Annotated in this window: 48 protein-coding genes, 1 tRNA gene, 1 pseudogene and 2 riboswitches (2 of these 52 only partly in view); of the genes and pseudogenes, 26 read left to right on the top strand and 24 right to left on the bottom strand. The window is 67.4% G+C overall.

The genetic code is table 11. The annotated features are described in order from the left end of the window. Positions 1-1117: the 3' portion of a site-specific DNA-methyltransferase gene (locus HWX03_RS32355; protein WP_175874055.1), read on the top strand. 62 nt of this gene lie to the left of the window's left edge; only the last 1117 of its 1179 coding nucleotides appear in the window; the start codon falls outside the window, past its left edge; the stop codon is at positions 1115-1117. A gap of 19 nt (positions 1118-1136) precedes the next feature. On the opposite strand, the gene HWX03_RS32350 is transcribed toward HWX03_RS32355, so the two are convergent. Continuing rightward, on the bottom strand, positions 1137-2357 hold the full coding sequence (locus HWX03_RS32350) for a hypothetical protein (RefSeq protein ID WP_124530097.1): 1221 nt from the start codon (positions 2355-2357) through the stop codon (positions 1137-1139). A gap of 35 nt (positions 2358-2392) precedes the next feature. Continuing rightward, entirely contained in the window at positions 2393-4015 is a 1623-nt protein-coding gene (locus HWX03_RS32345; protein WP_175874054.1) for an AAA family ATPase, read from the bottom strand. 320 nt (positions 4016-4335) lie between these two features. Between HWX03_RS32345 and HWX03_RS32340 the strand changes: the two genes are divergently transcribed. Further along, entirely contained in the window at positions 4336-4845 is a 510-nt protein-coding gene (locus HWX03_RS32340; protein ID WP_175874053.1) for a hypothetical protein, read from the top strand. Between the two features lie 175 nt (positions 4846-5020). On the opposite strand, the gene HWX03_RS32335 is transcribed toward HWX03_RS32340, so the two are convergent. Beyond that, positions 5021-5096 (bottom strand) — tRNA-Arg (locus HWX03_RS32335). Positions 5097-5348: 252 nt separating this feature from the next. Here HWX03_RS32335 and HWX03_RS32330 point away from each other — a divergent pair. Next, positions 5349-6233 carry a c-type cytochrome gene (locus HWX03_RS32330; RefSeq protein ID WP_175874052.1) on the top strand — a complete coding sequence of 295 codons (885 nt, stop codon included), beginning with the start codon at positions 5349-5351 and terminating at the stop codon, positions 6231-6233. A gap of 112 nt (positions 6234-6345) precedes the next feature. Here HWX03_RS32330 and HWX03_RS32325 read toward each other — a convergent pair whose 3' ends face one another. Further along, positions 6346-8433, bottom strand: coding sequence for a UvrD-helicase domain-containing protein (locus HWX03_RS32325; RefSeq protein WP_175874051.1), 2088 nt, complete (start codon positions 8431-8433; stop codon positions 6346-6348). Between the two features lie 308 nt (positions 8434-8741). Between HWX03_RS32325 and HWX03_RS32320 the strand changes: the two genes are divergently transcribed. The 8 genes from HWX03_RS32320 (at position 8742) to HWX03_RS32285 (ending at position 19214) form a co-directional block, all read left to right on the top strand. After that, on the top strand, positions 8742-9449 hold the full coding sequence (locus HWX03_RS32320; protein ID WP_175874050.1) for an SGNH/GDSL hydrolase family protein: 708 nt from the start codon (positions 8742-8744) through the stop codon (positions 9447-9449). Between the two features lie 352 nt (positions 9450-9801). Then, on the top strand, positions 9802-10854 hold the full coding sequence (locus HWX03_RS32315) for an oxidoreductase (RefSeq protein WP_175874049.1): 1053 nt from the start codon (positions 9802-9804) through the stop codon (positions 10852-10854). Between the two features lie 211 nt (positions 10855-11065). Next, on the top strand, positions 11066-11428 hold the full coding sequence (locus tag HWX03_RS32310) for a hypothetical protein (RefSeq protein WP_006485676.1): 363 nt from the start codon (positions 11066-11068) through the stop codon (positions 11426-11428). A 113-nt stretch (positions 11429-11541) separates the two neighbouring features. Beyond that, a riboswitch (glycine riboswitch) is annotated at positions 11542-11643 on the top strand. Between the two features lie 33 nt (positions 11644-11676). Continuing rightward, a riboswitch (glycine riboswitch) is annotated at positions 11677-11810 on the top strand. An 83-nt stretch (positions 11811-11893) separates the two neighbouring features. Beyond that, positions 11894-13012, top strand: coding sequence for a glycine cleavage system aminomethyltransferase GcvT (gene gcvT / locus HWX03_RS32305; protein WP_175874048.1), 1119 nt, complete (start codon positions 11894-11896; stop codon positions 13010-13012). A 124-nt stretch (positions 13013-13136) separates the two neighbouring features. Then, positions 13137-13517 (top strand): glycine cleavage system protein GcvH, encoded by a 381-nt coding sequence (gcvH, locus tag HWX03_RS32300; RefSeq protein ID WP_175874047.1) that lies wholly within the window; start codon positions 13137-13139, stop codon positions 13515-13517. Between the two features lie 59 nt (positions 13518-13576). Next, a complete protein-coding gene (gene gcvP, locus HWX03_RS32295) occupies positions 13577-16504 on the top strand; it encodes an aminomethyl-transferring glycine dehydrogenase (RefSeq protein WP_175874046.1) in 2928 nt (975 codons plus the stop codon). Between the two features lie 154 nt (positions 16505-16658). Beyond that, positions 16659-17795, top strand: a complete 1137-nt coding sequence (locus HWX03_RS32290) for an alginate lyase family protein (RefSeq protein ID WP_175874045.1) — start codon at positions 16659-16661, stop codon at positions 17793-17795. 30 nt (positions 17796-17825) lie between these two features. Beyond that, positions 17826-19214, top strand: coding sequence for an L-serine ammonia-lyase (locus tag HWX03_RS32285; protein WP_175874044.1), 1389 nt, complete (start codon positions 17826-17828; stop codon positions 19212-19214). A gap of 67 nt (positions 19215-19281) precedes the next feature. Here HWX03_RS32285 and HWX03_RS32280 read toward each other — a convergent pair whose 3' ends face one another. From HWX03_RS32280 to HWX03_RS32265, 4 genes are all read right to left on the bottom strand, one after another. After that, positions 19282-19683, bottom strand: a complete 402-nt coding sequence (locus tag HWX03_RS32280; RefSeq protein WP_175874043.1) for a type II toxin-antitoxin system VapC family toxin — start codon at positions 19681-19683, stop codon at positions 19282-19284. Beyond that, complete coding sequence (vapB, locus tag HWX03_RS32275) at positions 19683-19919, bottom strand: type II toxin-antitoxin system VapB family antitoxin (protein WP_175874042.1); 237 nt, start codon at positions 19917-19919, stop codon at positions 19683-19685. Before vapB ends, HWX03_RS32280 begins: the two co-directional genes overlap by 1 nt. Before the next feature lie 119 nt (positions 19920-20038). Beyond that, positions 20039-20323: a type II toxin-antitoxin system RelE/ParE family toxin gene (locus HWX03_RS32270; RefSeq protein WP_175874041.1), complete on the bottom strand. Its 285-nt coding sequence runs from the start codon at positions 20321-20323 to the stop codon at positions 20039-20041. Beyond that, on the bottom strand, positions 20320-20781 hold the full coding sequence (locus HWX03_RS32265) for a hypothetical protein (protein ID WP_175874040.1): 462 nt from the start codon (positions 20779-20781) through the stop codon (positions 20320-20322). Before HWX03_RS32265 ends, HWX03_RS32270 begins: the two co-directional genes overlap by 4 nt. Before the next feature lie 305 nt (positions 20782-21086). Between HWX03_RS32265 and HWX03_RS32260 the strand changes: the two genes are divergently transcribed. Then, complete coding sequence (locus HWX03_RS32260; protein WP_175874039.1) at positions 21087-22790, top strand: thiamine pyrophosphate-binding protein; 1704 nt, start codon at positions 21087-21089, stop codon at positions 22788-22790. Continuing rightward, positions 22787-23881 carry an ADP-heptose--LPS heptosyltransferase gene (locus HWX03_RS32255; protein ID WP_175874038.1) on the top strand — a complete coding sequence of 365 codons (1095 nt, stop codon included), beginning with the start codon at positions 22787-22789 and terminating at the stop codon, positions 23879-23881. Before HWX03_RS32260 ends, HWX03_RS32255 begins: the two co-directional genes overlap by 4 nt. Positions 23882-24114: 233 nt before the next feature. Here HWX03_RS32255 and HWX03_RS32250 read toward each other — a convergent pair whose 3' ends face one another. The 3 genes from HWX03_RS32250 to HWX03_RS32240 form a co-directional block, all read right to left on the bottom strand. Then, the gene (locus tag HWX03_RS32250; protein WP_175823357.1) at positions 24115-25131 is read right to left on the bottom strand and encodes a helix-turn-helix domain-containing protein; all 1017 of its coding nucleotides are present in this window, start codon (positions 25129-25131) and stop codon (positions 24115-24117) included. Positions 25132-25341: 210 nt separating this feature from the next. After that, positions 25342-25890 carry a hypothetical protein gene (locus tag HWX03_RS32245; RefSeq protein ID WP_175874037.1) on the bottom strand — a complete coding sequence of 183 codons (549 nt, stop codon included), beginning with the start codon at positions 25888-25890 and terminating at the stop codon, positions 25342-25344. 178 nt (positions 25891-26068) lie between these two features. Then, positions 26069-27595 carry an aldehyde dehydrogenase family protein gene (locus tag HWX03_RS32240; RefSeq protein WP_175874036.1) on the bottom strand — a complete coding sequence of 509 codons (1527 nt, stop codon included), beginning with the start codon at positions 27593-27595 and terminating at the stop codon, positions 26069-26071. 215 nt (positions 27596-27810) lie between these two features. On the opposite strand from HWX03_RS32240, the gene HWX03_RS32235 reads away from it, so the two are divergent. Continuing rightward, complete coding sequence (locus tag HWX03_RS32235; protein WP_244132833.1) at positions 27811-28344, top strand: pyridoxamine 5'-phosphate oxidase family protein; 534 nt, start codon at positions 27811-27813, stop codon at positions 28342-28344. A gap of 102 nt (positions 28345-28446) precedes the next feature. Here HWX03_RS32235 and HWX03_RS32230 read toward each other — a convergent pair whose 3' ends face one another. Next, on the bottom strand, positions 28447-30069 hold the full coding sequence (locus tag HWX03_RS32230) for an MFS transporter (protein ID WP_175874035.1): 1623 nt from the start codon (positions 30067-30069) through the stop codon (positions 28447-28449). A 155-nt stretch (positions 30070-30224) separates the two neighbouring features. Here HWX03_RS32230 and HWX03_RS32225 point away from each other — a divergent pair, with 155 nt between their 5' ends. Continuing rightward, the gene (locus tag HWX03_RS32225; RefSeq protein WP_174432139.1) at positions 30225-31109 is read left to right on the top strand and encodes a LysR family transcriptional regulator; all 885 of its coding nucleotides are present in this window, start codon (positions 30225-30227) and stop codon (positions 31107-31109) included. 56 nt (positions 31110-31165) lie between these two features. After that, positions 31166-31816, top strand: coding sequence for a hypothetical protein (locus HWX03_RS32220; protein WP_175874034.1), 651 nt, complete (start codon positions 31166-31168; stop codon positions 31814-31816). 127 nt (positions 31817-31943) lie between these two features. Here HWX03_RS32220 and eutC read toward each other — a convergent pair whose 3' ends face one another. The 4 genes from eutC to HWX03_RS32200 all read right to left on the bottom strand — a co-directional run bounded on the left by eutC (position 31944) and on the right by HWX03_RS32200 (position 37325). Beyond that, positions 31944-32738, bottom strand: a complete 795-nt coding sequence (eutC, locus tag HWX03_RS32215; protein WP_175874033.1) for an ethanolamine ammonia-lyase subunit EutC — start codon at positions 32736-32738, stop codon at positions 31944-31946. Next, positions 32735-34132, bottom strand: coding sequence for an ethanolamine ammonia-lyase subunit EutB (locus HWX03_RS32210; protein ID WP_175874032.1), 1398 nt, complete (start codon positions 34130-34132; stop codon positions 32735-32737). The genes eutC and HWX03_RS32210 overlap by 4 nt, the downstream gene beginning before the upstream one ends. Before the next feature lie 106 nt (positions 34133-34238). Next, a complete protein-coding gene (gene eat / locus HWX03_RS32205) occupies positions 34239-35651 on the bottom strand; it encodes an ethanolamine permease (RefSeq protein WP_174432136.1) in 1413 nt (470 codons plus the stop codon). Positions 35652-35861: 210 nt separating this feature from the next. Next, positions 35862-37325, bottom strand: a complete 1464-nt coding sequence (locus HWX03_RS32200) for a mechanosensitive ion channel (RefSeq protein WP_175823365.1) — start codon at positions 37323-37325, stop codon at positions 35862-35864. Between the two features lie 274 nt (positions 37326-37599). Here HWX03_RS32200 and HWX03_RS32195 point away from each other — a divergent pair. Further along, positions 37600-38481 (top strand): annotated as a pseudogene (locus HWX03_RS32195) (AraC family transcriptional regulator). 159 nt (positions 38482-38640) lie between these two features. On the opposite strand, the gene HWX03_RS32190 reads toward HWX03_RS32195, so the two are convergent. Further along, a complete protein-coding gene (locus tag HWX03_RS32190; protein WP_175874031.1) occupies positions 38641-39063 on the bottom strand; it encodes a zinc ribbon domain-containing protein in 423 nt (140 codons plus the stop codon). Between the two features lie 10 nt (positions 39064-39073). Then, a complete protein-coding gene (locus HWX03_RS32185) occupies positions 39074-41395 on the bottom strand; it encodes a heavy metal translocating P-type ATPase (protein ID WP_244132832.1) in 2322 nt (773 codons plus the stop codon). On the opposite strand from HWX03_RS32185, the gene HWX03_RS37110 reads away from it, so the two are divergent. The 3 genes from HWX03_RS37110 (at position 41396) to HWX03_RS32175 (ending at position 42792) form a co-directional block, all read left to right on the top strand. After that, the gene (locus HWX03_RS37110) at positions 41396-41668 is read left to right on the top strand and encodes a hypothetical protein (RefSeq protein WP_244132831.1); all 273 of its coding nucleotides are present in this window, start codon (positions 41396-41398) and stop codon (positions 41666-41668) included. A gap of 51 nt (positions 41669-41719) precedes the next feature. Continuing rightward, positions 41720-42151 carry a Cd(II)/Pb(II)-responsive transcriptional regulator gene (cadR, locus tag HWX03_RS32180; protein WP_175874029.1) on the top strand — a complete coding sequence of 144 codons (432 nt, stop codon included), beginning with the start codon at positions 41720-41722 and terminating at the stop codon, positions 42149-42151. A 68-nt stretch (positions 42152-42219) separates the two neighbouring features. Next, entirely contained in the window at positions 42220-42792 is a 573-nt protein-coding gene (locus tag HWX03_RS32175; RefSeq protein WP_175874028.1) for a PadR family transcriptional regulator, read from the top strand. 45 nt (positions 42793-42837) lie between these two features. Here HWX03_RS32175 and HWX03_RS32170 read toward each other — a convergent pair whose 3' ends face one another. The 4 genes from HWX03_RS32170 to HWX03_RS32155 all read right to left on the bottom strand — a co-directional run bounded on the left by HWX03_RS32170 (position 42838) and on the right by HWX03_RS32155 (position 47152). Beyond that, complete coding sequence (locus tag HWX03_RS32170) at positions 42838-44268, bottom strand: FAD-binding oxidoreductase (RefSeq protein WP_175874027.1); 1431 nt, start codon at positions 44266-44268, stop codon at positions 42838-42840. A 15-nt stretch (positions 44269-44283) separates the two neighbouring features. Next, positions 44284-45072: an ABC transporter substrate-binding protein gene (locus tag HWX03_RS32165; RefSeq protein WP_034209634.1), complete on the bottom strand. Its 789-nt coding sequence runs from the start codon at positions 45070-45072 to the stop codon at positions 44284-44286. Between the two features lie 48 nt (positions 45073-45120). Beyond that, the gene (locus HWX03_RS32160; protein WP_175874026.1) at positions 45121-46275 is read right to left on the bottom strand and encodes a pyridoxal phosphate-dependent aminotransferase; all 1155 of its coding nucleotides are present in this window, start codon (positions 46273-46275) and stop codon (positions 45121-45123) included. A gap of 208 nt (positions 46276-46483) precedes the next feature. Then, entirely contained in the window at positions 46484-47152 is a 669-nt protein-coding gene (locus tag HWX03_RS32155; protein WP_175823373.1) for a TetR/AcrR family transcriptional regulator, read from the bottom strand. Positions 47153-47271: 119 nt separating this feature from the next. Here HWX03_RS32155 and HWX03_RS32150 point away from each other — a divergent pair, with 119 nt between their 5' ends. From HWX03_RS32150 to HWX03_RS32125, 6 genes are all read left to right on the top strand, one after another. Further along, on the top strand, positions 47272-48924 hold the full coding sequence (locus HWX03_RS32150) for an acyl-CoA dehydrogenase family protein (RefSeq protein ID WP_175874025.1): 1653 nt from the start codon (positions 47272-47274) through the stop codon (positions 48922-48924). A gap of 52 nt (positions 48925-48976) precedes the next feature. Next, positions 48977-50485 carry an AMP-binding protein gene (locus HWX03_RS32145; RefSeq protein ID WP_175874024.1) on the top strand — a complete coding sequence of 503 codons (1509 nt, stop codon included), beginning with the start codon at positions 48977-48979 and terminating at the stop codon, positions 50483-50485. Between the two features lie 172 nt (positions 50486-50657). Next, positions 50658-51317: a PAAR domain-containing protein gene (locus HWX03_RS32140; protein WP_175874023.1), complete on the top strand. Its 660-nt coding sequence runs from the start codon at positions 50658-50660 to the stop codon at positions 51315-51317. A gap of 10 nt (positions 51318-51327) precedes the next feature. Beyond that, positions 51328-51873 carry a hypothetical protein gene (locus HWX03_RS32135; protein ID WP_175874022.1) on the top strand — a complete coding sequence of 182 codons (546 nt, stop codon included), beginning with the start codon at positions 51328-51330 and terminating at the stop codon, positions 51871-51873. 4 nt (positions 51874-51877) lie between these two features. Next, positions 51878-52546, top strand: a complete 669-nt coding sequence (locus tag HWX03_RS32130; protein ID WP_175874021.1) for a M35 family metallo-endopeptidase — start codon at positions 51878-51880, stop codon at positions 52544-52546. Beyond that, positions 52539-52949 (top strand): hypothetical protein, encoded by a 411-nt coding sequence (locus HWX03_RS32125; RefSeq protein ID WP_175874020.1) that lies wholly within the window; start codon positions 52539-52541, stop codon positions 52947-52949. The genes HWX03_RS32130 and HWX03_RS32125 overlap by 8 nt, the downstream gene beginning before the upstream one ends. A 212-nt stretch (positions 52950-53161) precedes the next feature. Here HWX03_RS32125 and HWX03_RS32120 read toward each other — a convergent pair whose 3' ends face one another. Together HWX03_RS32120 and putA are read right to left on the bottom strand one after the other, a co-directional pair. Then, positions 53162-54301: a branched-chain amino acid ABC transporter substrate-binding protein gene (locus HWX03_RS32120; protein ID WP_175823376.1), complete on the bottom strand. Its 1140-nt coding sequence runs from the start codon at positions 54299-54301 to the stop codon at positions 53162-53164. A gap of 84 nt (positions 54302-54385) precedes the next feature. Then, on the bottom strand, positions 54386-57671 hold the 3' portion of the coding sequence (gene putA, locus HWX03_RS32115) for a trifunctional transcriptional regulator/proline dehydrogenase/L-glutamate gamma-semialdehyde dehydrogenase (protein ID WP_175874019.1). Its footprint extends 647 nt past the window's final position; only the last 3286 of its 3933 coding nucleotides appear in the window; its start codon lies off the right edge, out of view; its stop codon occupies positions 54386-54388.

The raw sequence follows: 57671 nt of genomic DNA, 5'->3' as shown, positions 1-57671 counted from the left end.
CGAACGGCAAGAAATGGAGGCAATCTCCAATGTGTTGGGGTTCAAGTCGCTGAGCGACTACATCCGTCATCTTCACAACATCGCCGCGAAGCAGGACAAGAAGCCGGAGCGAATCAACGGCGAGAGCTATGGCCCGTTCTCCATCGCTCACGAAACGAAGCTCGGGAAGATATACAACGGCAACTCGCTCGAATACTTGCACCATCGTGCAAAGCCCAACTCCGTCAACTTGATCATGACCTCGCCGCCTTTCGGCTTGGTTCGCAAAAAGTCGTACGGGAATGAAGACGCGGCTGCGTATTGCGACTGGTTCCGTCCGTTCGCGGAGGGGTTCAATCGCGTGCTGCGCGACGACGGAAGTTTGGTGATCGACATCGGCGGCGCCTGGAAGCCAGGCACGCCAACACGGTCCCTCTATCACTTCAAGCTCTTGATCATGCTCTGCGAAGAGTTTGGCTTCCACCTTGCTCAAGAGCACTACTGGTGGAATCCGGCCAAGCTGCCCTCGCCCGCGGAGTGGGTCAACATTCGCCGTGTTCGTGTCAAAGACGCCGTTAATTGCGTGTGGTGGCTCTCCAAAACGCCGTATCCGAAAGCGAACAACAAGCGCGTTCTCGCGCCGTATTCCGAGTCGATGAAGGGGCTTTTGAAGAACGGCTACAAGGCGAAGCTGCGGCCGTCTGGACATGACATCTCGGAAAAATTCTCTAAGGACAATGGCGGTTCGGTGCCTCCAAACTTGCTCGCCATTGCGAACACAGAGAGCAATGGGCAATATCAAGACTATTGCCGAGCGAACGGGATCGACATTCACCCGGCTCGCTTCCCCGCGCTGCTGCCTGAGTATTTCATACGGATGCTGACCGACGCGGGTGACCTCGTGGTCGACCCGTTCGCCGGGTCCTGTGTGACCGGTATGGTGGCGGAAAACCTGCGCCGAAAATGGGCCTGCGTTGAACTGTCGAGCGAATATATCCGCGGCGGTATGGCTCGCTTTCAGTCCGACACCGATACCGCGCGCTCACGCCCCGCCAACTATTCGATCAGCACACCTTGCTCGCAGCCCGCGGACGAGGAAGAGGTTCCGCTGGTCGCGAACGGTGGAGCGACAAGGTAAGAAACATCGATTGCTGGCGCTAGATCGGATCGGCGGCAAGCCTGCGATGCAGCCTTGCCGCCCACGCGATCAAGGCTCCGCTTGCCATTCCTGAAAAATCAGTCAGGCCAACCGGCTTTGCACCGTCCATCGCTTCTTCGAAGCCTGACAATCCAGAGCACACTACTGCGCAGTCGCGAAGCATCGTTCGCGCTTGCTCGACGCTATCGGGCCGAGAATCGCGGCAATATCGCACAAGCTGGGATATCGCATCGACGATTGCGGCGGACGCTGAAAGCGGCGAGCCGAACCATTTGCATTCGAAGTGGGCGACGTCGATTCCGGTTTCCGCGTCCCGAATCGAGACGTCGGCTCGCGCTAGGCCCATGCCTGCGCTCAGAGCCTCCGCCGCTTCCCTGACCATGACTTCGGACGGGTCGAGATTTTCGGCTGCGCGTTTGGCCAACGCATTCTGCCATCTGATTCGATAACGCCCAACGGTCGCGATCTCGGACCCTCCGGCAATCGAACCCTTCCACCTGATCCGTTCGCCCGTTTCCTGCGCCAAAGCTTCGGCCGCCGAGAGCGCGGTCGCCAATTCGAGCTTCTGCCAGTCCTCCAATTGAGCGACCAGCGTGCTCGACAAAATGGAGCGTATCGCATCCACGTCCATGCGCTCGACGCCTTCAAACAGAAGCATCGAATCCGCGGCCATCCGATAGAGCAGCGACAAACCCTTGCGCGCGTCTCTTATCGCAGCCCCGCCCGGTCTGCGCCGCCCTGCGGGCGACAGCATCACCTCGCGCAGCATCCGAGTGCGGCTGGCCCGTTCGAGAAGGCCCACGCGCGCGTGTATCCAATCCTGGTCAGGTCCAAGCTTGTGTCGGCGAATGGCCGACAGGGCCAGCGACTCGGCTTCGCGAAGCACCCAGGCGAGAACATGGTTGCGACGAGTCAGCGCAGAGAGTGCCGGCTCGGACACAACAAAGAGAGTCGAGTCGCCTGAGAGTTCCTGCTCGCAGAGCGTTGCCCGAGCGTCGACGACTCCCGGTATCTGGCCCGAGTGCGTCTGCGTTTCGAAAGCGATCGAAGATCGAATGTCTCGCGGGTTTGCGATCACGCGCTCCGCGATGCGCCGAACCCCGTCAGAAAGCGCCCAGCGCAGCAAAAGCTCCTCGCGCTCCTCGATGTCAACACGTGGAGTCTTCGAGTCCCATCCATTGCCATGCGGCGAGCGATGGCAGCGCAAGAGCGCGGCCAAGCAATGATCGGACAGCGTGGAGGCAAGTGGGATGCTCAGGGCGCAAGCTCCATGAAACGCTGCTCAACGTCGGCGGACGCAGCGCCCGACAGCCCCCACGCTGAGACAATCGCCGACGAGCAATCCATCGCTTCCGCGCGGCTGATGCCGTCGAGCAGCGGCAAGAAGGTCGAGGCCATCACCACGACGAAGGTCTCTTGCGTCTCCGGGGTCGGAGATGACAGAAAGTCGATGTCGGGGTCCATCGCGGCGGCAAGCTTCAAGAAATCAATCACGGGCGCCCCGCCCAGCTCGCGATGGCGATTGACGATCGCCCACAAATCCGCGACCGGATTCGGCAACGCGGCGTCGGCGCCCCCTTTCAGCAATCCGAGCTTTTCGAGCCGTTCTCTGACGAAGGCCGCCGGGTCTTCGGGTATGCCGATTCGAATCCACGTGAAGCGCCGGGACAATGCGAAACTGATCTGCTCCAACTGAGACTTGTCGACCTGATTGAGCGTGCACAGCATCGCCCATGCGGGACCGGGGGCGAACTCGTGTTCTGCCTTGGAAGGGTTCGGCTTTGGCAGGATGCGATAGTTTTCGCTTGTCGCGTCTTCGACCTTCACTCGATACGGCAGGGAGGTCGATTGTCCGCTCAGAACGGAAAACAACGGCCCGATCACTTTGTCGATCGGACAGCGATTGAGCTCGTCGATGATGATCGGCTTGTGGAAATCCCGCAGCATGGCGCCCGGCACAAATCCCATCTTGCCCGGGCCAAGCGGCTGATACCCGCCGACGAGGTCTTGCGAACTCCATGACGACGACGCCGTCAACAGCGTGTAAGGCGCCTCGCCCTCCGACAAATCATCGCCCGCGATCTGCTCCGCCACATATTCTGCAAGCGTGGTCTTGCCAGTCCCAGGCGGCCCATGAAAGACGAAATGGCGCTTACCAGCGGCCAAGGCGGCGTTGATCAGCTTATAGACGACCGGCGGAACGCCGAAGAGGTCAGGGGCCGGCAACACCTCCAAATTCTGTGCTGGCTCGATTTCGGCGTCTGCCTCGGCCTCGAAGACCGACCCTAGATCGTATTGCAGCCGCTCCATGTCCTCCTGGCTGTCCGCCGAATAAACGCCGAAGTTCGCGTTTCCGTCGCTCAGCCAGGCCGACAGCGTGGCCGTCGCGTCTTCGTAGCTGAAGAGTTCGCCCGAAGCAAGCTGAATTGGCTCGGGCTCGGCCATTGTCTTGATCAGGCTGATGTGCGCGATGGGATAGGCCGTCTTCGGCGTCTCGCGGCCCTTGTAGGACAAGGTGCTGTCCTGGACGTTGAAATCGGTCAGGACATCGCCCGACGTGCCGACCGGCAACGCCTTGGCAAAGGCGAACTGCACAATCCACTCCCATTCGTCCGGAAACTTATAGCTGGCCGGTCCCAGCTTGACCGCCGGCATCAGCCGGAACGCCGCGAGCGCGCACTTGCCTGAGCCGTTATTAATGTAGCCGGGGGTCATCGCAGCGGGAGGCGTCATGCCCGACGAATCTTGCGCAAGCCGGGCGACAGGAACCTCGCGTGTCGCGTCAATGTGGACGATCCATCGTGGCGGCTTGCTACTCACGCCGCTCGGCTTCGCCCAATAGCCAGTCTCTTCCAGGACTTCCTCTTTGAGAGACAAATCCTTTGTTCCCGACGATCGGCGAGTGTATGCGAAAGGACGAAGCGGAGCAGAGCTGGCTGCCTTTGCGGCGGTCTCGGCCCCCAAGATGTTGCGTGGCAAGGATGGCAAAACGGACCCTTTCTTCGGAATTTTTTGCCATGTTACGCGGGTCCGCCGCCGGTTACGAGCTCCCACCTGTCTTCCGTCACTCTACTGTCGACGGTTGGGCGACGTGACCCGCTTACCAAGATCCAATTAAGCTGCGAACATCTGCATGAAGAAACTAAATGATTTCGCCATGTGAGCTATACAGCTGACGACAAAGAAGGAGACCGGTTGTGGAGAATCACAAACTTCTACTGGGGCAGCTACTTGATCATGCGTACAAGCTGCACAAACAACAAGCTAAGGGGGACTGGCAATCTCTGGCGCATCTCCTATCGCTCAAAGAAAACAGCGGCCGACACCTGAGCGCTGAGATCCTGATGCAATACCGTCAGGGCAAACAGTCAGTGAGTATGCAGCGCGCACTGGAGATCGCCGACGGAATCGTGCGCGCCGGAATCCGCAGCAATAGGATCGATGTCGCAATTCAGAAAATCCGGACATTGCACTTTTGGCAAGAAGATGGCGAAGCCCTGAACGAGCTCATCGTCGCCGACAGAACGTCGATAACGAAACATATCGACAAGCTCACCAAGCTCCTGCATAAGCTTGTGCCCATGCTGGTTGATCCGGCACTTGTTGGCTCAGATCCGCGATACAGCGACCGGCTTATCGAGTTCGTCTCTCAGACAGTCCAGACGATCACCCAAGACACCATCGACAATGCTGACCCAGTCGAGTAGGACGCGTCTGTCGCTACTCCTTTTCCAAGTACGAAAGGGCCTTGGATGAGCTCGCGAACACGACGGGCAGCGCAGAAACACTGTTCCGGAGCGGTCAGAATTTCCGTACAGTTTCCGTACGGCTCAAAGACAGAAAATACGGCGCCAGATAAGTTATTGTATTTAAAGGAACTTTTGGCGCGCCCGGCTGGGATCGAACCAGCAACCCCTGCCTTCGGAGGGCAGTACTCTATCCATTGAGCTACGGGCGCGTGAGACAGTGAAGCGACCCCATATACAGGCCGCCCACGATTGGCAAGACGGCAAGGATACCCGGTTTCCCATGACGCGTCCACCTTGCCCGCCCGAATCGCCGGCGGCCGGCGCTGCGTGCGGGTAAACACGCGCCATCGCGCCGCTCGCCGTGATGTAAACGTTCCGTCTATAATCGTCCGTGCTTCATTGGACTGCCATTTTGCCGTTGCACCGCGCTCACAATTCCTATTCATGGAGACGAGGCAAGCATGAGCGAAGCACCCCACGAATCTCCCGTCAAAACCCCCGGGCAGCTGATTGCCGTCATCATCGCGTCGTTCGCGATTCCGATCGTCCTGATCGTCCTGTTCGCCACTTACGCGAACCATGCGTTCCGTTCCGGCGCCGGCACGGACGCGCTATCCGACGAGCAGGTCGCCGCACGTATCGCGCCGATCGCGAAGGTCGACGTGAAGGACGCCAACGCGCCCCGCACGTACAAGACCGGCGAGGAAGTCTACAAGGCCGTCTGCGTGACCTGCCACGGCACCGGCGCCGCCGGCGCGCCGAAGTTCGGCAACAAGGACGACTGGGCGCCGCGCATCTCGCAAGGCTTCGACACGTTGCTGAAGACGGCCCTCGCGGGCAAGGGCGCGATGCCGGCGCGCGGCGGCACGAGCCCCGACGACGTCAGCGACTATGAAATCGCCCGCGCGATCGTCTACATGGCGAACAACGACGGCGCGAACTTCCCCGAACCGGCCGCGCCGGCCGCCAACGCGGCGCAGCCCGCCAGCGGCGCGCCCGCCTCGGGCGCCGACGCGTCGAACGCGCAGGCCGCCGCCATGGCTGCGATCGCCGCGATCCCGAAGGCCGGCGAAAAGCCCGCGGCCGCCCCGGTCGGCGCCGACGCGGCAACGGCCGGCAAGGCGCTGTACGCGTCGACCTGCCAGGCCTGCCACGCGGCCGGCGTGCTCGGCGCGCCAAAGTTCGGCAGCAAGGAAGACTGGGCGCCGCGCCTGAAGGAATCGATGGATACGGTCTACAACTACGCGCTGCACGGCAAGGGCGCGATGCCGCCGAAGGGCGGGTCGAACGCGTCGGATGCCGACGTGAAGGCGGCCGTCGACTACATGGTCAACTCGGCGAAGTAACGCGCCCACCCGGCCATCCGTAAAAAACCCCCGCGGCGCCTGCGCATCGCGGGGGTTTCGTTTTTGTGTGGCCGGTTCGTCGCACCATCGTGCTCGCGGCGCCGCCGCCGCGTCACTTCTGCAGCAACGCCTTCAGGCTCGCGAGCCGGTCCTTCGGCGACATCGGCGCCTCTTCCGGCGTCGGCGGCGGCGCCTCGTCGAGCCCCATCTCCGGGATGAAACGCGACGGCTCGCACACGACCGTCTCGCGCGCCCGCTTGCGCTTCTTGCACCAGTTCAGATGCAGGCTGCGCTGCGCGCGCGTGATCGCGACGTACATCAGCCGGCGCTCTTCCTCGATCCGCTCGTTGTCGATCGGGCCGTCGTCCTCGCTGCCGCCGCGGTGCGGCATGATGCCCTCCTCGACGCCCACCAGGAACACGTGCGGATACTCGAGCCCCTTCGACGCATGGACGGTCGACAACCGCACGGCGTCCGGATCCTCGTCCTTGCCCTCGAGCATCGACATCAGCGCGACGGTCTGGATCAGGCCGAGCAGGTTCTTGCCCATATCGGCGAGCCCGTCCGCGTTGTGGAAACCTTCGGCCTCGCCATCGACGGCCGCCGTCTCGGGCTTGGTGCCCTTCCGCTTCAGCCATTCGAGGAATTCGAGCACGTTCTGCCACTTCGACTGCGCCTGCCGCTCGTCGAACGCGTCGTACAGGTACGCCTCGTAGTGGATCGCCTCCATCATGTCGTCGAGCACGACGGTCGCGGGCTCCTTGTCCGCGCGCTCGGTCAGGCGCTGGATGAAGTCGCAGAACATCCGCAGCGGCTCGACCTGGCGCGCCGACAGCCGCGCCTCGATCCCGCCCATGTACACCGCCTCGAACAGCGACACCTTCGCCTGCCCCGCGAACGAGCCGAGCGCCTCGAGCGTCGTGTTGCCGATCCCGCGGCGCGGCGTCGTGACCGCGCGGATGAACGCGGGATCGTCGTCGGCATTCGCGATCAGCCGCAGGTACGCGCACAGATCCTTGATCTCGGCCTTGTCGAAGAACGACTGGCCGCCGGACAGCACGTACGGGATCCGCTCGCGCCGCAGCACCTGCTCGAAAATCCGCGCCTGGAAGTTGCCGCGGTACAGGATCGCGTAGTCGCGGAACTGCGCGCGCCGCTCGAACTTGTGCGCGGACAGCCGGAACACGACCGATTCGGCCTCGTGCTCCTCGTCGTTGCACGGCGTGACGGTGATCGAATCGCCCATCCCGTGCTCGGACCACAGCTTCTTCTCGAACAACTTCGGGTTGTTCGCGATCACGTTGTTCGCGGCGGTCAGGATCCGCACCGTCGACCGGTAGTTCTGCTCGAGCTTGATCACGTGCAGCTTCGGGAAATCCTTGCCGAGCTGCGCGAGATTCTCCAGCGTCGCGCCGCGCCAGCCGTAGATCGCCTGGTCGTCGTCACCGACCGCCGTGAACGCGGCGCGCGGCCCCGCGAGCTGCTTCAGCAGCTCGTACTGGCACGCATTGGTGTCCTGGTACTCGTCAATCAGCAGGTAGCGCAGCTTGTTCTGCCAGCGGTCGCGCACCTGCTCGTTCTTCGCGAACAGCTCGGCCGGCAGGCGGATCAGGTCGTCGAAGTCGACCGCCTGGTACGCGTGCAGCGTCGCCACGTAGTTGCGGTAGACCAGCGCGGCCTGGTGCTCGTCCTCGTTGGCCGCGATCGCCATCGCCTCGTCGGGCATGATCAGGCCGTTCTTCCACAGCGAGATGATGCTCTGGATCTTGCGGATCAGCCCCTTGTCGGTCGTGCCGAGCTGCTCCTGGATCATCCCGAAGCAGTCGTCCGAATCCATGATCGAGAACTGCGGCTTCAGGCCGACGTGCTCGGCCTCCTGGCGCAGGATCTGCACGCCGAGCGAGTGGAACGTGCAGACGGTGAGCTGGTTGACGGGCACCTTGCGGCCTTCCTTGCCGGGCGTGGTGAGCGTCTTGCCCTCGAGCAGCTTCGACACGCGCTCGCGCATTTCGGCGGCCGCCTTGTTCGTGAACGTGACGGCGGCGATATGGCGCGGCTCGAAGCCTTTCGCTTCGATCAGGTGCGCGATCTTCTGCGTGATCACGCGGGTCTTGCCGCTGCCCGCGCCGGCGAGCACGAGGCAGGGACCGTCGAGGTAGCGCACCGCTTCATTCTGAGCGGGATTGAGGCCTGCGGACATGATGGCGGATGGTGTTGCGGTTGACGGCGAACGCCGGGAGGATGCCGTGCGCGGCAGGCTGGCGAAGCAGGCGGACACGCGGGCAGGACGCGCATGTTAACACGTCGGCGGCGGGTATTTCGGGCGCGCCGCCGGACGGGGGCCAGCAGGCTTGCCGGGCGGGCGCCCCCTGTCCGTTCGGCGTGGTCGTGCCTGTCCGCTCGGCCAATCTGGCCCCGTCCGCGCTGCGATCGGACACAATACGCACTCCCCGGCGCCACCCGTGCCGGCCCGCTTCAATTCACCTGAACCGTCACCGGATCGACCTCATGGGATACCCGTTCGCCACCGCCGCCCTCGGCCCGCTGCTGTTCGTGCAGGGGCGCTACGTGCGCCGCGTCACGCCTCGGCTGCCCGAGGCGGCCGGCCCGCGCGACGGCGTGGCCGGCGACGGGCCGCCGCTGCGCGTGCTGGTGGTCGGCGATTCGGCCGCCGCGGGCGTCGGGGTCGCGACGCAGCACGATGCACTCGCCGGGCAACTGGCGAACGCGCTGGCGGCCACGCACCGCGTGAGCTGGAAACTGCTCGCGCGCACCGGCCTGACCACGCGGGAGCTCGTCGACTGGCTCGCCGCCGAGCCGGCCGAGCCGTTCGACGTGGCGGTCACGTCGCTCGGCGTCAACGACGTGACGGGCGGCGTGCCGCCCGCACGCTGGCTCGCGCAGCAGACCGAGCTGGTGCGGCTGCTCGCCACGCGTTTCCAGGTCGGGCATACGGTCCTGTCGGCGGTACCGCCGATGGAGCGCTTCCCGGCGCTGCCGCAGCCGCTCGCGTGGTATCTCGGGCGGCGTACGAAACGGCTCAACACAGCGCTCGCCGGGTGGGCCGGCGCGCAGCCGCACTGCACGTTCCTGCGGGTCGACCTGCCGCTCGAACGCCACCTGATGGCCCCCGACGGCTTCCATCCCGGCGCATCCGCGTGCGCGGTATGGGCCGCGCAGGTCGCGGCCGCCGTGCGGCAGCAGGTGGGCGGATGATGCGGCACGCTCTGGGGCGGGCTGGCCGGCCACGGCCCACCGCGCGGCGCACGCCGAGCCGCGAGCCGAGAGCCGAGAGCCGAGAGCCGAGAGCCGCGGGCCGCGGGCCGCGGGCCGACAGCCGACAGCCGACAGCCACGGGCCGCGGGCCGCGGGCCGCGGGCCAGCCAGTCGTACCGCACGGCACCCGCTCCCGCGCAAAATGCCGGCATGCCTTGCGCAAGCGCCGCATCGCTTCGTGCGTTTCGCCCGACGCGTCTGTGCAAGCGGCGGCGCCATGCCAAAATAGCCGGTCGTCTTCGCGCCGCTTCGGCGCGCCATCCTTTAGTTTCCTTCGCAGCCGGGAATTGCCATGTCGTCATTGCTCAGGATTGGTTTGATGGGTTTCGGTTTCGCCGGCGCGACGTTCCACGCGCCCGTGATCGCCACGAGCGGCCGCACTGAAGTCGCCGCGATCGCGACGGGTCAGTCCGATCGCGCGCACGCCGCCTATCCGGGCGCGCGCATCGTCGCCGACCTCGACGCGCTGCTCGGCCTCGACGATATCGAATGCGTGGTGATCGCCACGCCGAACGACACGCACTTCACGCTCGCGCGCCAGGTGCTCGAAGCCGGCCGCCACGTGGTCGTCGACAAGCCGGTCACGCTCACCGCCGACGAGGCGCTCGCGCTCGCGCGGCTTGCGAACGCGCGCAGCCGGCTGTTCGCGCCGTTCCACAACCGCCGCTGGGACGGTGATTTCCTCACCGTGCGCCGCGTCGTCGAATCGGGCGAGCTCGGCCGCCTCACCTACTTCGCGTCGCACTTCGACCGCTTCCGGCCGACGCCGCGCACGCGCTGGCGCGAGGAGCCGGCCCGCGGCGGCGGCCTGCTGCTCGACCTCGGCCCGCACCTGATCGACCAGGCGCTCGCGCTGTTCGGCACCCCGGAAACCGTGAGCGCCACCGTCAAGACGCGCCGCGACAACGGCACGGCGCCCGATTTCGTGCACCTGCTGCTCGGCTATCCGGACAAGGACGTCGCGCTGCATGCGAGCGCGCTGTCGGCGATCGAGCCCGCGCGCTTCACGCTGCACGGCACGCGCGGCAGCTACCAGAAGTTCGGGCTCGACACGCAGGAAGACCAGCTCAAGGCCGGCCTCACCGCGGACGACGTCGAATTCGGCGGCGGCAACCCGCCCGGCCTGCTGCGCGTGCTCGACGGCGAGGTCGAGGTCGAACGTCCGGTGCCGACGCTCGACGGCCAGTACGCGGAGTTCTACCGCGCGCTCGCCGCGTCGATCCGCGACGGCGCGCCGTTCCCCGTCACCGCGCAGGACGCGGTCGACGTGATGACGATCATCGAGCTCGCCGCGCAGAGCGAACACGACGGCCGCCGGGTGCCGTTCGTGCGCCGCACGGTCTGACGGCTGCCGGCCGGGTCAGTGCCGACCCGGCCGCCATCCCGCGCCACGCGCCGGCAGCGGCGCCACCGCGTCTGCTGCCCACCGCCCGCCACCCCGCCGGCACGGCCCCCAACATTCCGTTACAAATGGTGCGGGAACGAAAGTCAGCGGTCGTCCGGTCTGACGCGTTTCTCAAAAAGTCGATCCGACACCCATCCGTCAGGAGAATTTGATGCAACGGTTGATTCGCGCAGCGGCATGCTGCGTCCTGGTTTCCTCGCTCGCGGCCTGTATCGTGCAGCCGCAGCGGCCGGCCCGGCAGGCGCCCCCGCCCCGACCGAATCCGCAGGTCGTCGCGAACGACCGCATGCAGGAGGTCCAGGGCCGGATCGACAACCTGCACCGCCGGATCGACGCGCGCGTGAACGGCGGCTACTACCCGCCGCCCTATGGCGCGCAGCTGCACCACCGCCTCGACGTGATTCGCCAGGAAGCGAACGACATGTCGGCCCAGCACAACGGCGGCCTGTCCGGCGACGAGCAGCGCGTGCTGAACCAGGAACTCGACACGGCCGCACGCGCGATCGGCGAGTAACGCGCCGGCGCCTGCCGGAGCGGATGAAGCGGCAGCGCCGGCTGCCGCCGCTTGTCGCGAAGCGACATTCTTTTGCTCAAATTGACAATGCCCACCCGCTCGCGTACAGTCGCCCGCACGCGTCGGGAGAGCGTGTGGCCGGTGTTCCGACACCGGTTGCGCCGCCGAAGGGGCACACCCGCAAACTCTCAGGCAAAAGGACCGACCGCGTCGGGGAATCGCATCCGCGCACTGCGCGGGCAATACTCTCCCCGCACTCTGGAGAGCGGCAGTAGCCCGCAGCGCATTGGCTGCGCGGGCAAGCTGCCCACCGAAGGGGCGCGCGTTCGCCGGGCTTGGCCCGCAACGCAATCTCTCAGGTATCGAGGACAGAGGGGCATGTACCGGATCGCTCAAGGCCATCGGCCGCGGCGGTCGGCACATGGCCGTTCTGATCCGCGCGCAAGCGCCTTGCCTGAGGCCTCGATGACTGCACTGAATCACACCCCGCTCAACGCCGCGCACCGCGCGCTCAATGCCCGCATGGTCGACTTCGGCGGCTGGGACATGCCCGTCAACTACGGCTCGCAGATCGAAGAACACGAAGCCGTGCGCACCGACGCCGGCATGTTCGACGTGTCGCACATGTGTGTCGTCGATTTCACCGGCAGCCGCGTGCGCGCGTTCTTCGAGCACGCGATCGCGAATCACGTCGGCAAGCTCAAGACGCCCGGCAAGGCGCTCTACTCATGCCTGCTCAACCCGCAGGGCGGCGTCATCGACGATCTGATCGTCTACTACTTCACCGAAGAATTCTTCCGCGTGGTCGTCAACGCCGGCACCGCCGAGAAAGACATCGCGTGGTTCAACCAGCTCAACGAGCAAGGCGGCTACGGCCTGACGATCGCACCGCGCCGCGATTTCGCGATCGTCGCGGTCCAGGGTCCGAACGCCCGTGAAAAGGTCTGGGCGACGGTGCCGTCCGCACGCGCCGCCACCAGCGAGCTCAAGCCGTTCAACGCCGCGCAGGTCGCCGGCACGCCGTTCGGCGATCTCACCGTCGCACGCACCGGCTACACCGGCGAAGACGGTTTCGAAGTGATCGTCCCGGCCGTGCACGTCGTAGCGCTGTGGAATGCGCTGCAGCAAAACGGCGTGCGTCCGTGCGGGCTCGGCGCGCGTGACACGCTGCGCCTCGAGGCCGGCATGAACCTGTACGGCCAGGACATGGACGACACGGTCTCCCCGCTCGACGCGGGCCTCGCCTGGACGGTCGACCTCACCGCGCCGCGCGACTTCGTCGGCCGCGCCGCACTGGAAGCCAACGGCACGCGCGCCGCGTTCGTCGGCCTGATCCTGCAGAAGGAAAACGGCAAGGCGGGCGGCGTGCTGCGCGCGCACCAGAAGGTCGTCACGCCACACGGCGAAGGCGAGATCACGAGCGGCACGTTCTCGCCGTCGATGCAGGAATCGATCGCGTTCGCGCGCGTGCCGGCGGCCGTCCAGATCGGCGACACCGTCCAGGTGCAAATTCGAGACAAGAATCTTCCCGCGCGCGTGGTAAAACTGCCGTTCGTGCGCAACGGCAAGGTCCTCGCTGCGTAACGACCGAGAAGCGGCGGGGGCCGCCTCCCGGCAAGCCGGGAGATGGCGCCCGGCGCAACCCCATCCGGCGCACCATGGCGGCGCGCCAGCAGAACGAACACACCCTTTTATCCAGGAGCATCCGATGAGCAACGTCCCGGCCGATCTGAAGTACACCGACGAACACGAGTGGATCCGCACCGAAGCCGACGGCACGCTGACGGTCGGCATCACCGATCACGCACAGAGCACGCTCGGCGACATCGTCTTCCTCGAACTGCCGCAAGTCGGCAAGTCGGTGAACGCGGGCGACGCCGTCGGCGTCGTCGAATCGGTGAAGGCGGCATCCGACATCTATTCGCCGGTGTCCGGCGAGATCCTCGCCGTCAATGAAGAGGCCTCCGACTCGCCGGAAGAAGTGAACAGCGACGCATACGGCGTGTGGCTCTTCAAGATCAAGCTCGCGGCCGGCACCTCGACCGACAAGCTGATCGACGCCGACGCCTACAGCAAGCTGATCGACTAACTTTCCTTACCCGAACCGCGCGGCGCCGGCCTCGGCCCGTGCGGGACCAGAGTCACGCCATGAAGCTCGAACACCCGGACCGCCTGATGAACCGCACGCCCCTCTCGCTCGCCGCGCTCGAAACGCACGACGCGTTCGCCGAACGCCACATCGGCCCCGACGCCGCCAGCCAGCAGGCCATGCTCGACACGCTCGGCTTCGCGTCGCGCGCCGCGCTGATCGACGCCGTGATCCCGGCCTCGATCCGCCGTGCCGAAACGCTGCCGCTCGGCCCGTTCGCGCAGCCGAAGAGCGAGGCCGAAGCCCTCGCCGCGCTGCGCGCGCTCGCGGACAAGAACCAGGTGTTCCGCTCGTATATCGGCCAGGGCTACCACGACACGCACACGCCGGCCGTGATCCTGCGCAACGTGCTCGAAAACCCGGCGTGGTACACGGCCTACACGCCGTACCAGCCCGAAATTTCCCAGGGTCGCCTCGAGGCGCTCCTGAACTTCCAGCAGATGGTGGCCGACCTCACGGGCCTCGCGATCTCGAACGCGTCGCTGCTCGACGAAGCCACCGCCGCGGCCGAAGCGATGACGCTGCTGCAACGTACCGGCAAGCCGGCATCGAACGTGTTCTACGTCGCCGACGACGTGCTGCCGCAAACCCTTGAAGTGATCCGCACGCGCGCGCTGCCGATCGGCATCGAGGTCAAGACGGGCCCGGCCGCCGACGCCGCGCAAGCGAACGCGTTCGGCGTGCTGCTGCAATACCCGGGCGTGAACGGCGACGTGCGCGACTACCGCGCGCTCACCGAAGCGATCCACGCGGCCGGCGGCCACGTGGTCGTCGCGGCCGACCTGCTCGCGCTCACCGTGCTGACGCCGCCCGGCGAATGGGGCGCGGACGTCGCGATCGGCAACACGCAGCGCTTCGGCGTGCCGATGGGCTTCGGCGGCCCGCATGCCGCGTATCTCGCGGTGCGTGACGAATTCAAGCGCCAGATGCCGGGCCGCCTCGTCGGCGTGACGGTCGACGCGCAGGGCAAGCCCGCGCTGCGCCTCGCGCTGCAGACGCGCGAACAGCACATCCGCCGCGAGAAGGCGACGTCGAACGTGTGTACCGCGCAGGCGCTGCTCGCGATCATGGCCAGCATGTACGCGGTCTACCATGGCCCGCACGGCCTGAAGACGATCGCGCTGCGCGTGAACCGCATCACGGCGCTGTTGGCCGCCGGCGTGAAACAGCTCGGCTTCACGACCGTCAACGACACGTTCTTCGACACGCTGACGATCGACACCGGCGCGCGCACCGCGCAGGTCCACGCATTCGCGAAGGCGAAGCGCATCAACCTGCGCCGCGTGAGCGACACGCAAGTCGGCGTATCGGTCGACGAAACGACGACGCGCGACGACCTCGCCGACCTGCTCGACGTGTTCGCGCAGGCCGCGGGCGGCACCGCGCCGGCCGTCGATGCGCTGGACGCGGGCGCAGCCGGCGTCGCCGCGCTGCCGGCCGGCCTCGAGCGTACGAGCGCGTACCTGACGCACCACGTGTTCAACCGCCACCATTCCGAAACCGAAATGCTGCGCTACCTGCGCAGCCTGTCGGACAAGGATCTCGCGCTCGACCGCTCGATGATCCCGCTCGGCTCGTGCACGATGAAGCTGAACGCGACGTCGGAAATGCTGCCCGTCACGTGGCCCGAGTTCGGCGGCATTCACCCGTTCGCGCCGGCCGAGCAGACCGTCGGCTACCGCGAGATGATCGACCAGCTCGAGCAGATGCTCGTCGCGGCCACCGGCTACGCGGCCGTGTCGCTGCAACCGAACGCCGGCTCGCAGGGCGAGTACGCGGGCCTGCTGATCATCCACGCGTACCACGCATCGCGCGGCGAAGCGCATCGCGACGTGTGCCTGATCCCGGCATCCGCGCACGGCACGAACCCGGCGTCCGCGCACATGGCCGGCATGAAGGTCGTGGTCGTCGCGTGCGACGCGCAGGGCAACGTCGACATCGCCGACCTGAAGGCGAAGGCCGAGCAGCATTCGAAGGATCTCGCGGCGATCATGATCACGTATCCGTCGACGCACGGCGTGTTCGAGCAGAACGTCCGCGAGATCTGCGAGATCGTCCACGCGCACGGCGGCCAGGTGTACGTCGACGGCGCGAACATGAACGCGATGGTCGGCCTGACCGCGCCGGGCCAGTTCGGCGGCGACGTGTCGCACCTGAACCTGCACAAGACCTTCTGCATCCCGCACGGCGGCGGCGGCCCGGGCGTCGGCCCGGTCGCGGTCGGCGCGCACCTCGCGAAGTTCCTGCCGAACCAGCGCTCGACCGGCTACGCTCGCGCGGAAGACGGCATCGGCGCGGTGTCGGCCGCGCCGTACGGCTCGGCGTCGATCCTGCCGATCTCGTGGATGTACATCGCGATGATGGGCGCGAAGAACCTGACCGCCGCCACCGAAACCGCGATCCTCAACGCGAACTACATCGCGAAGCGCCTCGCGCCGCACTATCCGGTGCTGTATTCGGGCCCGGGCGGGCTGGTCGCGCACGAGTGCATTCTCGACCTGCGTCCGATCAAGGAAACGAGCGGCATCAGCGTCGACGACGTCGCGAAGCGCCTGATGGACTACGGCTTCCACGCGCCGACGATGAGCTTCCCGGTGCCGGGCACGCTGATGGTCGAGCCGACCGAATCGGAATCGCAGGAAGAACTCGACCGCTTCATCGCCGCGATGATCGCGATCCGCGAGGAAATCCGCGCGGTCGAGGAAGGCCGCGCCGATCGCGAGGACAACCCGCTGCGTCACGCGCCGCACACGGCCGCCGTCGTCACCGCGAACGAATGGCCGCACGCGTACTCGCGCGAGCAGGCTGCGTACCCGGTCGCATCGCTCGGCACGAACAAGTACTGGCCGCCGGTCGGCCGTGCGGACAACGCGTACGGCGACCGCAACCTGTTCTGCTCGTGCGTGCCGGTATCGGACTACGCCTAACGCCCGTCTCGCACCGGAGCGTCCGACCGTGACCCCACCGCACGCAGCCACCGGTTGCGTGCGGTTTTTACGTGCGCCGCCCGGCCAACCGTTTCACGCTTGCCCGCCAATCCGGCTAACATCACACGCGATCCAGCCAATCAAGGAGTTCCGCATGGTGCGTCCGATGTTTCCGGGCCGTGGTGCAACGCAGATGCGGCCGCACACGCGCCGCTACGTGCCGATGCTCGTCGCATCGCTGTCGCTGGCCGCCGCCGGCCTCGGCGTGTCCGGCAGTGCGCGCGCGGCGATGAATTTCTGTGCGGCGCCGGCGCTGCAGGCGAGCGAGACGACGCAGGCCGAGCCGGGCGTGCAGGCGCTGATCCGCAGCGTCGACGCGCGCATCGGCGAGCAGCCGAAGGCGATGCCGCGCGTGCACACCGAGGGCACGCTGCCGCACGAGGGCATCTACGACCAGAGTGCCGCCGCGCTGAAGGACATGGACCTGATGCGCGATGCGGCGCTCGCGTGGCGCGTGACGAACGCGCCGCGCTACCTGCAACTCGTCGACCGCTTCCTGTCCGCGTGGGTCTCGACCTACCAGCCGAGCTTCAATCCGATCGACGAGACGCGCTTCGACAGCCTGATCGTCGCGTACGACATGACCGCGAGCGCGCTGCCGGTGAAAACGCGCAACGCGACGGCCGCGTTCATCGCGAAGCTCGGCGCCGGCTATGTCGCGCAGGTCGACGCGCAGAAGCGCCCGCTCACCGGCACCTGGCGCAACAACTGGCAGAGCCACCGGATCAAGCTGATCGCGCTGTCCGCGTTCACGCTCGGCGACCGCAAGATGATGAACGCCGCACAGCGGCTGTTCGTCGAGCATCTCGCCGACAACATCGGCCCGGACGGCAAGACCTGGGATTTCGAGGAACGCGATGCGCTGCATTACGCGGTCTACGATTTGCAGCCGCTTGTGACGGCCGCGCTCGCCGCGCGCCGCTTCAACCGCAACTGGCTGCGCGAGCGCGGCGCGAACGGCGCGACGCTCGCGGCCGCGCTCGACTGGCTCGTGCCGTACGCGCTCGGCGAGAAAACGCACGAGGAATTCGTGAATTCGCCGGTGCCGTTCGACGCGAAGCGCCGCGAGGCCGGCCTGCCGGGCTACACGGGGCAGTGGGACCCGAAAAACGCCACCGAACTCTTTCATCTGGCCGCGCGGCTCGACGGGCGCTATGCCCGCGTCGCGCAGCAGCTTTCCCCAACGCCGCCCGCATGGCTCGCCGCGTGCCTGCCATTGCAGGCGCGCTAGCACTACTCTTATAGCAAGGCAGGTATCGAAATGGCAGTCAGCGTGTTTGACCTCTTCAAGATCGGCATCGGCCCGTCCAGTTCGCACACGGTCGGACCGATGCGCGCGGCGCTGATGTTCGTCCAGGGCCTCGAGCGCGACGGGCTGCTCGATGCGACGGCCCACGTGAAGGTCGAGCTGTACGGCTCGCTCGGCGCCACCGGCAAGGGCCACGGCACCGACCGCGGCGTGATGCTCGGCCTGCTCGGCGACGCGCCCGACACCGTCGATCCCGAAACCATCGACGCGCGGCTCGAAGACGTCCGCAAGACGAAGCAACTCGCGCTGCTCGGCACGCATCCGGTGCCGTTCGTGCTGAAGGAGAACATCGCGTTCTACCGCCAGGCGCTGCCTGAACATCCGAACGGGATGAAGCTGCGCGCGAGCGACGCGAACGGAGCGGTGCTGGTCGAGCGTACCTACCTGTCGGTCGGCGGCGGCTTCGTCGTGACGGCCGGCGCGCCGAACACCAAGGTGCTGAGCGCGGCCGAGCAGATGACGCACCCGTTCCGCACCGGCGCGGAGCTGCTCGCGCTGACCGCGTCGACCGGCAAGTCGATCGCGCAGCTGATGTGGGACAACGAGCGCGCGTGGCACACCGAGGAAGAAACGCGCGACGGGCTGCTGAAGATCTGGGCCGTGATGCAGTCGTGCGTGTCGCGCGGCTGCGGAATCGGCAATCCCGACGCCGACGGCAACCTGCCCGGCCCGTTCCAGGTCAAGCGCCGCGCGCCGCAGCTGTACCGCACGCTGACCGGCAGCCCGGAGCGCGCGCTGCAGGACCCGCTGTCGATGATCGACTGGATCAACCTGTACGCAATCGCGGTCAACGAGGAAAACGCGGCCGGCGGCCGCGTCGTCACCGCGCCGACCAACGGCGCGGCCGGCATCATCCCGGCCGTGCTGCACTACTACACGCGCTTCACGCCCGGCGCGAACGAACAGGGCGTGATCGACTTCCTGCTGACGGCCGCCGCGATCGGCATCCTTTACAAGCTCAACGCGTCGATCTCGGGCGCGGAAGTCGGCTGCCAGGGTGAAGTGGGCGTCGCGTGCTCGATGGCGGCCGGCGCGCTCGCGGCCGTGCTCGGCGGCACGCCGCAGCAGGTCGAGAACGCCGCCGAGATCGGGATGGAACACAACCTCGGCCTGACCTGCGACCCGGTGGGCGGAATGGTGCAGATCCCGTGCATCGAGCGCAACGCGATGGCGTCGGTGAAGGCCGTCAACGCGGCGCGCATGGCGCTGCGCGGCGACGGCTCGCATTACGTGTCGCTCGATTCGGTGATCAAGACGATGCGCGAGACGGGCGCCGACATGAAGACGAAGTACAAGGAAACGTCGCGCGGCGGGCTGGCGGTGAATATCGTCGAATGCTGATGCCGGATCCGGCGGTGGCGCGGGGTGGATCGATACCCTGCATTGCCGCCGGGCATGGCACCCGACGCTAGTCGTTCAGCCAGTTCTCCAGTCGCAACCCCGGATAGCTGACGAAATCCCGCTCGTTGTTGGTCACCAGGACGACATCGAGCGACACCGCATGAGCGGCGATCAATTTGTCGAGGTGATCCTTCCTCCGCTCGCAGGTTGCGTCGCGGACCGGACCATACGCTTGCGCGGCCGCAGCGTCGAAAGGCGCGACGGGAATATCCTCGATCAATGCGGCGAGATTGCGGCGCTCCCGGGCCGGGCTCGCGCATGCGGTCACGCCGTACTCGAGCTCCGCATAGGTGATCGCCGACATGACGACGTCGCCCGTGTAGCACTGCGCAAACCGTCTCGCGACCTGCTCCGGCTGATTCTTCATCAGATAGATGCACATGTTGGTGTCGAGCATGAAGCGCGGCATCACAAACCCTCGCGTTCGGCCTGCTCGTGGTCGCCGCGCCCTTCGGCCATGAAGTCCGGCCCGAATTTCGCGAACTTCTCGAGTACGCCGGTCAAAGGCCGCCGCATCGGTCGAATGCGGATTTCGTCACCGACGCGCTCGATTTCCAGTTCGATATCGCTGCGTTCATAGGCTAGGTCCGCAGGAATACGCACGGCCTGCGAGTTGCCGTTCCGGAATACCCTCGTCGTATGCATGTCGATCTCCGCTCGGATGTACGTTGTATGTACATTAGTCGATGCGGGCCGAGATGTAAATCCATGTGTGTACATAACAGGTCTTCCCTTGGCGGACGAGCCGGCAGTGAATACGCGCATCACGGCCATTGCCGTCGCGCATGCAGCACGCGGAGAATCTCCACGATGCGCTCGGCCGGCCGGATGCGATACACGAGCACGTAGTTCGGCGCGATCACCAGTTCGCGCGTGCCAGCCACCCGCCCTTGCCGATACAACTCGGGATGGGCCGGTAACGCCGCCGCCCTTTCTTCCAGCAGTTCGTCGAGTTCGAGCGCGGCCAGCGGGTCGTCCTCGGCGATGGTGTCCATGATCGCGGCGCGATCCTCGAGCGCCTTCGGATTCCAGTGCAGCGCGAGGGTCAAGAAGCATCCCCGCGCCTGCCCGCGAGCCGCTCACGCAGCGCCGCACGACGCGACGCGAAGTCGGCGCTGACTTCGGTGTCCGGAATCGACGCACGCGGATCGTCCAGCGCCTGCTGCACCTCCTCGCGAAACCAGCGATCATGGGCCGCTGCCTCGTGGGCCGCCTTCAATGCCGCCGCGCGATCGGGCCGGGTCGCCCGGCCGGCCGCATCTGGGTCGAATGCCGACGCATCCACATCGAACCGGCTGATGCCGATGTCGCGCAGAAAGCCGACCAGCGTTTCAAAACGGCGAAACACCCGCACGTCGCCGCGCTTGGCCGACAGGAAACGTTCGTGCGCGCCGCAACGGGCGCAGAGCGCCCAGCCGTTCCCGCAACCGACCACGCGGGCCGCGCGTACGGCGCCGGCTTCGACCAGCTCGGTCAGCGTCTTTTGATCGATCGTTTCGGTCGTCATGGCGACTCACCCCCTTCGTCCATCCATTCGCTGAAATTTTACTATTGAGCGGCATCCCATTTTATTGTTATTTGGGAAGCCCGCTTTCCGGCTCGAAACAAGCGTCCGGGTCGCCCATCCGTAGCGTTTACTTTTCACCGTCGCGCAAGCGGGCACAAGCTGGCCATTCGGCCAGCCAAAGCCGACACGCGAAACACGCACGTCCCGCTTCACCCCGCGTTCCGACACTTTTCAGCGGCCGCCGTACCGGCGCCCGGCCAACCGGCGTAAGCTGTACCTCCCGCTACCCAGGGAGACGGCAGCCCATGTCGCATTCCAAGGATCTCGAGCCGCGCGCCACCACCGGTGCGCGACTGCTCGTCGATGCGTTGCTCGCCAATCACGTCGAACGCGTGTTCTGCGTGCCGGGCGAGAGCTTCCTCGCCGTGCTCGATGCGCTGGCGGACGACACCGCCCGCATCCAGACGGTCGTCTGCCGCCACGAGGCGGCCGCCGCGAACATGGCCGAAGCGGTCGGCAAGCTGACCGGCCGCCCCGGCATCGCGTTCGTCACGCGCGGGCCCGGCGCGACCCATGCGTCGATCGGCGTGCACACCGCGTTCCAGGATTCGACGCCGATGATCCTGTTCGTCGGCCAGTGCGCACGCGAGCACCTCGACCGCGAAGCCTTCCAGGAAATCGACTACCGCCGGATGTTCGGCCAGATGGCGAAATGGGTCGCGCAGATCGACGACCCGCGCCGCATTCCCGAATACCTGAGCCATGCGTTCCACGTCGCGACGTCCGGCCGGCCCGGCCCGGTCGTGCTCGCGCTGCCGGAGGACGTGCTGTCCGACGCGTGCGCGCCGCAGCCCGTCGTGCCGGCCGCGAAACGCATCGCGGCCGCGCCGTCGGCCGCGCAGATCGACGAGCTGCGCGAGCGGCTCGCGCGCGCGGAGCGGCCGTTCGCGATCGTCGGCGGCAGCGGCTGGACGCCGGACGCCTGCGCGAACCTGCGCACCTTCGTCGAACGCTGGCAATTGCCGGTCGCGTGCGCGTTCCGCTTCCAGGACACGATCGACAACGCGCACCCGAACTACGCGGGCGACGTCGGGCTCGGGATCAACCCCACGCTCGCGAAGCGCATCCGCGACGCCGACCTGCTGCTCGTGATCGGGCCGCGCCTCGGCGAAGCGACGACCGGCGGGTACACGCTGCTCGACATCCCGAAAACGCGCCAGACGCTGATCCACGTGCATCAGGGCGCAGACGAGCTCGGCCGCGTGTACGCCGCCGACCTGCCGATCGTGTCGGGCATGCCCGAAATCGCCGCGCCGCTTGCCGCGCTCGAACCGCCCGAGCGGCCTGCATGGGCCGGCGCGGCCGCCGACGCGCACCGCGCGTACCGCGAATGGCACGCGCCGCTGCCGATGCCCGGCGACGTGCAGCTCGGCGACGTGATGGTGCAGTTGCGCGAGCGCCTGCCGCACGACGCGATCCTGACCAACGGCGCGGGCAACTATGCGATCTGGCTGCATCGCCACTTCGCGTACCGGCACTTCCGTTCGCAGCTCGCGCCGACGAGCGGCGCGATGGGCTACGGACTGCCGGCCGCGCTCGCCGCGAAGTCGCTGTATCCGCAGCGCGCCGTCGTCGCGCTCGCCGGCGACGGCTGCTTCATGATGGCCGGCAACGAGCTCGCGACCGCGATGCAATACGGGCTGAACATCGTCGCGATCGTCGTCAACAACAGCCATTTCGGCACGATCCGCATGCATCAGGAGCGCAACTACCCGGGCCGCGTGCACGGCACGGGGCTCACGAACCCGGATTTCGCCGCGTATGCGCGTGCGTTCGGCGCGCATGGCGAGACGGTCGAGCGCACCGCCGATTTCGCGCCCGCGCTCGAACGCGCGCTGACCTGCGGGCTGCCCGCGGTGATCGAGATCCGCATCCCGCAGGACGCCAGCACGCCGGCCGCGACGCTCGAGCAGATCCGCGAGCAGGGCCGCCGCGCGCGCGGCGCATGACGGTGGACATGCGCGCCGCGCCGCCCGACCCCGCGCTGTCGCACGACGACGCGCTGGCGTGCCCCGGCACGCTGCTCGCGCCCGACGGCATGCTCGTCGCGCCGTACGACCTCGAGCATGGCGGCGAGCGCGCCGAAGGCTACGTGCCGGCCGCGCCGGCGCTCGGCCTGCTGCACGCCGCGCACCGGCCGTTCCGGCTCGATTACGGCGCTACGCGGCACGTGCACGTGATCAACGGGATGGGCGTCACGCTCGGCGATTCGGTGATCGGGCTGACGGCTCTCGCCGCACTGCGTGCGGCCCATGCGGACCTGCGCTTCACGCTGTACCGGCCGGCGCGCGCCCCCCGCTATGTCGATGCGCTGTATGCGCTCGCGGCCGACGTCGTCGCGCCGTCACGCGCGCTGCCGTGCCCCGCCGAAGCGCTGCCCGCCGACGCGTGCTGCATCGACGTCGGCAATCACCTGTACTGGCCCGCGTTCGCGCGGCTGCCGATGATCGATTTCTTCCTCGACGCGCTCGGCGTCGATCCGGCCGCCGTGCCGGCCGCCGCGAAGCGCAACCGCTGGCTCGCGCGGCTGCCGCTGCCCGCGCTGCCGGCCGAGTGGCAGCGGCCGTACGTGCTGTTCTGCCCGAATGCGAGCACCGCGGTGCGCAGCGTGCCGCCCGCGCTGCACGTCGCGTTCGTGGAACGGCTCGTGCAGCGGTACGGGCTGCCGGTAGTGGGCTTCGGTCCGATTGCGCATCCCGCTTACGTAGATGTGAGCCGCGACGCGACCGACACCGCGCGCTTCATTGCGTGGATCAAGGGCGCGAGCCTGCTGTTCGCGCCGGACACGGCGGCCGTGCATCTCGCCGACGGTTTCGACGTGCCGACGCTCGCGTGCTTCACGACGATCGGGCCGGCGCTGCGCGTGCGCGACTATCCGCATTGCGTACCGGTCACACTCGACGTGCCGACCGAATTGCACGGGCTGCATCGCAGCGAGCGGCCGGACGATCTCGCGGCGGTCGAAGTCGCTTACCGCGCAGTCGATTGGGACACGCTGGCGTGGCCCGCACCGCGCAACGTGGCGGCAGCAGCCATCTGAGCGAAGCCGGCGCGGCAAGCGGAACGATCGAACCGGTAGCGGCCCGCGTCCAGCGCCAGCACCACCGCAAGCGGCGCTCTGGCTGCCCGGCTTACCCGGCCAAGCTCGCACCAGCCTCCTGAGCGAAGCCGGCGCGGCGGCGAGCGGAACGATCCACCCGGCAGTAGCGCGCCCCCGGCGCCAACCCCGCCGCGGGCGCCGCTTCGACCGCCCGGCTTACCCCGCCGAGCGCCTCACGCCCGATCGCGCAACGTCTCCGACGGCCGCTTGCCGAACAGGCGCCGGTAATCGGTCGCGAACTGGCTCAGATGCCAGAAACCCCACGCCTCCGCGACGTCCTGCACCGAGCCGGCCGCCCGCCCGCACAGGTCGCGCCGCGCGCCGTTCAGCCGCAGCGTGCGCAGGTAGGTCGCGGGCGCCATTCCGAGTACGTCCTGGAAGCAGTACTGCAGCGTGCGCCGGCTCACGTGCAACTGCTCGCACAGCTCGGGCACGCCGACCGGACGCGTGCGGTGCGCGAGCACGTAATCGCGCGCCTGGTCGACGAGCCAGCGGCGCGTCGACGGCGCACCGCCGCTGCCGTCGTCGGCCGGTTGCGCACACGCATCGAACAGCGCGGCCAGCACTTCGGCCTGCAGGTCGTCGCGCTGTGCATCGGGCAGCGGGCCGGCCATCGCCACCGCGCCGTCGAGCCGGCGGCCGAGCAGCGCGCACAGGCGCGCGAGCCGCGCCTCGCCGACCTGCATCACGCGCTGCGTGAACAGCCGCTCGTCGAGCGCGCGGCGCTCGACTTCCTCTGCATAGCGGCGCAGCACGTCGCCGCGCACGACGACGCCGTAGATCGAGAACTGCGCGGGCGTCACGAGCTCGAATTCGACGTTGCCGGGCCGGAACGCGAGCGCCCCGGGGCCGATGCGGCACGCATCGACGCGTGCCGAGCCGTCGCACACGAGCGGGATGCCGAACCAGTACGCATCGCCGCGCACTTCGCACGCCTGGCGCAGCAGGTGGCTGGTCGATTCGCGAAACAGCTTCATCGTGTCGAGCGGCAGCTCGGTCAGCGTGCCGACGAAGCGGCCGGCCGCGAGCTGGTCGTAGGTCTGCCGCCAGCCGATCAGGTTGCGCGCCTGCTCGTCCGCATCGTGCGCGACGCTGACGACGGCCTGCCCGGCGAACGCGTCGTCGCCCTGCGCGCTGCGCCGCGTGTCTTCGGCGGTCGGCTCCTCCGTACCCGCCACATGTTGATTCATCGTGTCCTCCCTCACCTGCGCGGAACCGTGCGTTGCGTATCACGCAAGTCCCGTGCCGAATCGCACGGCCCGGCGAGCCACCCGCCATTCCACGCTGTCCGGCCGATGCGCGCCATGCGGGCGCACCCGAAGGCGGCATGCCGCGCACGCCGCCGGTGCGATCCGCGCGGCGACCGCGCATGCGCGCCGCCGCCCGCGCACGGATGCCGGCTACCGGGCCGGCTTCAACCGCACGACCCGCGTGCCGCAATTGCCGTATGCCTGCGCGAGCGCCAGCTCGACGATCGCGCTGCCCGCCGCCCACGGCGCCGCGTCCGCTTCCGGCAGGTCGGCGCGCAGCGTGGCGCGGCCGTTGATCCGGTAGCGCAGGCCGCGCACGAAATCGACGAACAGCAATCCGACCCCGCTGCCGTCGCAGGCGGCCGCGTCGATCCGGCCGCCGTCGCCGTCCTGGGCGGCGGGCAACGCGAACCGCAGCGTCTTCGTATCGATCACGCGCACCACCGGCAGCAGATCGCCGTTCGCGTCGCGCCGGCTCTGCACGATGTCGCAGGTCATCGACGCACCCGCGCCACATGCGGCGCCGACGAACATGAACGGCTGCGATTCGACGAACTGCCGCACGCCGACGCTCAGCCGCGTCGTCACGGCGTCGCTCATCCGCTCGGCTTCGTCGGCGACGCCGAAGCGGTGTTGCGCGTCGAGTTCGCCCGGATGGAATACCGGGTGACGCGGAAAGGATCGGGGCAGGTCTGCCATGCTGGGGGTCGTCACACGCATCGGCGCACCGTGCCGCCGCGCATGCGCGACGGCCGGCAGCGTTGCCGGCGCCGGCTGCGCAAGAAAGCGCAACCCGCACCGACTGTCGAATAGGGAAATCGAATCGGGAGACGTGCCGGGCCCAACCGGCCCCGACACGTCGCCCCGGCTGCGGCGATCAGAAGAACCCGAGCGCCTCGGCCTGATAGCTGACCAGCAGGCACTTCGTCTGCTGATAGTTCGACAGCGCCATCTTGTGCGTCTCGCGGCCGATCCCCGACTGCTTGTAGCCGCCGAACGCCGCATGCGCGGGGTACAGGTGGTAGCAGTTGGTCCACACGCGGCCGGCCTCGACCTCGCGGCCCATCCGGTACGCACGCGTGCCGTTGCGGGTCCACACGCCCGCGCCGAGCCCGTAGAACGTGTCGTTCGCGAGTTCGATCGCTTCCTGCTCGTCCTTGAACGTCATCACCGACGCGACCGGCCCGAAGATCTCTTCCTGGAACACGCGCATCTTGTTGTTGCCGAGCAGCATCGTCGGCTTCACGTAGTAGCCCGTGCCGAGGTCGGCGGCCGGCGCCGCGCGCTCGCCGCCCGTCAGGCATTGCGCGCCTTCGCCGCGGCCGATGTCGATGTACGACAGGATCTTGTCGAGCTGCTGCTGCGACGCCTGCGCGCCGATCATCGTCTGCAGGTCGAGCGGGTGGCCGGACTTGATGCGCTCGACGCGCGCGACGGCCTTCTCGATGAAGCGTTCGTAGATCGATTCCTGGATCAGGATCCGCGACGGGCACGTGCACACTTCGCCCTGGTTCAGCGCGAACATCGCGAGCCCTTCGAGCGCCTTGTCGAGGAACGCGTCGTCCTGGTCGAGCACGTCGGCGAAGAAGATGTTCGGGCTCTTGCCGCCCAGTTCGACCGTCGACGGGATCAGGCTGTCGGCCGCCGCGCGCAGGATGTGCTTGCCGACCGGCGTCGAGCCGGTGAACGCGATCTTCGCGATCCGCTTGCTGGTCGCGAGCGCTTCGCCCGCTTCCTTGCCGAAGCCGTTCACGATATTGATCGTGCCGGCCGGGAACAGGTCGCCGATCAGCTCCATCAGCACGAGCACCGACGCAGGCGTCTGCTCGGCCGGCTTCATCACCACGCAGCAGCCGGCCGCGAGCGCCGGCGCGAGCTTCCACGCGGCCATCAGCAGCGGGAAGTTCCACGGGATGATCTGGCCGACCACGCCGAGCGGCTCGTGGAAGTGATACGCGACGGTGTTGTCGTCGATTTCGGAGATGCCGCCTTCCTGCGCGCGGATGCAGCCCGCGAAGTAGCGGAAGTGGTCGACGGCGAGCGGCAGGTCGGCCGCCATCGTCTCGCGCAGCGGCTTGCCGTTGTCGATCGTCTCGGCCACGGCCAGCAGCTTCAGGTTCTTTTCCATCCGGTCGGCGGCGGCGAGCAGCAGATTCGCGCGCTCGGCCACGGACGTCTTGCCCCACTGGCGGCGCGCGGCATGCGCGGCGTCGAGCGCCAGCTCGATGTCGTCGGCCCCCGAGCGCGGGATGCGGCAGAACGGCTGGCCGTTGATCGGCGACACGTTCTCGAAATATTCGCCCTTCACCGGAGGAACCCACTTGCCGCCGATGTAGTTGTCGTACTGCTGACGGTACGGGTATTCGACGTCGAGGCCCAGTTGTTTCAGGTCAAACGGGTTCATACATGTCTCCTGTTCATCGTGCTTGTGTGAGTACAGCGCCGGTTGGACTGCGCTGGTCCCGTTTACGCAACATGCGTGCCAAACGGAACAGGCGCACGTCGAGCGCGGCCGGCCCGCGTTCGCACCGTGCGGTGTTCACGCACGCAGCACGGCGGGTGTACCGATTCTGAACACCGCGATTGCGCAGCGATGGGCCGGTGTTCGGAATTTCCACAGTGCGCGGCGGTGCGCGGCCCACGGACGCGCGCCGTGCCGCGTGGCATGTCGCTTGCGTGCGCATCGCGGATCCACACGCCACGGCGCCCGCGCCGACCGACACCATGAACGATCGCGGCCCCCTGACCGACGACGCCATCGCATTCATCCGCGAGCAGGCATTCCTGATCGTCGCGACCGCCGACGCGGCCGGCAACAGCGACTGTTCGTACCGCGGCCGCCAGCCGCGCGCCGACGGTTCGTTCGCGCCGCTCGTCGATATCCCGGACCGCCGCACGCTGGTGCTGCCCGACTTCGCGGGCAACAACCTCCTCAACACGATCGGCAACCTGCTCGTGAATCCGGCGATCGCGCTGCTGTTCGTCGATTTCGTGCGCCAGACGACCTGGCTCGTGCAGGGCCGCGCGACCCTCGACGAGGATGCGCAACGGCACGCGCATCTGTGGCCGGATGCGTTGCGCTATCTGGTGATCGATGTGGAATGCGCACAGGCGCGCGCGGATGCGGCCCTGCCGCCGCTCGTGCTGGCGTGACGCGCGGCGGGTGAGGCGCTGACCGACGGACCATGCGGGCACGGCGGCTGCGTTGTCGGAAAAGCCGAAATGCCTAAGCGCCGATGCGCCGCGATGCAACGCTCACCGCCCGTGCGTCTCCGCACAGGCCGGTTCGATCCGGCTGCGCGCCGACGCATCGGCGTGCGCGTGGCCGTCCGCCTCGTCGCCCGTTTCGTCGGCGGCCGGCCGCCCGCCGAGAAACCCGAACACCACCACCGCGCACAACACCGTGACGACGGCCAGCCCGGTCAGCAGCCGGTCGAACGCGTGCGTGTAGCTCGCGATCAATGCCGCACGACCGACGCCCGGCAACGTGGCAGCCGCGCCCGCGAGATCGCCGGTCGCGAGCCGCGCGGCGGCCCGCAGCGTCGCGTCCGGCGTGCCGGCAGCCCCTGCCGCGTGCGCGAGCCCCGTTTGCGCGAGCGCGGCCAGCACCGCGCCGACGATCGCCAGCGCAATCCCCTCGCCGGCCACGCGCGTCGTGCTGAAAATGCCCGTCGCCATCCCCGCGCGCTCCTTCGGCACGACGCTCACCGACAGCCCGTCCATCAGCCCCCACGGCATGCCCGCGCCTACGCCGATCGCGAGCATCGGCGCGATCGCCGCCGGCCCCGCGCCGCCGCGCAGCGCGATGCCGAGCCACACGAGCCCGGCTGCCGCGACCAGCAGCCCGAGCCCGGAAATCACGCCAGCCGACAGCCAGCGCGTGAGCGTCGCCGCGACGAGCGGCACGACCAGCATCGGCGCGGAGATCGCGAGCATCAGCCAGCCGGCGTCGATCTCGCTGAAGCCGTCGATGCCGATGAAGCGCAGCGGCAGCACGACGAGCAGCACGATGTAGCAGCAGCAGGTCGACACCGGCAGCACCTGCACGCCGACGAAGCGCGCGATGCGGAACAGCGACAGGTCGAGCATCGGCCGCGCGACGCGCGTCTCGATCGTCACGAACGCGCACGCGCCGAGCGCCGCGCCGGCCAGCAGCGCGATCACGAGCGGGCTCGACCAGCCGCGTGCGGGCGCCTCGATCACGCCGAACGTGAACAGCGTCAGCGCGGCCGTGAACGCGATCGTGCCGGGCCAGTCGAGCCCCGTCGCGTGCGGATCGCGCGACTCGTGCATGCGCGGCAGCCCGAACGCAAGCGACAGCACGCCGGCCACCGCGCTCGTCACGAAGATCGCGCGCCAGCCGTAATGCCCGATCAGCCCGCCGGCGAGCACGGGCCCGAATGCGAGCCCGATCCCGAACGTCGTGCCGAGCAGGCTGAATGCACGCGTGCGCGCCGCGCCGTCGAATTCCTGCGCGAGCGCGGCCGTGCCGCCGGCCAGCGCCGCGGCCGCCGCGAGCCCTTGCGCGGCGCGCAGCAGATCGACTGCGAGTATCGACGGCGCGAACGCGAGTGCGACCGACATCAGCGTGAAGCCGCCGACGCCGATCGCGAACAGGCGCTTGCGGCCGAACTGGTCGGCCAGCGCGCCCGACGCCATCAGGAAGCTGCCGAACGCGAGCATGAACGCGTTGGTGATCCAGTTCATCGCGACCGGGCTGCCGTGCAGGTCGCGGCCGATCGCCGGCGTCGCGACCGCGCCGCCCGAAAACGACAGCGGCAGCGCGACGGCGGCCATGCAGACGGCGGCCAGCACCCATGCGCGCCGGCGCGCCGCCAGGGCCGAAACGGCTGAAACGGCTGAAACAGGGTGATCCATCATCGCTCCTCGAAAAGCCGGCGCGGATGCGCCATCAGAGCGACAGAAGATAAATCCGATTCAATCCGCGAAAAACCACGCGAAGCTCCGCATATAACGGACTAAAATTCCGCAATTCACTTGGCAGCGTGCGTCGCCGCACACCGTTCGACTCGATGGAAAACCTCACCGGCATCGTCGCGTTCGTCCGCACCGCCGAAGCGCTGAGCTTCGTCGCGGCCGGCCGCGCGCTTGGCATCTCGGCGTCGGCGGTCGGCAAGACGATCGCGAAACTGGAGCAGTCGCTCGGCGTGCGCCTGTTCAACCGCACGACGCGGCGCGTGACGCTCACCGACGAAGGGCGGCATTTCTACGAGCGCTGCCAGCGGATCCTCGAGGATTTCCGCGACGCGGAGGCGACCGTGACGGCGTCCGCGCAGCGCCCGCGCGGCAAGCTGCGCGTGAGCCTGCCGGTGATCGGCTACCGCTTCCTGCTGCCGGTACTGCCCGAATTCCGACAACGCTATCCGGACGTCGAGCTCGATCTCGATTTCAACGACCGGATGGTCGATGTCGTCGAAGGCGGCTTCGACGCGGTGATCCGCAGCGGCCCGCTGTCCGATTCGAGCCTGATGTCGCGGCGGCTCGGCCCGTTCGCATTCGTGCTGTGCGCGACGCCCGCGTATCTCGCGCAGGCCGGCACGCCGCGCACGCCGCGCGACCTCGAAGCGCACGACTGCGTGCGCTACTGCTTCCCGACCACCGGCAAGCTGCAGGACTGGGCGCTCGCGGCCGACGACGGCACGCCGCTCACGCTGCGCACCGCGATGACCTGCAACAACATGGAGGCGCTGCGCGGCACCGTACTCGCGGGGCTCGGCATCGGCTACATGCCCGACTTCCTCGCACGCGACGCGCTCGAACAGGGCGCACTCGTCACCGTGCTCGACGACTACCGGATCGCGCCCGGGCAGTTCTCGATCGTGTGGCCGTCGAGCCGGCAGTTGTCGCCGAAGCTGCGCGTGTTCGTCGATTTCCTGTGCGAGCGGCTGTTCAGGTAGTCGGATGACGAGCAACTCGAGACCAGTGAGACAGCAAAGCGAGGAGGACTAGCGTTGTGAATATGATCGATCTGTATGCCATACATGAGCAAAAAGCTCGGGAAGGCCTTCTGACAATTCACCCCTCTCGATGGCTATACACCGGCCGCCAGCTAGGGCGAGGCGGCGTGTACGAGTTTCTCTCTCGTGGAAAACAAGAAATTCGAATTGGCGATCAACTCATTGAACACTTCAGTCAGCTTCGTGACGCGGGCTTGAACAGCAAAGTGCGCCAAAAGCATGGCTACTACTTCGCTACACCGGAGATTGCCGACCGATACCGCAAATATGTCCCGCGAGATCGCGGGCTCGAATGCGCTGTCCGAGACGTGTTATCCGTACGAAACCCGGCCGGGCAGGCCGAAGTGCATACCCGGGTCGGCTACGTCGATCTGCTACTTCCTACTGCGGTCATAGAAGTAAAAAGCTTCGTCAAGTGGAAGCATGCGCTTGGGCAAGTACTTGCATACTCGAGTTACTACCCGGATCGACGCAAAGTAATTCATCTCTACATTCCCGGCGCTCACCGCCCAGCGCTAGCCGAACAACTAAAAATTTGTACCGAATTTAACGTGGATATCACGTATCAAAACCTTCTACCTAGTCCACTCGGCCCTATGTCGAGACTTGGTCAGCAATTTAGCCCTCGGGATACAACACGCGCATGAAATGCAAGTGCACGGCACGTCGTTAGCGCGGGTAAATTCGTTGGGTTAAAACTTGTCCATCTGATACATGCTCCGGGTTATCTACGACTGAGTTATCGCCCCCTCCCAACCCGGCACGGTCGCACTGTCACGTCGCCCCGATCCGCTCCGCTTCCGCCGGCGGCAGCAGCGCGTCGCTGTCGTCCTTCAGCCCGACGCCCGTCAGCTGGAGCCTGCGCGCGTGCGTCATCAGGTAATGCAGCTTGTGCGCGGCGGCCGCGTGCGGCAGCCCTTCGGGCCGCACGTTCGAGATGCAGTTGCGCAACGCGTCGTGACAGCCGACCTTCGGTGCCCACGTCAGGTACACGCCGAGGCTGTCCGGCGAGCTGAGCCCCGGCCGTTCGCCGATCAGCATCGCGACCACCTTCGCGCGCAGCAGCTCGCCGATTTCGTCGCCGAGCGCGACGCGCGCCTGCGTCGCGACCACCACCGGGCCGATCCGCCAGCCGTCCGCGTCGAGCCGCGGCCGCACGGCCTGCAACAGCGGCAGCGCCTGCTTCGCGGCCGCGAACGCCGACAACCCGTCGCCAACCACGAACACGACATCGGGCGCCTCGTCGAGCGCCGCCCCGTAGCCAGCCAGCAGCCCGCGGCTGTCGTCCGACAGCTTGCGGCCGAGATCAGGCCGGCGCAGGTAGTGGTCGCGGTCGGGCGCGGCGCTCTGCACGCCGAGCGTCGGCAGCAGGCCGGCCGCCTCGATCTCGCGCCGCAGCGCATCTGCATCGAGCGGCTGGTGCACCGCGTCGCGCGCCTGCGCATGCGACAGGTTGAAGGCCAGCAGCGGCGCGGTCGGCAGGCTGTTGCCCGCGCGGCCGAGCGCGATCCGCGCGTTCGTGAACGACTTCAGCTGCGCCCACGGATTCTTTTCGACGGCGTCGCTCATGCGGACACCCCCAGCCAGTCGTTCGCGCCCGCGAGCAGCGGCACGCGTGCCGTCGCCGTGCGCAGCGCGCCGTGCGCGTCGGCGATCTCCATCGTCTCCAGCCATTCCTCGAACTCGGGCGCGCGGCGCAGGCCGAGCACCTCGCGCACGTAGAGCTGATCGTGGAACGACGTGCTCTGGTAGTTCAGCATCACGTCGTCCGCGCCCGGAATCCCCATGATGAAGTTGATGCCGGCCGCTCCCAGCAGCGTCAGCAGCGTGTCCATGTCGTCCTGGTCGGCTTCCGCGTGGTTCGTGTAGCAGATGTCGCAGCCCATCGGCACGCCGAGCAGCTTGCCGCAGAAGTGATCCTCGAGCCCCGCGCGGATGATCTGCTTGCCGTCGTACAGGTATTCGGGCCCGATGAAGCCGACCACCGTGTTCACGAGGAACGGCTCGAACTTGCGCGCGACCGCATATGCGCGCACTTCGCAGGTCTGCTGGTCGACGCCGAAATGCGCGTTCGCCGACAGCGCGCTGCCCTGGCCCGTCTCGAAGTACATCAGGTTGTTGCCGACCGTGCCGCGCTTCAGCGACAGCGCGGCCTCGCGCGCCTCGGCGAGCAGCGCGAGCGAGATTCCGAAGCTCGCGTTCGCCTTCTCGGTGCCCGCGATCGACTGGAACACGAGATCGACCGGCGCGCCCTTCTCGATTGCCGCGATCGTGTTGGTCACGTGCGTGAGCACGCACGACTGGGTCGGCACGCCGTAGCGTTCGCGGAAGCCGTCGATCATCGCGAGCAGCTTCACGATCGCCGCGAGGCTGTCGGTGGCCGGGTTGATGCCGATCATCGCGTCGCCGCAGCCGTACATCAGCCCGTCGAGCATCGACGCGGCGATGCCCTTCACGTCGTCGGTCGGGTGGTTCGGCTGCAGCCGCACCGACATCCGGCCGGCCAGCCCGACCGTGTTGCGAAAGCGCGTGACGACGCGGCGCTTCCTCGCGGCGGCGATCAGGTCCTGGTTGCGCATCAGCTTCGACACGGCCGCGACCATCTCGGGCGTGAGGCCGGGCGCGATCCGTTCGAGCGCCGCGCCGTCGGCCGCGGGCGACAGCAGCCAGTTGCGGAAATCGCCGACGGTGAGGTGCGAGATGTCCGCGAACGCCTGCGCGTCGTGATCGTCGATGATGAGGCGCGTGACCTCGTCGTCTTCATACGGGATCACCGCTTCGTTCAGGAACGCCTTCAGCGGCACGCCCGCGAGCGCGATCTTCGCGGCGACGCGCTCCTCCTCGCTCGCCGCCGCGACGCCGGCGAGCTGGTCGCCGGAACGCAGCGGGCTCGCCTTCGCGAGCAGCGTCTTCAGGTCCGCGAAGCGGTACGTGCGCGAACCGATCGTCTCCGTATAGGACATCGTTCGAATCTCCTTGCCAAAAGCCGACGGCGCGCCCGTTCGACGGGGCGCGCCGGATGCCGTCAGGAACGGCCTGTCACGTTTACCTGCACCGTCGTCACCGTGCTCACTCCTCCAGCAGCGCGTCGCCGGGGGCGCTCGCGCGCTGCGCGCGGGTCGCGAGGAAGTACGCGTAGCCGATCGCGAGGAAGCCGACGAACACCATCGCCACCAGCCCGTTGAAATACACCATCGTGCCGAGGCAAACCAGCGCCGCCAGGATCGCGAACGCCGGGAAGATCGGGTACAGCGGCGCGCGGAACGGCCGCGCCATGTTCGGCTGCGAGCGGCGCAGCTTGAACAGCGACGCCATGCTGACGATATACATCACGATCGCACCGAATACCGACATCGTCACGATATTCGCGGTGAGCGTCTGCCCGCCGAACTGGATCAGCTCGTCGCTGTAGATCGCGGCAATCCCGACCACGCCGCCCGCGAGGATCGCGCGATGCGGGGTCTTGAAGCGCGGATGCACCTTCCCGAGCCACTCCGGCAGGTAGCCTTCGCGGGCCAGCGCGAAGATCTGGCGCGAATAGCCGAGGATGATCCCGTGGAACGACGCGACGAGCCCGAACAGCCCGAGCCACACGAGCATGTGCATCCAGCCGCTGTTCGCGCCGACGATGTACTTCATCGCCTGCGGCAGCGGGTCGTTGATGTTCGCGAGCTTGGTCCAGTCGCCCGCGCCGCCGGCGAACACCATCACGCCGATCGCGAGCGCCACGAGGGTCAGGATCCCGGCCACGTACGCGATCGGAATCGAGCGCTTCGGGTTCTTCGCTTCCTCGGCGGCCATTGCGACGCCTTCGATCGCGAGGAAGAACCAGATCGCGAACGGAATCGCCGCGAACATCCCGTGGAACGCGCCCACGCTGAAGTGATCGGCGCCCGACCAGCCGCCCTTCGTGAAATTGCTCCACGAGAAGCCCGGCGACACGACACCCATGAACACCAGCAGCTCGAAGATCGCGAGCAGCGTGACGACGAGCTCGAAGGTCGCGGCAATCTGCACGCCGACGATGTTCAGCGCCATGAACACGAGATACGCGCCCATCGCCGCATGCTTTGGTTCGAGCCCCGGAAACTGCACGTGCAGGTACGCGCCGATCGCGAGCGCGATCGCGGGCGGCGCGAACACGAACTCGACCAGCGTCGCCGCGCCGGCCAGATAGCCGCCGGTCGGGCCGAACGCGCGGCGCGCATACGCGAACGGGCCGCCCGCGTGCGGGATCGACGTGGTCAGCTCGGTGAAACTGAAGATGAAGGTGGTGTACATCGCCGCGACGAACAGCGCGGTGATCACGAAACCCAGCGTGCCGGCGCTCGCCCAGCCATAGCTCCAGCCGAAGTACTCGCCGGAAATCACGAGGCCGACCGCGATGCCCCACAGTTGCCAGGTCCCGAGCGTCTGCTGCAGCGCGGGCTGGCCGGACGACTTGGCGCCGGCGGCGGGCCGGCCATTCGACTCTGCTTTCATCGGATTCTCCTCAAGGGCGCCGGGCCTGCGGGCCCGCGCGACTGAGAATCGATGCTAGAGAGTCATTAAACGACGTGTTATCGAAATTCGGCAAAGATCGCGGCTGACATTTCGCTTGCAGAAATGCTTACGGAAACGCTCGCGGTAACGCCGGCCGCGCAGATTGCGGCGGCGATCCGGCCTGCGCGATGCGGGCCGGATCGCCCGTGCTTACTGGCCGCCGCCGCGCTGGTTGAACCAGCGGTCGAGCAGCTTGCCGGCCGCCTCGCGGCCGCCGAGGCCGAACGACAGCGCGACCGCCACCGCGATCGCGCCGAGCACGAGGCCGAACGCGAGCTGGACGATTTCGTTCGCGATGCCCATCGCGCGCAGCCCCATCGCGAATACGAGGCCGAGGATCGCGAATTGCGCGATGCGCGCGAACAGCACGCTGTGCTCGCGATCGGCCTGCTCGATCACGCGGCGCGCGAGGCCCGCGAGCCACACGCCGATCACGAGGATCACGCCGCCCATCAGCACGTGGCCGCCGAATTCGATGAACAGCGTGACGACGTCGCGCACCTGCGAGAAGCCGAGCCGGTTCGCGGCCTCGACCGACGCGAACAGCATCGCGAAGAACACGATCAGCCGCGCGACCAGCACCGACGGCTGCAGGATGCCCGAGAACACGCGTTCGACGCCGAGCACGGCCGGCAGCCCGTCGACGCCGGCGGCTTCCAGCAGCTTCTGCGCGAGCGACGCGACGAAGCGCGCGAAGTAGAACGTGACGAGCACGATCACGATCGCCGCGACGATGTCCGGCACCGCGCCGAGGAACTGGTTCAGCATGTTGGTCGCGGGAATCGAGATCGCGTCGATCTTCAGCGCGTCGAGCGCGGAGATCAGCGTCGGCACGAACACGAACACGTAGACGATCGTGCCGACCAGGCTCGACACGCGCACGGGCGTCGGGCTATCGATCCCTTGCGTGAGGCGGTCGGCGCCGGCGGCGACCAGCAGGTTCGTCACGAGGCCGCGCAGCACGCGCGCGACGACCCAGCCGACGAAGCCGATCACCGCGGCCGCGAAGAGGTTCGGCACGATCGCGAGCAGCTTGTCGACCATCCCCTGCACCGGCGACAGCAGGCCCGACAGCGCGAACGACCCAAGGATCGCCGGCAGGAACATCAGGATCACGAGCCAGAACAGCACGTCGCCGAGATAGCCGCTCATCGGCTGCATGCCGGCGCTTTCGGACAGCTTGTCATCGACCTTGCTCGCCTTCAGCGCGCGGTTCGCGAGGCTGCGCAGCAGCGACGCGATCAGCCACGCGATCAGCGTCAGCGCCGCGCCGCCGATCAGGTTCGGCAGGTAGTTGACGATGTGCGTGACGAGCAGCGAGAACGGATTGGACACCGCGTACAGGTTGAGCACGTTGAAGATGCCCACCGCGGTGACGAGCAGGATGAGCCAGAACAGCCCGCCGGCGATGATGCGTTCGACGCACGCGCCCTGGCCGGTGCTGTCGGTAATCCGCTGATCGACCTTCAGTGCGTTGAGCAGGCGCAGCGCGCCGGCCCGCACCACCACGGCGATCAGCCAGCCGATTACCAGGATGCCGATCGCGCCGGCGATCTTGGGCAGGTATCCGCCTAGCGTGGTCTGCAGCGACGTGATGAAGCTGGAAGCATCCATTTCTTCTTCTCCCGAAAACGTGGTGTGGCGATTGAACATCGACGAACGACCTGCGTAATTCGAAAAGCGTGCTGCCCCGTCCGAGCAACTTACCCGAGAAAAATGACGCGTTCACCCGATTTCACCGTCTTTAACTTTAGTTCTAGATCGCAGCGGGACAAGACCCTATTTCGTTGAAATAAAAAGGGGCAGATTTCGGATGACTACGCATTTCCGCAAGATTTGTCCATTCGGGCCGTGCTACCGTGGCGTCGGTTCCAGCCCGGACACGTCGATGACCCCAGCCGAAACGAAACCCGACCCGCCTGTGTGGGTCCGCTACGCGGCCAGCGTGGCGCGCGTCCACGCGTACATCGGCGCGCATCTCGACGGCCCGCTCGACCTGAACCGGCTCGCGGAAGTCGCGTGCCTGTCGCCGTATCACTGGCAGCGCGTCTACCGCGCGCTATACGGCGAGTCGATCGTGCTGACGGTGCGGCGGATGCGGATCGTGCGGGCATCCGAGGATCTGGTCTGCACCGCGCGGCCGCTCGACGAGATCGCGCGGCGCGCGGGCTACGGTTCGACGCACGCGTTTGCGCGGGCGTTTCGCGACGCGTACGGCGTGCTGCCCGCGCAGCACCGGCGCACCGGCACTCACCGGCCGATTTATCCACTACAGAGAGGAGAGGCAGACATGTTCAAGCACGAGGTCGAGATCCGGCGCCTGCCGGAACTGCGCGGCTACGCGGTGGCGCACACCGGCGCGTACCTGAAGGTCGGCGACGCGTTCGGGCGGATCGGCGCGTGGGTCGGGCAGCACGGGCTGATCGGCCCGGGCGCGAAGATGATCGGGATTTTCTACGACGATCCGGACACGACGCCCGAAGCGCAGTTGCGCGCGAAAGCGTGCTTCATGCCGGCCGATGGCGCGCCGGACGTCGCGCCCGAGCCGCCGGTCGAGCGGGCGACGATCGCAGGCGGCGAATACGCGGTGCTGCTGCATACGGGGCCGTATGCGGACCTGAATACGGCCTACCAGTGACTCTACGGCGACTGGCTGCGTCACTCGGGCCGCGAAGCCGCCGACGCGCCGCCGTTCGAGCTGTACCTCAATACGCCGATGGACACGGCGCCGGTCGACCTGCGCACCGAAATTTACCTGCCGCTGCGCTGAGCGACGGGTGCGCCGTGGAGCCGTGTATCTGGACGGACCGCGACGATATTGCTGGTGCGAGCGTGCCCGGGACGACATCGGGCATGCCGGTGCACCGGCCGTCGAACGAAGCGTGCCGGCCTGCGCGTATGCGCGGCCGGCGCGAACCCACGGAGATCCTTAAGCAGCCTGCGTCCCGCAGCCGGGACAGAACCGCGCGTCGGCCGCCAGTGCCGCATGGCAGCGGCTGCAGGCCTTGCCGCGTTGCGCCGCGCCGCACTGCGCGCAGAAGCGTGCATCGGCCGCGTTGAGCGCGCCGCAGGCCGCGCACGCGAGCTGGCTCAGCGGCACGTTGCCACCCTGGCCGCCTTGCCCGCCACTGGCGTCGGCCGGCGCCTGCCAGCCCCAGCCGTGGCGATCGCGGCCGCGCGCATCGTGGCCGCCATGCCCGCCCTGGCGTGGCCCGCCGTGATGCCCGCCGCCGTGGCCGTAGCCACCGTTTCCACCGTTTCCGCTATTGCCGTGCCCGCTGCCGTGCCCGCTGCCGTGCCCGCTGCCATGGCCACCGCCGTGGCCGCCGAGAATCCGTTTCAGAAAGCTCATCGTCCGCTCCTCAACGCTTCGCCTGGGCGCCGCCGAACGCGCCGGCGGGCGATAGCAGCCGCAAGCCATTGGCCACGACGATCAGGCTCGCGCCCGCGTCGGCGAAGACCGCCATCCACATCGTGCCGAGCCCCGCGACCGTCAGGCCGAGGAATACGACCTTCACGCCGAGCGCGAAGCCGATGTTCTGCACCAGCACGCGGTGCGTCGCGCGCGACAGCCGCACGAACGCGGGAATCTTGCGCAGGTCGTCGTCCATCAGCGCGACGTCGGCCGTCTCGATCGCCGTGTCGGTGCCCATCGCGCCCATCGCGAAGCCGATATCGGCGCGCGCGAGCGCCGGTGCATCGTTGATCCCGTCGCCAACCATCCCGACCGCGCCCGCGCCGCCCGCCGACAGTTCCTCGACCGCCGCGAGCTTGTCTTCCGGCAACTGGTTGCCGCGCGCGTCGTCGATGCCGGCTTGCTGCGCGATCGCCTGCGCGGTATGCGGGTTGTCGCCCGTCAGCATCGCGGTGCGGATGCCGAGCGCATGCAGGTCGGCGATCGCGTCGCGGCTCGTGTCCTTGATCGTGTCGGCCACCGCGAAGATGCCGAGCACGCGTGCTTCGTCGACCAGCACCACCACGCTCTTGCCTTGCCGCTCCAGCGCGTCGAGCTTCGCCTCGAGCGCCTTCGAGCAGCGCTCGAGTTCCTCGACGAGCCGGTGATTGCCGAGCCAGTAGCGCGTGCCGTCGATCGTGCCGCGCACGCCGCGCCCGACGATCGCTTCGAAGTCCTGCACGTCGGCGAATGCCGTCGTACCGGCGTCGCGGGCCGCGGCGGCAATCGCCTGCGACACCGGGTGATCGGAGCGCGCGGCGAGGCTCGCGCCGAGGTGCCGCACGCGCGCCGCATCGGCGTCGTCCGCATGCACGTCGAAGTCGGTCTGCACCGGCTTGCCGTGCGTGATCGTGCCGGTCTTGTCGAGCGCGAGCCACGCGAGCTTGCGCCCTTCTTCCAGGTAGACGCCGCCCTTCACGAGAATCCCGCGCCGCGCGGCGGCCGCGAGGCCCGACACGATCGTCACCGGCGTCGAGATCACCAGCGCGCACGGGCACGCGATCACGAGCAGCACGAGCGCGCGGTAGATCCAGTCGTGCCACGCACCGCCCATCACGAGCGGCGGCACCACCGCGACCAGCAGCGCGACCGCGAACACGATCGGCGTGTAGACGCGGGCGAACTGGTCGACGAAGCGCTGCGTCGGCGCCTTCGCGCCTTGGGCTTCCTCGACCGCGTGGATGATCCGCGCGAGCGTCGAGTTCGCCGCGACGGCCGTCACGCGGTAGTCGAACGAACCCGCTTCGTTGATCGTGCCCGCGTACACGGCGTCGCCGGCCGTCTTGTCGACGGGCAGGCTCTCGCCGGTGATCGGCGCCTGGTTGACCGTCGAACGGCCGGCAACGACTTCGCCGTCCAGCCCGATCCGCTCGCCCGGCTTCACGCGCACGACGGCGCCGAGCGCGACCTGCGCGGCCTCGATCGTGCGCCACGCGCCGTCGGCCTGCTGCACGGTCGCGGTGTCCGGCGCGAGCTGCATCAGCCCCTGGATCGCATTGCGCGCGCGGTCGAGCGACTTCGCCTCGATCAGCTCGGCGATCGTGAACAGCACCATCACCATCGCGGCTTCCGGCCACTGGCCGATCGCCATCGCGCCCGTCACCGCGATGCTCATCAGCGCATTGATGTTCAGGTTGCCGTTGCGGATCGCGATCCAGCCCTTCTTGTACGTGGTGAGCCCGCACGCGAGCACCGCGGCGAGCGCGAGTGCCGCCGACAGCCACACCGGCAGCCCGGCCCAGGTCGCGCCTTCGGACGCGATCGCGGCGACGCCGGCCAGCGCCAGCGGCCACCACGGCTTCGCGGGCGCGTCGGCGACGCGCGCCGCCGGAGCGCCGGCCGTGGCCGCCTCCGGCGTCATGCCGAGCGTCCGGATCGCGCTTTCGATCGTCGGCTGCGCGCCGGGCACGTGCTCGACGGTCAGCATCCGCTGCATCAGGTTGAATTCGAGCGCCGACACTTCGCGCATCCCGCCGAGCTTCTTGCGGATCAGCGTTTCCTCGGTCGGGCAGTCCATCTGCATGATCCGGAACGCGGAGCGCACATGGCCCGACGCGGTCGCCTGTGCGACCGGCAGCGGCGCGAGCGTCAGCGCGGCAGGCGCGCAGCAGTCGCCGGCCGCGTGGTCGTGGTCGTGGTCGTGGTCGTGGCCGTGGCCGTGGTCGTGGTCGTGGTCGTGACCGGCATGGTCATGCGCGGCGTGGTCGTGCGAGCACGTGGCACCGTGCACATGCCTGTCGTCGCCGGCATGGTCGTGATCGTGGTCATGACCCGCATCGCCGTGTGCGGCGTGATCGTGCCCGTGGCCGTGGCCGTGGCCGTGATCGTGGTCATGGCCGTGCGCGCGCTCGCCGGCCGCCGGCGCCGCGTCGGCAATGGTCGCCGTCTGCGTGTCGCACGCATCGGCGCAGCACGCATCGGCGCCGCCGGCCTGACGGTGTCGTGGGTCGTGGGGACGCTTGGCGTCGGTCATGACAACCTCCTTTGTGGCTTGACGGTGTAGAGTTAACACCCTGAAGCCACTACAAGGTCAACCCTTACACGGGAGAAAGGCATGAAGATTGGCGAACTGGCCAAAGCGGCCCGCTGCACGCCCGAGACGATCCGTTTCTACGAGAAAGAGGGGCTGATGCCGGACGCGGAGCGCACCGATTCGAACTACCGCAACTACACCGACGTGCACGTCGAACGGCTGCGCTTCATCCGCAACTGCCGCGCGCTCGACATGGCGCACGACGAAATCCGCGCGCTGCTGCAGCTCACCGACACGCCGGCCGACCGCTGCGACTCGATCAATTCGCTGCTCGACGATCACATCGGACACGTCGATGCGCGCCTCGCGGAACTCACGCATCTGCGCGACCAGCTCACCGAATTGCGCCGCCGGTGCGTCGGCGAGCATTCGGTCGAGGATTGCGGCATCGTGCACGGCCTCTCGACGATGGAAACCGTCGCGCCGGCCGCGAAGCGCTCGCACCTCGGCTGAAACCCTTGTCAAACAAGATAGTCTGATCGAGAATAGTTATATTATTACTAGATATACTTTAACTATTCATGTCTACAAGCCGCCCGTCCCCGCTCGCGCTGGCCGTCCTCGCGACGCTCACCGAAACGCCGATGCATCCATACGGGATGCTGCAGCAACTGAAGGCCCGCGGCTACGACGAAGTCGTCAACGTGCGGCAGCGCACGAGCCTCTACCAGACGATCGACCGGTTGCTGCGCGACGGCCTGATCACCGTGCACGACACCGAGCGCGACGGCGCGTTTCCGGAGCGCACGCTGTATGCGCTGACCGAAGCCGGTCACACGGCGGGGCAGGCATGGCTGCATGCGCTGCTCGCGGAGCCCGCGCGTGAATTTCCGGCGTTCGGCGCCGGCCTCGCGTTCCTGCCGCTGCTCGATGCGGAAGATGCGCGCCACCAGCTCGAGCAGCGAATCGCACGGCTCGACGCCGAGCGTGAGCGGCTGGAAGCGCTGCGCGCCACCGCGCAGGCCGACCAGGTGCCGCGCCTGTTCCTGCTGCAGAACGAGCATGCGCTCGTGCTGCTCAACGCGGAGCTCGACTGGGCGCGCAGCGTCGTCGAACACCTGAAGATCGGCGCGCTGCGCTGGGTGGACGGCTGACGCGTCATGCAGACCGATTCCCGTCGGCAACGGGAATCGCCCCCGTCAAAGCACCTTGCCGGGATTCAGGATGCCGCGCGGGTCCAGCGCGGCCTTCAGGCGCCGCATCAGCCCGATTTCCGCGTCGCTGCGCGTATGCGCGAGATAAGGGCGCTTGAGCACGCCGATCCCGTGCTCGGCCGATACCGAGCCGCCCATGTCGCGCACCACCGCATACACGCAGTGATCGAGCGCATCGGCATCCGCTTGGGTCGTCCCGGCCAGCGACACGCCGATATGCACGTTGCCGTCGCCGACATGACCGAAGAACAGGCACGTGAGCGCCGGCCAGCGCGCCCGCAACGCCGCCTCGCAGCGTTCGGCGAACGCACCGAGTTCGCCGGTGGGCAGACTCACGTCGAAGTTGACGAGATCGGGCAGCGCATCGATCGCGAGGCCTTCGCGCAGCGTCCACAAATCGCGCGCCTGCCGTTCGGAAGTCGCGAGCACCGCATCGTCGACAAGGCCTGCATCGAACCCCGCGGCCAGCCCCGTTTCGAGCGCATGGTGCGCATCGCCGCCCGGCGCGCTCGTCGCGCATTCGATCAACACCACGAAACCGCCGTCGCCGATGAACGGCGCCGACACACCGGGCGTATGGCGCGCGACGTAGTCGTAGAACGCCGGCCACATCGCCTCGAAACTGACGACCTCCGGCAGCATGCGCACGCGGTTCCACAGCGCGACCACCGCCTCGTAGTCGCGCACGCGGCAGAGTGCGGTGGCCGGCGCCGCGAGCAACGGATGCAGCCGCAGCACCGCGCGCGTGACGACGCCGAGCGTCCCCTCGCTGCCGATGAACAGCTGCTTCAGGTCGTAGCCCGCGTTGTTCTTCAGCATCCGGTTCATCGACGACACGACCGTGCCGTCCGCGAGCACGGCCTCGAGCCCGAGCACCTGCTCGCGCATCATCCCGTAGCGGATCGCGCGCGTGCCGCCCGCATTGGTCGCGAGCATGCCGCCGATCTGGCACGAGCCGCGCGCGCCGAGATCGACGCCGAACGTGAAGCCCGCCGCTTCCGCGGCTTCCTGCACCGTCTGCAGCGGCGTGCCCGCGCGCACGGTGATCGTGCCGGCCGCCGCGTCGAGCGCTTCGATGCCCGCGAAGCGCTCCATCGACAGCACGACCTCGCCGCCCAGCGCGACCGCGCCGCGCGCGAGCCCCGTCAGCCCGCCTTGCGGCACGACCGGCTGGCCGAGCCGCATGCACAGCGCGAGCGTGCGCGACACTTCGTCGACGCTGCGCGGGCGCACCAGCGCACGCGGCCGCACGCCGGCCGGCTCGTTGTACGCGGTGAAGTAACGCGGATCGATATCGGCCGCGCGCGTGACGAGCGCGTCGCCCAGTTCGGCGGCGAGCACGGCAGCGACGGCATCGTCCGGCAGCGGCATGCCGTCCGGTTCGGTGCCTGCGGCGGTCGGGTTCGGGGTCGGCATCGTGCGCGGCCCTGCTTACTTCGTCGAGATGTCGATATCGCCGAAATACTTCAGGCCGAGCGACTTCACCGTGCCGTCCGCCTTCAGCTTGTCGATCGCCGCGTCGAGCTTCGCCTTCAGCGCATCGTCGCCCTTGCGCAGGCCGAACGCGATGCCGCTGCCAAGGATCTTGTCGTCGTGCACCGGCTGGCCGACGAACGAGAAGCCCTTGCCGTCCGGGCGCGACAGGAAGCCGCGCTGGCCGGATGGCGCGAGCACGAGCGTCGCGTCGAGGCGGCCCGCGACCAGATCCGCATACGCCTGGTTCTGGTCCTGATACGCGACGACCGCGACGCCGGCCGGTTCCCAGTGCGCCTTCGCGAAGGTTTCCTGGATCGACGCCTGCAGCACGCCCACGCGCTTGCCCTTCAGCGATTCCGGCGTCGGCAGCAGGCCGCTGCCGGTGCGCGCGATCAACTGGGTCGGCACGCGATAGATGATCGTCGTGAAGTCGATCGCCTGGCGCCGTTGCTCGGTCGCGTTCATTGCCGAGTTGATCGCGTCGAACTTGCGGCCCTTCAGCGCCGGAATCAGCCCGTCGAACGAGGTCTCGACCCATTTGCACGACAGCTTCGCCGTCTGGCAGACGGCATTGCCGACGTCGATGTCGAAGCCCTGCAGGTCGCCGTTCGGCGCCTTCGATTCGAACGGCGGGTATTGCGCTTCGAGACCGAAACGCAGCGTCGGCGCATCGGCGAGCGCCGCGCCGGAGCCGATGGCGCACGCGAGTGCGAACGCGAGTTTCAGGGTGGTCGTGTGCTTCATCAGGATCTCCTGTGTCTGGTCGATGCGACGTGCCCGTCGCCGGTTTTTCTACAGCGAACGCAGCCGCCGCGCGCCTTCGACCAGCGTCGCGTCGTCCTTCGAAAAACTGAGCCGGATCACGCCGGCGTCGGTGCCGTCGGTATAGAACGCCGACAGCGGAATCGTCGCGACCCGCGCGTCGCGGATCAGGCGCAGCACGAAATCGCTGTCGCTTTCGTCCGAGAAGTGGCGAAAGCGCGCGAGCATGAAGAACGAGCCTTCGCTCGGCAGCAGCTCGAAACGCGAATCGGCCAGCTCGCGCGCGAGCAGGTCGCGCTTGGCCTGGTAGAACGCCGACAGGCCGAGATAGCTGTCCGGCCGCGCGAGGATCTCCGCGAACGCGACCTGCATCGGCGTGTCGGCCGAGAACACCATGAACTGGTGCACCTTGCGGATCTCGTCCATCAGCTCGGCCGGCGCGAGGCAATGGCCGACCCGCCAGCCGGTCACGTGGAACGACTTGCCGAACGACGACACGATCACGCTGCGCTCGGCCAGCTCGCGGTGGCGCGCGACGCTCTGGTGCTGCGCGCCGTCGAACACGACGTGCTCGTAGACTTCGTCGGACAGCACCACGATGCCCGTGTCGCGCGTGAGCTGCGCGAGGCGCTCCAGATCGTCGGCGGAGAACACCGTCGCGGTCGGGTTGTGCGGCGTGTTGACGATAATCATCCGCGTGCGTGGCGTGATCGCCGCGGCCACTTCGTCCCAGTTCACTCGGAAATGCTCGGGCGACAGCTTGATCGCGACCGGCGTCGCGCCCTGCAGCCGCACGATCGGCGCATAGCTGTCGAACGACGGCTCGAAATAGATCACTTCGTCGCCGGAATGCACGAGCGCGCTGATCGCCGCATAAAGCCCTTCGCTCGCGCTCGCGATCACCGTGATCTCGGTCGCCGGGTCGTAGCGCGCGCCGTACAGCGCCTCGGTCTTCTCGGCGAGCCGCTCGCGCAGCGCGATCACGCCGGCCATCGGCGCGTACTGGTTGTGGCCGTCGCGCATCGCCCGCGCGACGGCTTCGACGAGCGCCGGATCGGGCGCGAAATTCGGCGCGCCCTGCGACAGGTTCAACGCGTCGTGTTGAGCAGCCAGTTGGCCGATCACCGTGAAGATCGTCGTCCCGACGTCGGGCAGTTTCGAACGGGGCGCGGTGGCGCTTCGCATGACTCCTCCTCCTGATGTCCTTCGGGCGGGCCGCGCCATGCGCGGCCCTGCATCTGCCGCATGATTTAGCCCCAGCCAATATCGGCGGACAATCGAAAGTTCGTCATGGCGGCCATGCATTTTTCTCATGGCTCGCGGTGATAAGCGCCTAGCGGCCAAGCCCGCCTGAACGCCCGATATGCGAATCAGGCATTTCCCCTACGGAACGCTAGGCGTGGGCCGCCGCGAGGTACGCGAGCAGCACGGCCCGCAGTTCGCGGCGTTGCGCGGCGAAATCGAGCGCCGGCCCGAGCGTCAGCAACGCCTGCGACAGCCCGCCGTAGCAGATCGTGTGGGCCATCCGCGCGAGCCCGTCGAGCCGTGCGGCCGGCGGCGGATCGGCCGCGTGGGCCAGCGCGTCGCGCCACAGCGCGACATAGGCGTCGTAATGCCGGCGATAGGCGGCCAGCGGCGACACCTGCCGCTCCAGCGCGAACAGCGCGCCCCACAGCGCCGCGTCGGCGGCGATCGTATCGACCTGGAGATCGACCAGCGCGGCGGCGAGTTCGGCCCGCGGCGCGCCGCGCAGCCGCTGCACCGTTTCGCGCAACTGGTCGGCCAGCGCCAACACGCGGCGGTGGATGCAGAGCGCCGCAAGGCTCTGCTTGTCGCCGAAATACTCGTAGAAGGTGCCGATGCTGACGCCCGCGACGGCCGCGATCTCGCGGATCGTCGCCTTCGCGTAGCCGCGTTCGAGCAAAAGCTGAACGAACGCCTGTTGCAGCGCGTCGGAGCTCGCCTGCGCGCGCGACTGGCGCGGCCGGCGACGCAACGCGGGCGCGGGTTGCGCCGCCGGCGAGCCGGGCGGCGCCGGAACCTGAACATGTCGCGGCGGCATATTTGCTACTCTGAATTCAGAGGGAATACGTTTTACCGGAAGCCGGAACCCGCGCCGAAGCGCCCTCCGCGCGGCATGACGCCGGCTGACCGCGAAGCCTGAAACCGGAGACAACCGCGATGACCGACTCGACTCACGCCGTCACGAACCAGTTCGACGAACTCGTCGACTATAACCTCTTCGCGACGGACCTCGCGCTGCGCGACGCGCTCGCCCGGGCGGGCGCCGACTGGGCCGTGCCGCGGCTCGACGCATACGGTGCGCGGCTCGGCAGCGCCGACACCGCGCAACTCGCCGACGAAGCGAACCGCCACCCACCCGAACTCCATGCGTTCGACCGGCGCGGCCGCCGCATCGACCGCGTCGACTTCCATCCGGCCTGGCACACGCTGCTCGGGATGTACCGCAACGAAGGCTTCGTGTCGCTCGCGTTCCGCGACGCGCGCCGCGGCCGCTGGGCCGCGACGGCCGCCGGCTTCTACCTGCACGGCCAGATCGAGGCCGGCACGCTGTGCCCCGCGACGATGACGCAGGCCGCGATTCCCGTGCTGCAGAAGGAGCCGGCGCTGTGGGACCTGCTGCGCGACAAGCTCTACAGCGACGACTACGATCCGCGCGACGTGCCGGTCGCCGACAAGCGCGCGATCTGGTTCGGCATGGGCATGACCGAGAAACAGGGCGGCTCCGACGTGCGCGCGAACACGACGCTCGCCACAGCGGTCGGCGCGGGCGGCCGCGGCGGCGAATACCGGCTGCGCGGCCACAAGTGGTTCTTCTCCGCACCGATGTGCGACGCGCACCTCGTCGTCGCGCACACCGAAGGCGGCAGCCCGTCGTGCTTCTACGTGCCGCGCTGGCGGCCGGACGGCACGAAGAACGCGGTCGAGATCCAGCGGCTGAAGAACAAGGTCGGCAACCGCAGCAATTCGAGCAGCGAGATCGAGCTGAACGACGCGTGGGGCATCATGCTCGGCGACGAAGGCCGCGGCATTCCGACCATCATCGAGATGGCCACCACCACGCGGCTGAACTGCGTGCTCGGCAGCGCGGCGATGCTGCGCCAGGGCGTCGTGCAGGCGATCGCGTACACGCGCCAGCGCCATGCATTCGGCCGCGCGCTCGCCGAGCAGCCGCTGATGCGCACAGTGCTCGCCGATCTCGCGCTCGAAAGCGAGGCGGCACTGTCGCTCGCGATGCGTCTCGCCGATGCGTTCGAGCGCGACGACTCGCCGCGCGAACGCGCATGGAAGCGGATCGTCACGCCCGCCGCGAAATTCTGGGTCTGCAAGCGCGCGGTCGAGCTGACCGGCGAGGTGATGGAGGTGTTCGGCGGCAACGGCTACGTCGACGACGGCCCGATCGCGCGCCTCTTCCGCGAGGCGCCCGTCAACTCGATCTGGGAAGGCTCGGGCAACGTGATGTGTCTCGACGTGCTGCGCGCGGTGTCGCGCGAGCCCGACGCGGCCGCCGCGCTGTTCGACGAACTGGCCGACCTCGGTGCGGGCGAACCGCGCATTCGCGCGGCGCTCGACGCGTTGCGCGCGATGCTCGCCGCCCCGGCCGACACGCTCGAAGCATCGGGCCGCGTGTTCGCGCAGCGGCTCGCGCTCGTCGCGCAGGCGTGCCTGCTGCACCGCGATGCGCCGGCGGCCGTCGCCGACGCGTTCGTCGCGACACGGCTCGCCGCGCCCGACTGGGGCCGCATCGCGGGCGGCTTCGATCCGCACGCGATCGACGTCGCCGCGCTGCTGCAGCGCGCGTACCCGGCCTGACGCCGGCCCGTTCACCCGAATTCGCGTTCGTTCGCCCCACCCCGGAGCCTCGATGAACCTCGTCGCCGCCCTCGACCGCGCCGCCCGTGCGACGCCCGACAAGCCGTTCCTCGTCAGCGAATCCGCGACGATCACGTATGCGGCCGCGCGCGAGCGTTCGCACCGCGCGGCGGCCGTGCTGAGCGCGCTCGGCGTCGCGGCCGGCGACCGCGTCGCCGCGATGTGCTTCAACACGCCGGCCTTCGTCGACCTGATGTTCGGCGCATGGCGGCTCGGCGCGGCGTTCGTGCCGATCAACCACAAGCTGCAGGCACCGGAAGTCGACTACGTGCTCGAACACAGCGGCAGCACAGCGCTGCTGTTCGACGTGGCGCTCGCGCCGGTGGTCGAGCGGATCGTCCATCCCGCGCGGCGGCTCGTGACCGAGGGCGAACTCGACGGCGTGCCGAACTTCGACACGATGTGCGCGACGATGGACGGCCTCGCGGGCATCGAGCCGGCCGACGACGATATCGCGCAGATCCTCTACACGTCCGGCACGACCGGCCGCCCGAAAGGCTGCGTGCACAGTCATCGCACGGTGACGCTCGCGGCGATGCAGGCGGCGCTCGCGATCGGGATCGGCCGCCACGAGCGCACGCTGATGGCGATGCCGATCTGGCATTCGTCGCCGCTGAACAACTGGTTCGGCGGCACGCTGTACGCGGGCGGCACCGTCGTGCTGCTGCGCGAATACCATCCGCTGCGCTTCCTGCAGACCGTCGAGCGCGAGCGCGTGACGCTGTATTTCGGCGCGCCGGTGTCGTACACGCTACCGCTCGACACGATCGACGGCTTCGCGGCATTCGACCTGTCGAGCGTGCGCGCGTGGCTGTACGGCGGCGGCCCGATCGGCGCCGCGCAGGCCGAACGGCTTGCGCAGGCGTATCGCAGCCACGCGTTCTTCCACGTGTACGGGATGACGGAAACCGGGCCGGCCGGCACGACGCTGTATCCGGACGAGCAGATCGCGAAGGCCGGCTCGATCGGCCGCCACGGAGGCCCGGGCGTCGACCTGCGGGTCGTGCGGATGGACGGCGTCGTTGCGCAGCCGGGCGAAACCGGCGAGATCTGGCTGAAGGCCGACTGCATGATGCTCGGCTATCTCGACGACGCGGCCGCGACGCGCGCCGCGTTCGCGCCGGACGGCTGGTATCGCACTGGCGACATCGCGCGGATCGATCAGGATGGCTACCTGTTCATCGTCGACCGGCTGAAGGACATGATCGTCACCGGCGGCGAGAACGTCTATTCGAAGGAAGTGGAGGACGTGCTCGGCGCGCACCCGGACATCGCCGAGGCAGCCGTCGTCGGCGTCCCGCATCCGGACTGGGGCGAGACGGTCGTCGCGCACGTCGTGATGCGGGCGAATGCGGCCCCCGATGCGGATGCGCTGCGCACGTTCTGCGGCGAGCGGCTCGCCGCGTACAAGGTTCCGCGCGAATTCACGTTCGTGCAGGCGCTGCCGCGCACGCCGACGGGCAAGCTGCAGAAGTTCCTGCTGCGCGTGCGCGGGGATTGAGTATTCGCGATTGAATCAGCGCATTCGCGCACGCGCAGTCAATGCAACAGGCAGAACGGAACAAGTAATAGAAGTTACCAGCGCTGAATCATATTCGTCCGATTGATCGACGTTTCTTATCTGGAATAGCGTCTCTAGGCAGCCATTCCATTTACTGAGACAGGGAAGCCGGATGAAAAACGAACTCAACGCACCGACCCATCTTTTCGCCACCGTTGGCGCACTCACGGAACGCGGTGGACGCGTTACCACCGCAACCAGCGGCCTGACCCTGGCGGGATTGGAAGTCGCCTGCGTCGGCGACGTAGTGACCTATGACGACGGCAGCGAGGCCGCGATTATCGACGGCGCGGGAAACAACCATAGCGAAGGCAAGCCGTTCGCGTTGGTCGGCAGCCGGTTGAGCAACGGTGACCGCATTACCGAAACGCTGCGCACCTCATGGGGCATTCACTTGCGGGATGGGGAAAGCGTTGCGGGCCTGTTCGATCCGACCTATGTGCCGCCGCCCGCGCCGCCCGCCTACAGATTGGCGGTATGTGGCGCGACAACGGCGCGCGGCGGTGCATTGCGCGAGCCGTCCAGCACATGGGAAGTAGCGCCGCACTTGGGCAAGGCGGCCACGGTGGGCGACCTGATCCACTATCCGGACGGTTCGACCGCGTGCGTTACGAGTGGTCTGGGTTTGGCCGACGGGCCCGACTTCGCGCCGCTCGCATTCGTTGGCAGCGAACTCGATAACGGCGACACGATCACCGATAGCCCCGAGCGACAAGGCGTAGCGTCGTCAGTTGTGTTTAGCGTCGTCACCCGCTCGTCCATGCCCCGCTGAGGTAGCGTCCATGATCCGCTACTTTCTTGCCAAAGGCGACCGCGCCGGGGAAGCGGTGATTGTCGAAGGCCTCGACAGCGTGACCTGCTCCAATCCGCCGCCGACGGTTCATATCGCCACGCTGGATATGAAGACCTACTGTTCGGCCTGCAAGCGTGAAGGGTACATCGCACCGCAAGGGCCGCGCTGGCCAGGTACCGGCCCGAACGGCAAACAGTGGGCATTGAGCGGGGATATCAATGTCTGCGGATGCAACCCACCGCCGATCTTCTACGCTGAGCGCGGCATGCGAATGACTTTTACTGCAGGAGAGACTGCGACGCTGACTGGGTGCCAACCTAATGCAGCCAAGCGGTCATTTGCTCGATCGGCTGCCGTACACGACGAGCAATTCACCTTGCTCGATGACTCCCGCCGCCCGCTCGTGAACATCCGCTACCGAGTCGTTACCGACACCGGGCAAATTTTCACGGGCACCACGGACACGGCCGGGCACACTCATCGAATCGCCACCGACGCCTCGGCAACGCTGAAAATCTATACGACGGAACATTGAAGCGATGAAAAATTTTGATGTGAATGACGGCAGAGAATGGTTCCTCGTACACTCAGGCGCAGTCACCAATACCAATCCTGGCTCGATGGTGGAAGTAACGATCAATACCGAAAAAATATGTCACAACATGACAAACAAGGAATTCCGGGAAATGGTATTGAGTAAACGCGACCGAGCCGTTTCTCTCGTCGAAAAAAGAATCAAGGATCTGCAGCGCTGGTCCAATTCCGATAAGGCACGCGTATTACAATGGTTCGGCAGAACTGACGAAGGCACCCGTACAACGCTATTAACAGGCCTGACTGCAATCGTCCGCGTACTAAAGGCACTCACAGGATACAATTTCACGCGATGGGATAGCGAGCGATTCAAACATATTGGATGCGTTCCAAATCCGAACAAATCTGGAGTCGCGGCATCGGTGTGTTCGCCGGATACTGCAACTCATACGATCGCAATACATCCTGATTTTTGTACAATGCGAGACTTTTCATGGGAAAAAGATTCCGTAGTTTCCACTCTGATTCATGAAGCGAGTCATTTTGACGACACAATGGGAACCAGGGATCATAGATATTACATGGAGGAGTGTTTGACGTTTGGAGCCGAAAACCCGAATCAAGCAATCAACAATGCCGACAGTATCGCAGGATACGTCATTTACAATGCTTAAGTTCATTTTTTGCCTAAGCCTTCTCGCTTCCAATCCGGTATTCGCATGCATCGCCAGCGAGAACTTCGACATCTATTTTTCGAGAGATAGCTCGCACATATCGAATGCTGAGATCGCTCGCCTTGCCAAATGGACCGCCGACCAAAAGCTCAATTACGCGAATCACCTAACCAAGGAGACAACATTGATCAGCGGCCATGCCGAGGAAAGTGAACCGGGAGCACTGGCCCTTGCGCAATCAAGATTGCAAACCGCGTATGCACTGTTGGAGCAACTCGGTTTTTTACGTGGGACCATCAAGAGGAGCGCCCGCGTCTATTCGCATGGCGACGTGGACAATGGGCGGCGTGTGGAAATTTCCTTCCTGCCCGATTGCCCTAACAAGTGCTGCGACGGCAAGTAACGTCATCCTGCCGCCGATCACGGCGACGCGGTATCGACGTACGCATGCGGCGACCCTGCTGCACCACTGCCTGCAAGATCCCTATGCCCTGTCGGCCGTGTCCCACCAAAGAAAAAGCCACCGGGCCGTCGAGGCCCGGTGGCTTTTTTGCATGAGGCGCGGGACGACGCGTTGCAACGCCGCCCGCGCTTCAGAACATCACGACAGGCTGCTTACTTCCCGCCGATGCTCTTCAGCGGCTTCCACTCGCCCTTCTCGACCTTGTACATCGTGATGCCGCCGTTCTTCAGGTCGCCCTTCGCGTCATACGCGACGTGCGTCGACGTGACACCGGCCATGTCGGTCTTCGCGAGCACCGGCAGGTACTTCGCCGGATCGGTCGAATCGGCCTTCTTCATCGCGTTCAGCATCGCCATCGCGCCGTCGTACGCGTACGGCGAGTACGTCTGCACGTCTTCGCTGAAGCGCTTCTTGTACTTGTCGGCGTAAGCCTTGCCGCCCGGCATTTCTTCCAGCGGGAGGCCGGCCAGCGATGCGATCGTGCCTTCCGACGCATTGCCCGCGATCTTCAGGAACGTCGGCGTCTTCACCATTTCGCCGCTCATCAGCGGTGCGGTGATGCCGAGCGTCTTCATCTGCTTGACCATCGGCGCTGCCTGCGAATCCGCGCCGCCGTAGTAGACGAGATCCGGCTTCACGGCCTTCAGCTTGGTCAGGATCGCCTTGAAGTCGACCGCCTTGTCGTTCGTGAATTCGCGGTCGACGATCGTCGCGCCGCCGGCCTTCGCGGCCTTCTCGAACTGGTCGGCGAGACCCTGGCCGTAGGCCGTGCGATCGTCGACGATCGCGATCTTCTTCATGCCGAGATCCTTCGACGCGAACGTGCCGGCCACCGCGCCCTGCTGCGTGTCGGACGTCATCATGCGGAAGGTCGTCTTGTAACCCTGCTGCGTGTATTCCGGCGCCGTCGCCATCGCGATTTCCGGAATGCCCGCGTTCGCGTAGATGCGCGAGGCGGGAATCGTCGTGCCCGAGTTGAAGTGGCCGAGCATGCCCTTGATGCCGTCGTCGACGAGCTTCTGCGCCACCGTCGTGCCCGTGCGCGGGTCGGCCTGGTCGTCCTGCGTGTTGAGCACGAACTTCACCGGCTTGCCGCCGATCTTCGGGTTGGTCGCGTTGAAGTCTTCCAGCGCGAGCACGATCCCGTTCTGCATATCCTTGCCGTAGTGCGCCTGCGCGCCCGTCATCGGCCCTGCGTAACCGATCTTCACGTCATCCGCATGGGCCGTCCCCGCCAGCGACATGACCGCGACGAACGTCGCGCCTGCCACCTTTTTCATCGTGTGTTGCATAGCATCTCCTTGGTACCAGGGTAAATGGAGCGGCTTAGGGATCGCCTGGCCGCTTCCTTTGTTTGATCCGAACGGCAAGGATGATCAGCCGATCGTCATCAAATTCGCATTGCCGCCCGCCGCGGCCGTATTCACGCTCACCGAGCGCTCCGTCAAGAGCCGCTCGAGCGCATAGTCTTCCGCGTCGCCGTTCTCGAACGCGCCCACCGACACGCCCTGCACCGACACGATCGGGCCCGGCCGCTGCGCGACGTCCTTCACGAGCGTCTGCAGTTCGTCGCTGTCGCCTTCGAACAGCACCGCGTCGAACGGCGCGTCGGCCTGCTTGCGCACGGCCGCGTGCGCTTTCAGCGACGCCGGCAGCGCAGCGACCAGCGCCTCGCCCGCCGCGCCGGCGAACAACGCGCGGTTGCCCGTCGCCAGCACCGCCGCGAACTGTGCACGCGCGCCGCCCGGCGTGGCCGCGACACACAGCACCGTGCCGCGCGGGCCGAGTGTATACGTGTTTCGCTCGCCCGTCGGGCCGGTCAGCACGGCGGTCGCGCCGGCCGGCACCTGCGCGAGATAGCCGTCGCAACGCGCGGCCAGCGCCGGCTCGCGCTGCTCGATCAGCCAGTCGCGCAGCGTCGTGAGCGCTGCCGCCGGGTTGCCGCGCGCATCGCTTTCGGTCGCGCCGTCGGCGATCAGCGACTGCGCGAGCGCGCGCGGCAGGCCCGACGGACGCGTCGCGAGCAGACGCTGCAGGTACAGCGCGCCGCCGGCCTTCGGGCCCGTGCCCGACAGCCCTTCGCCGCCGAACGGCTGCACGCCGACCACCGCGCCGATCACGTTGCGGTTCACGTAGATGTTGCCCACGTGCGCATTCGAGATCACGTGCGCGATCGTCTCGTCGATCCGCGTGTGGATGCCGAGCGTCAGGCCGTAGCCGGTCGCGCGGATCTGCTCGAGCAGCTTGTCGAGCTGGTTGCGGCGGTAGCGCACCACGTGCAGCACGGGGCCGAACACTTCACGCTTGAGCTCGTCGATGCTGCCGATCTCGATCAGCGTCGGCGGCACGAACGTGCCGTGCGCGCACGCCTCCGGCGACGGCAGTTGCGTGACCGTGTGGCCCTTCTCCTTCATCGTCGCGACGTGCGTGTCGATCGTCTGCTTCGCTTCGCCGTCGATCACCGGGCCGACGTCGGTCGACAGGCGGTCGGGATTGCCGAGCGCCAGCTCGTGCATTGCGCCCTTGAGCATCGTCAGCGTGCGATCCGCGACGTCGTCCTGCAGACACAGAACGCGCAGCGCGGAACATCGTTGACCGGCCGAGTCGAACGACGATTGCATCACGTCCGCGACGACCTGCTCCGCGAGCGCCGACGAGTCGACGATCATCGCGTTCTGGCCGCCCGTTTCGGCGATCAGCGGAATCGGCTTGCCGTCCGGGTCGAGGCGCGCGGACAGCGTCTTGTTGATCAGGCGCGCGACTTCGGTCGAACCCGTGAACATCACCGCACGCGTGCGCGGATCGGCGACCAGCGCCGCGCCGACGGTCTCGCCGGTGCCCGGCAGCAGCTGCACCGCGCCGGCCGGCACGCCGGCCTCGCGCAGCAACCGCACGGCCTGCGCGGCGATCAGCGGCGTCTGTTCGGCCGGCTTCGCGAGCACCGTGTTGCCGGCGGCAAGCGCCGCGGCGACTTGGCCCATGAAGATCGCGAGCGGGAAGTTCCACGGGCTGATGCAGACCACGGGGCCGAGCGGACGGTGCGTGTCGTTCGAGAATTCGCTGCGGATCTGCGCCGCGTAGTAGCGCAGGAAGTCGACCGCTTCGCGGATCTCGGCGATCGCGTTCTGCAGCGACTTGCCGGCTTCGCGCACGATCAGGCCCATCAGCGTGTGCATCTGCGCTTCGAGTAGATCGGCCGCGCGCACCAGGCAGTCGGCGCGCGCATCGACCGGCGTCGCCTGCCAGATCGGCGCGGCGGCCACCGCGTGTGCGAGCGCCGCGCTCACGTGTTCGGCCGTCGCTTCGCTGACCGTGCCGACCACGTCGCGCTGGTCGGCCGGGTTGCGTACGTCGCGTGCCGGGGCGTCGGCGAGCGCGTCGTCGGCCAGCATCGGCGCCGCGCGCCACGGATGGTGCGCGCTCGCGAGCAGCGCGGACGACAGCGATGCGAGACGGTGTTCGTTCGACAGGTCGAGGCCCATCGAATTGGGACGCTCGTCGCCGTACAGGTTGCGCGGCAGCGGGATCTTCGCGTGCGGCGCGCCGAGCGGCACGACCTTCATCGCTTCATCCGCCGGATCGGCAACCAGCTCCTTCACCGACACGGTTTTATCCGCGATGCGGTTCACGAACGACGTGTTCGCGCCGTTTTCCAGCAGCCGGCGCACGAGATACGCGAGCAGCGTCTCGTGCGTGCCGACCGGTGCGTACACGCGGCACGGACGATTCAGCTTGTCGCGGCCCGTGACTTCCTCGTACAGCGGCTCGCCCATCCCGTGCAGGCACTGGAATTCGTACTGGCCCGGGTAGTAGTTCTGGCCCGCGAGCTGGTAGATCGCGGCCAGGGTGTACGCATTGTGCGTCGCGAACTGCGGGTACACGGCGTCCGGCGCCGCGAGCAGCTTCTTCGCGCATGCGAGGTACGACACGTCCGTGTAGATCTTGCGCGTATAGACCGGATAACCTTCGAGGCCGTCGACCTGTGCACGCTTGATCTCGGAGTCCCAGTACGCGCCCTTCACCAGACGGATCATCAGGCGGTGACGGCTGCGGCGCGCGAGATCGATCAGGTAGTCGATCACGAACGGACAGCGCTTCTGGTAACCCTGCACGACGAAGCCGATGCCGTTCCAGCCCGCGAGATCCGGATCGAAGCACAGCGCCTCGAGCAGGTCGAGCGACAGTTCGAGACGATCGGCTTCCTCCGCGTCGATGTTCAGGCCGATGTCGTAGCGGCGCGCGAGCAGCGCGAGCGCACGCACGCGCGGCAGCAGCTCGCTCATCGTGCGATCCTGCTGCGAGCGCGAGTAGCGCGCATGCAGCGCCGACAGCTTGATCGAGATGCCCGGACCTTCGTAGATGCCGCGGCCGCCGGCCGCCTTGCCGATCGCGTGGATCGCCTGTTCGTACGATGCGTAGTAGCGCTGCGCATCCTCTTCGGTCGTCGCCGCTTCGCCGAGCATGTCGTACGAGTAGCGGAAGCCGCGCGCTTCGTACTTGCGGCTGTTCGCGAGCGCTTCGGAAATCGTTTCGCCGGTGACGAACTGCTCGCCCATCAGGCGCATCGCCATGTCGACGCCCTTGCGGATCAGCGGCTCGCCGCCGCGGCCGATCAGGCGCGTGAGCGCCGACGACAGGCCGGCTTCGCTGTTGGTCGTCACG

The sequence above is a fragment of the Burkholderia sp. BCC0397 genome, assembly GCF_902832865.1.
GTDB lineage: Bacteria > Pseudomonadota > Gammaproteobacteria > Burkholderiales > Burkholderiaceae > Burkholderia.
Note: the sequence above shows the minus strand (reverse complement) of the source record. Positions and strands in the feature narration are given on the sequence as shown.

What these genes read in the sequence shown, in the direction of transcription:
- HWX03_RS32190 (WP_175874031.1), bottom strand. Translation starts at nt 39,063, where the DNA reads ATGAGCTTTCTGAAACGGATTCTCGGCGGCCACGGCGGTGGCCATGGC.
- HWX03_RS32285 (WP_175874044.1), top strand. Translation starts at nt 17,826, where the DNA reads ATGGCAGTCAGCGTGTTTGACCTCTTCAAGATCGGCATCGGCCCGTCC.
- HWX03_RS32250 (WP_175823357.1), bottom strand. Translation starts at nt 25,131, where the DNA reads ATGAATCAACATGTGGCGGGTACGGAGGAGCCGACCGCCGAAGACACG.
- HWX03_RS32245 (WP_175874037.1), bottom strand. Translation starts at nt 25,890, where the DNA reads ATGGCAGACCTGCCCCGATCCTTTCCGCGTCACCCGGTATTCCATCCG.
- HWX03_RS32150 (WP_175874025.1), top strand. Translation starts at nt 47,272, where the DNA reads ATGACCGACTCGACTCACGCCGTCACGAACCAGTTCGACGAACTCGTC.
- HWX03_RS32155 (WP_175823373.1), bottom strand. Translation starts at nt 47,152, where the DNA reads ATGCCGCCGCGACATGTTCAGGTTCCGGCGCCGCCCGGCTCGCCGGCG.
- HWX03_RS32120 (WP_175823376.1), bottom strand. Translation starts at nt 54,301, where the DNA reads ATGCAACACACGATGAAAAAGGTGGCAGGCGCGACGTTCGTCGCGGTC.
- eutC (WP_175874033.1), bottom strand. Translation starts at nt 32,738, where the DNA reads ATGAGCGACGCCGTCGAAAAGAATCCGTGGGCGCAGCTGAAGTCGTTC.
- HWX03_RS32265 (WP_175874040.1), bottom strand. Translation starts at nt 20,781, where the DNA reads ATGACGACCGAAACGATCGATCAAAAGACGCTGACCGAGCTGGTCGAA.
- HWX03_RS32255 (WP_175874038.1), top strand. Translation starts at nt 22,787, where the DNA reads ATGACGGTGGACATGCGCGCCGCGCCGCCCGACCCCGCGCTGTCGCAC.
- HWX03_RS32160 (WP_175874026.1), bottom strand. Translation starts at nt 46,275, where the DNA reads ATGCGAAGCGCCACCGCGCCCCGTTCGAAACTGCCCGACGTCGGGACG.
- HWX03_RS32230 (WP_175874035.1), bottom strand. Translation starts at nt 30,069, where the DNA reads ATGGATCACCCTGTTTCAGCCGTTTCAGCCGTTTCGGCCCTGGCGGCG.
- HWX03_RS32325 (WP_175874051.1), bottom strand. Translation starts at nt 8,433, where the DNA reads ATGTCCGCAGGCCTCAATCCCGCTCAGAATGAAGCGGTGCGCTACCTC.
- HWX03_RS32210 (WP_175874032.1), bottom strand. Translation starts at nt 34,132, where the DNA reads ATGTCCTATACGGAGACGATCGGTTCGCGCACGTACCGCTTCGCGGAC.
- HWX03_RS32290 (WP_175874045.1), top strand. Translation starts at nt 16,659, where the DNA reads ATGGTGCGTCCGATGTTTCCGGGCCGTGGTGCAACGCAGATGCGGCCG.
- HWX03_RS32330 (WP_175874052.1), top strand. Translation starts at nt 5,349, where the DNA reads ATGAGCGAAGCACCCCACGAATCTCCCGTCAAAACCCCCGGGCAGCTG.
- HWX03_RS32320 (WP_175874050.1), top strand. Translation starts at nt 8,742, where the DNA reads ATGGGATACCCGTTCGCCACCGCCGCCCTCGGCCCGCTGCTGTTCGTG.
- HWX03_RS32130 (WP_175874021.1), top strand. Translation starts at nt 51,878, where the DNA reads ATGAAAAATTTTGATGTGAATGACGGCAGAGAATGGTTCCTCGTACAC.
- HWX03_RS32315 (WP_175874049.1), top strand. Translation starts at nt 9,802, where the DNA reads ATGTCGTCATTGCTCAGGATTGGTTTGATGGGTTTCGGTTTCGCCGGC.
- HWX03_RS37110 (WP_244132831.1), top strand. Translation starts at nt 41,396, where the DNA reads ATGCCTGTCGTCGCCGGCATGGTCGTGATCGTGGTCATGACCCGCATC.
- gcvT (WP_175874048.1), top strand. Translation starts at nt 11,894, where the DNA reads ATGACTGCACTGAATCACACCCCGCTCAACGCCGCGCACCGCGCGCTC.
- eat (WP_174432136.1), bottom strand. Translation starts at nt 35,651, where the DNA reads ATGAAAGCAGAGTCGAATGGCCGGCCCGCCGCCGGCGCCAAGTCGTCC.
- HWX03_RS32225 (WP_174432139.1), top strand. Translation starts at nt 30,225, where the DNA reads ATGGAAAACCTCACCGGCATCGTCGCGTTCGTCCGCACCGCCGAAGCG.
- HWX03_RS32175 (WP_175874028.1), top strand. Translation starts at nt 42,220, where the DNA reads ATGTCTACAAGCCGCCCGTCCCCGCTCGCGCTGGCCGTCCTCGCGACG.
- gcvP (WP_175874046.1), top strand. Translation starts at nt 13,577, where the DNA reads ATGAAGCTCGAACACCCGGACCGCCTGATGAACCGCACGCCCCTCTCG.
- HWX03_RS32145 (WP_175874024.1), top strand. Translation starts at nt 48,977, where the DNA reads ATGAACCTCGTCGCCGCCCTCGACCGCGCCGCCCGTGCGACGCCCGAC.
- HWX03_RS32260 (WP_175874039.1), top strand. Translation starts at nt 21,087, where the DNA reads ATGTCGCATTCCAAGGATCTCGAGCCGCGCGCCACCACCGGTGCGCGA.
- HWX03_RS32280 (WP_175874043.1), bottom strand. Translation starts at nt 19,683, where the DNA reads ATGCCGCGCTTCATGCTCGACACCAACATGTGCATCTATCTGATGAAG.
- HWX03_RS32240 (WP_175874036.1), bottom strand. Translation starts at nt 27,595, where the DNA reads ATGAACCCGTTTGACCTGAAACAACTGGGCCTCGACGTCGAATACCCG.
- gcvH (WP_175874047.1), top strand. Translation starts at nt 13,137, where the DNA reads ATGAGCAACGTCCCGGCCGATCTGAAGTACACCGACGAACACGAGTGG.
- HWX03_RS32200 (WP_175823365.1), bottom strand. Translation starts at nt 37,325, where the DNA reads ATGGATGCTTCCAGCTTCATCACGTCGCTGCAGACCACGCTAGGCGGA.
- vapB (WP_175874042.1), bottom strand. Translation starts at nt 19,919, where the DNA reads ATGCATACGACGAGGGTATTCCGGAACGGCAACTCGCAGGCCGTGCGT.
- HWX03_RS32125 (WP_175874020.1), top strand. Translation starts at nt 52,539, where the DNA reads ATGCTTAAGTTCATTTTTTGCCTAAGCCTTCTCGCTTCCAATCCGGTA.
- HWX03_RS32170 (WP_175874027.1), bottom strand. Translation starts at nt 44,268, where the DNA reads ATGCCGACCCCGAACCCGACCGCCGCAGGCACCGAACCGGACGGCATG.
- HWX03_RS32310 (WP_006485676.1), top strand. Translation starts at nt 11,066, where the DNA reads ATGCAACGGTTGATTCGCGCAGCGGCATGCTGCGTCCTGGTTTCCTCG.
- HWX03_RS32165 (WP_034209634.1), bottom strand. Translation starts at nt 45,072, where the DNA reads ATGAAGCACACGACCACCCTGAAACTCGCGTTCGCACTCGCGTGCGCC.
- cadR (WP_175874029.1), top strand. Translation starts at nt 41,720, where the DNA reads ATGAAGATTGGCGAACTGGCCAAAGCGGCCCGCTGCACGCCCGAGACG.
- HWX03_RS32135 (WP_175874022.1), top strand. Translation starts at nt 51,328, where the DNA reads ATGATCCGCTACTTTCTTGCCAAAGGCGACCGCGCCGGGGAAGCGGTG.
- HWX03_RS32140 (WP_175874023.1), top strand. Translation starts at nt 50,658, where the DNA reads ATGAAAAACGAACTCAACGCACCGACCCATCTTTTCGCCACCGTTGGC.